This window comes from Paenibacillus sp. J5C2022, from assembly GCF_025567625.1.
GTDB lineage: Bacteria > Bacillota > Bacilli > Paenibacillales > Paenibacillaceae > Pristimantibacillus.
Genome location: NZ_JAOQJC010000008.1, coordinates 57,672 through 115,342, shown reverse-complemented (window position 1 = coordinate 115,342; position 57,671 = coordinate 57,672). Strand labels below are relative to the sequence as shown.

Sequence of the window (57,671 nt, the reverse complement as noted above, 5' to 3'; positions counted from 1 at the left end):
GACGCCGGAGGGCGAACCGGTAGTATCCTCTCAGCAAATGCCGGACTGGCTGGAGGATGAGGAACTGCTGAGGGAGATACAAGAGGAGCCGTCGGGATTTTTTCATTTTGAGTATGCAGGGATGCAAATGCTGGCCGGCTTCTATACGTCCTCTGAAACGGGCTGGAAAATTATCGGCTCCGTTCCTTTTGAGGAGCTGGCTTATGGTTTGTATCGCATTAGAACCTTTATCGTGCTGCTTGCAGTAGGCGCTTTAATTGCGATTGTTTTTTTGGCAACTGCCCTTAGCCGTATGATTACAAAGCCTCTTAAGGTTATGGAACGTCGTATGGTAGAAGTAGGAAAAGGGAATTTTGAGAAGAGACTGCCTGTTATGGCAAGAGATGAGATTGGCAGGCTGAGCATTAGCTTTAACCGGATGATAGCGATGCTGCATCGTATGAATAATGAAGTGTTTCAATCGCAGCTGAGGGAATATCAGCAGCAAATTCATTTGAAAAATACCGAGATGAGGGCACTACAGGCGCAAATCAATCCGCACTTTCTCTACAACACGCTCAATACGATTGCCTGTATCGCGGAGGTATATGATCGAGATGAGATAGCTGAGATAAGCCAATCCTTATCCCGAATGCTGCAATACAGCATTACTGGGGGACTGACAGCAACGGTTGAGGAAGAGCTGAGTCACTTGCAGTCTTATATGAGTATTGTAAATGTTCGTTTTCCAATGAAGTTCGATTTGAAGCTGCGGGTCGATCCTGGAATTCGGCGGATGCGATTTTTGAAGCTTGTGTTTCAACCGATTGTAGAAAATGCGGTAAATCATGGATGTGCAGGAGTTGACAAAGGTCATATTGTTGTGGAAGCGAGGTTTGACGGAGAGACAGCGATCTTTGCATTTATGGATGACGGTATAGGGATGACCCAGGAGAAGCTGTTGTCCGTTCAGGAGCGGCTTCGTACAAAGGAAATGGACAGCGATACGAGTACAACGGTCAATCATATCGGCCTGCGCAATGTTTATCATCGTCTATACAGGCTCTACGGGGAGCAGTTTAGCATGACGATCTGGAGCAAGCCTCAGCAAGGCACAAAAATTGAAATTCGGATTGAAGGAGGAGTGGCAGATGCTAAGGGCGTTGATCGTGGATGATGAGTTTTGGATGCTGGAAGGATTGAAGAAAGTCATTAAACGGGATTGTCCTCAGTTTGTAGTTACTGCTGCTGCCAGAGACGGATTGCAGGCGCTGGAGCTGCTTGAGCGGGAAGCCTTTGATTTGGTCATAACGGATATTCGCATGCCTAGAATGGACGGGTTGCAACTGCTGCAGGAAATGAGATCGCGCGGAAAAACGATGCCCGTGCTTATTTTCTCAGCACACAGCGATTTTGATTATGCGAAGCAAGCTATTCATTATGGAGCATTTGACTATATTTTGAAGCCGATTAATCGTACGAAAATAAGTTCAGCGCTAAAGCGGATCGAGGAGCTTCTTCATGCGCAGGGGAAAAGGCGCGAAGCGCTGATCGATACTGTGCCTGAGCAGCCGCTACAGGGCAAACAGGCGGTAGAAGAGATGAAGAAGCTGATTCATAACGAGTATATGAACGACTTGTCAATGGTTGATATTGCCGAGAAGCTGGGCTTTAACTCAACTTATTTGAGCCGGTTGTTCAAGCAGGAGAGTAATATGGGCTTCGTTCAGTACTTAACGGAGTATAGGCTTTGCATCGCTGTGCAATTGATGAAAAAAAGAAGGTTCAGCATGACGGAAATCGCCAGGCAGGTAGGCTACACCGATTATAAGCATTTTCGCAAAGTATTCAAGCAGTATAAAGGGATGTCGCCTAGTGATTTTGTTAAAATATAATATTCTCGTATGCAGGGGTGGTGATGGCAAGTGTGGAGAAAGCCGGAAATAACGCCGCCCGCAGAGAGGCCGTGTTTATTTCTGCGTGCAGAAAATATCGAACCTTTGCGCAAGCGGTTGCATCATTCGGATATGTTGAGCATGTGGGAGCGCATGAAAGCTCTTGCCCCTCGGTCGGAAGAGGCGTGGCTCGAACTGTCTATGGGCGGTACGCTCGATATTGTATATGCGATAGAATCCTATGCGCTGCAATATTTAGTGACGGAAGACAAGCGGCTTGGGCTGCATGCGAAGAAGCTGGCGCTGCTTGCGTCCAAGCGCCGTTTCAATCCGAATTTGCAGGATATTTCGCGTGAAATCGGACGGTTAATGGTAGCATTGGCGCTAGTCTACGACTGGTGCAATGCGCTGCTTGATAAGGAAGAGAAAAAGCAGCTGGTCATCCAGCTCAAGCGGCTTGCAGGACTGCTGGAATGCGGATATCCACCTATACATGAGGGAGCTTTCGTCGGACATACAAGCGAATGGATGCTGATGCGCGATATGTTGGCGGCTGGCATTGCTATTTATGAGGACGATCCGGAAATGTATGATTATGCCGCAGGCCGTTTTTTCGAAGAATTCGTGCCCGCACGCAATTTCTTCTATCCTTCCGGCTGGCATCATCAGGGCGATAATTACGGCAGCTATCGTTATCAAGCCGAGCTGTTTGCCACTTGGCTATTTGGAAGAATGGGATATGAAGAGGTGTTTGATTCCACGCAGGAATTAATAGGCTATCAATGGATTTACACACGTAGGCCGGATGGTAAGCTGCTGCGGGATGGAGATGCTGACAATCCGCTGTATGTAGAGAATGAATATATTACACTTTTCCCGCTCGTTTACTTAATGGCAGGGAACTATTACAGTAATGGTTACTTTTTGCAGCAGCAAGCCATTGAGCATCCGGAAATTCCGGATTTATATTTGCTTTTCGCCTTGCTGTTTCACAATCCAGAGTCAGAGCTTAGACCTTTGCAAGAGCTTCCGCTTACTCGCTACTTTGCAGAGCCAGCTGGCATCATGATTGCGCGTACGGGCTGGAATGAAGGAACAGCTATTAATAAGCAGTCTTCTGCAGTAGTGGTTGAAATGAAACTAGGCATGTATCAATACAACAATCATCAGCATCTCGATGCCGGCGCATTTCAAATTTACTATAAAGGCTACCTCGCTATCGATTCGGGTATTTATAAAGGCTCATCGGGCAAGTATCAGTCGCCGCATAATAAATACTATTTCAAGCGCACAATCGCTCATAATGCCATGCTGGTCTATGATCCGGATGAGATTATGGAGCAGCCTTATATTGTGGATGGCAAGCTGACCTGGCCTAATGTGACAGACGGCGGGCAGCGCTGGCCTGGCGCAGGCAAGCCGCCGCAAAATTTAGCTGAGCTGCTAGGCGGAGAATATGAGCGGGCCAAGGCGGTTGCTCATTCCTATGGGCCGTGCAAGCAGGAGCCGGACTATTCTTATTTGAAGGGCGATCTGACGAAGGCTTATTCGAAGAAGGTCAGTCATTATACACGTTCCTTTGTATTTATCAATTTAAAGCAAGAAAAAATTCCTGCCGTCATGATCGTGTTTGATGCAGTTGAGTCAGCTAGCAAAGCATTTGAGAAAACGTGGCTGCTGCACAGCATTGAGCAGCCAAAAGTAACTGGCAAGCGCTCAATTATCGCACGGACGGAGGAGGGCTACGGGGGGGAGCTGGTCGTCGATACTCTGTTGCCGAAAGAGGCGCTTATCACAGGCGTTGGCGGAGAGGGCCGTCAATTTGAGTCGCGCGGCGTTAACTATGGAAACGATTATTCAGCCACAATTGAGCAGGGCTCCTGGCGCATTGAAGTAAAACCGGAGGCTGCAGCGGAGCGGGATATTTTCCTTCATGCTATGCAAATTAAAGATCATGATGGCACAGAGGCTGCATCAGCGGTTCTTGTTGAGGATGAGAGGGTGGCAGGTGTTCTAGTGGAGGGCTGGCTGGTGCTGTTTAGCCGAAGCGGCTCGTTAATTAAGGAAGAGCTCTTTATCGCTGCTGATCATACGTCCACCCGCACAAATGTGCTTATTACGGATATAGCCTGCGGAACATGGCTACTCTATCGCAAGTTTCCTAACGGCATACAAAGCTGTCAGCAGATCGAAGTATCAGAAGGTGTGCTGAGTGCCGAAGCAGGCGCTGAGGAAGTCATAATGGAGAGGGTGTGGACTGATGGAGACCAATAAGCAGAGAAAACCGCATGTCGTAGTCATTATGGCAGATCAGCTGCGTTATGACATGATTGACGAACGCTATATGCCGAATGTAAGCGGATTGATGAAGGAAAGTGCCGTGTTTGAAAGGGCCTATTGCGCTTCGCCATTATGCGTACCGGCTAGAGGAGCGTTTTTCAGCGGCTTATACCCGAATGTGAACGGCTCGCTCATCAATCCTTGGGAGCCGCAGGATGCCGAGTACGGTTATGTCCATCCAGGCACAGCGAATATGTATAGTATGATGGAGGAGCAATGGGATTGTTGGCATACGGGAAAGCAGCATTTTAACATGAAGGATATTCAACTGCACTGCTCTAACATTCACTGGCATACGTTGGAGGATCTTTACGCTGATTACTTGCATGAGCATGGGAGACGCTCTCCGGGCGGTCCTCGGTTCAAAGGCATCGTTCCAGAAATGGCGGGAGGAAGGACAACGCGCATCAAGCGTTATTCCATTCCGACAACAGGTTGCTACGAGGAAGGACTGGAGTATTTCTACGACGGCTATATTACAAAAAACTCATTGGATGCGATTCGCGGAAGAGACCGAAGCAAGCCATTGCTGCTAAGCGCTATGTTTGTGGCGCCGCATCCGCCGCTTGATGTGCCTGAGCCTTGGTACTCCATGTATAAGGATGAGCCGCTGCCCGACAATGTTGCACAATGGTCTTATGGGCAATCACCCTTGCAGCTGTACAATCTGACTGGAGCGATTGGCAATAGCTATACGAAAGAACAGTGGCAATCCATATGGCAAGTCTATCTAGGACTAGTATCGTTGCTGGACTATTGCGTTGGACAATTAATAGATGAGCTGAAGGAACAAGGCATTTACGAAGATACGCTGCTTGTATTTACGAGCGACCACGGTGAAATGTTGGGCTCGCACAGGTTGTATCAAAAAATGTGCATGTACGAGGAGTCGGTTCGCACCCCTCTTGTCATGAAGTTTCCTGAAGCAAGCGGCGTAAGCCCGCAGATCATTACGGAGCCAGTCAGCGCGGTTGATGTTATGCCGACGCTTGCCGATTATTTGCAGCTTGAGGGCGGTGGTGCTTTTTCCGGCCGGTCTTTGCTGGCGGCAATAGAGGGTGAAAAGTGCTCCGAAAGGGATATTTTCGTGCAGTATGACGGCAATGGAGCGCGCGGCAACTTCCAGCGCTGTATGATCCGCGGAACGAGCAAGCTGATCGTTGATATGTTCAAGGACGAGTTGTTTTTGGAACTGTACGATATAGAGGCAGATACGCAGGAGCAGCGGAATCTCGCTATTGAGCCGCCGTATGCCGAGACTGTGCAGTCCCTGCTGGCCAGCCTGGATAAGCATATGAAGGAGACAGGGGACATGCTTGCGCTTCCGGCCGATGCCTATGAGCGGTTTATCGAAAGCTATGGAGCTTTTATTAAACGCCTCTAGAAGAAGGAAGGGGAAAGCGATGCAATCAAATCAAAGAGGTGCTATGCTGCGCCAAGACATGCACGAGCTTATTCAATTTTGCTGCGACAGGATGATTGAAGCTCTAGTGACGGCTAAGGGGCATCCAGATGAAGGCGGTATTTGGTGCAAGGCCTGCGGTACCGTTCATGGACGCAGCGGCGATGCTGTATTCCCGTTCTATTATATGTATCTGGTTAGTGGAAAAGCGAAATATCGGGAAGCGGCCAAAAGGTTATTGCTCTATATAAGCAGAACGCAGGAAGAAGATGGCGGCTGGCGCAATGAGCCGGAGTCTAATTGGAAGGGAACGACGGTGTTTCAATTGCTCGCGCTATGCCATGCCTACGATCAGTTGACACAATCATCGACAGTCAATTCTGATTATTCGGACGAAATGAAAGACAGCCTGAGGGCAGACCGTGCGGAGCTGCTGCCGCTTATTGCAAGCTCGGCGCAATGGGTATCGAATACGTTTGGTGATGGCGGCGATACGAATATTAATTATTATTTGTCATCCGCGCTAGCGCTGCAATTGGCTGATCGCATCGTGGAAAAGCCGCATTATAGCAAGCAGGCCAAACGGCTTATACACCATTTCATTGATACTCGGCTTAGCTACGACGGATGGCTGTATGGCGAAAAGACGAGAATGAGGCCCTTTACGCAACTGACCAGCACGATTGATATCGGATACAACCTCGATATGTCGATCGGAGCAATGTCGGAGTATGCTCGTCTTACCAATGACAGCAAAGTATTAGCGGCAGCCGTACTCGCTCTTACTGCACATATGAACATGATGTATCCTGACGGCTCAATCGACAATTCCTTCGGCAGCCGCAATTATAAATGGACGCTGTTCGGCAGCAAAACCGCTCATGGCTCGCAGATGGCTTTCATGCTACTGGTTAATGAACATCCGGCGTTCTTAAGAGCTGCTGAGCTGAATACAAGCTATTTGAAACGAAGCTTGAGATACTGTGATGGACTATTCGGATACGGGCCGATGCACGAGCGATTGTTCGAGCATGGCTGCATTCATTCTACGATTAACCGGTCGGATGCATTGTCTGTAGCCGCAGCTTACGCGACAGGGCTATATATGCCTACAAAAACAGAGCGGCTGCCAACAGAAGAGAGCTTCGGTGCCCGGAGCTTCAAGGAGCTTGCGGTTATTCAGCTGCGTCAGCAGAAGTGGATGGCAACCGTCAGCTGCACTTCTGTACGCAATGCGCCGACAGGCGGAGCGATCAGTTATTTATGGCATGAAGAGGCAGGTCCTATCCAGCTTGGCGCGATGACGTCCTATCGCCAATATGAAGCGTACAATATGCCGCAGGCATTGCCGCATATGGACCAGCCGATAACGTCAAGAATTGAGCTTGTGCATGAGGGCAGAGTCTACAGCAATCTGTATGAGCATGATGCTCATGGAGCTGTGGACGCCAATAGGAATAGAGCTGAAGCAGTGGTGAACGGCAGGCTAAAAGCAGTTGATGATCGGAGTTGTTATGATTGCGCCGCATTCTATAGCATCCGTTACAGCTTGGAAGACGATGTCGTGATTAAGCACTACGAGCTCGATATAAAGCTTGCCTGCGATAGTCTATCGATTATTGAGCCGATACTGACTGCCGGCGAGCCTGTCTGTAAAGCCATCCGCGGCCAAAGAAAACTGATCGCTGATTTATTGGAGGAGAAGCAATTGGAACTCACCTATGAGGGGGAGTCATTCGCGCTGGATGAGCATAGCCTGACTGCCCGTGCGGTGTCCATTTTTCCTTCCGCTATTACGGCACCGCTGCGCTGGAATATCGACAGGGTAACCCCGGGCGTCTATTCGTTTCAAGTTCGAATGCTTATTAAATCATAGATTCAATTGGAAGGAGCGCGATCTGACGATGGAGAAGCAGCAGTGGGCAGAGGGAGCGTGGCAGCGCACCTGCAGTAAGATTAAATGGATGAGCGAAGTGATCGGGGCAGGATTTCCTCACGCCAGCAAGAATGGCAAGTATGATCGGACAGCAGCAAGTGCCTGGACATCCGGGTTCTGGCCGGGGCTGCTCTGGCTTGCTTATAGGGAAGAGCGGGACGAGAGCTTAAGACAGCTTGCTGAGGCGTGTGAAGTCATACAAGATGAGGCGCTTGATGAATTTACAAACTTGCATCATGATGTCGGGTTTATGTGGTGTCTCAGCTCGGTAGCCAGCTATAAAATAACAAAAAATGAACAATCGAAGCAGCGTGCTTTGATGGCGGCTTCCATACTCGCTGGTCGATTTAATCCCCAAGGCGGCTTCATACGCGCTTGGAACAGATATGTATGGCGCAATGAGAAGCATAATGAAGGCTGGGCAATTATCGATTGCATGATGAATATAAGCTTGCTCTATTGGGCTTCAGAGGAAACTGGCGATGCCAGATATCGTCATATTGCAATGCGGCACGCAGATACAGTGCTCAAGGAATTTATTCGGGCTGACGGCTCCGTGCATCATATTGTCTGCTTTAATGCAGAGACAGGGGAACGTGAGTCGGCGCTGGGCGGCCAAGGCAACTCACCTGATTCTGCGTGGGCAAGGGGAGTAGCCTGGGCGATATACGGTATGGCAATATGCTATTCCTATACGAAGGAAGAAAGATATTTGCACGCAAGCCAGAAGACGGCTCATTATTTTACGGCTAATTTGCCGGAAGATCATATTCCATATTGGGATTTCAGGCTGCCTGCTTATGAGGATGCGCCGGGCGATGCCTCCGCAGCGGCAATTGCAGCAAGCGGCATGCTGCTGCTGAGCGAGCTGCTGCCAGTAGATCAAGGCAGCATGTACAAGCGCTGCGCGCTTCGTCTGCTCAAGGCGATTGATCGTCAGTGCGCCTGCTATGACAGCGAGAATGAGGCTATCGTATTGCATGCCACGGGGTCATTCCCAACTGGCAAAAATATCGATGTACCGCTTATTTATGGTGATTACTTCTATGCAGAAGCATTAACTAGACTGTTAGGCAATAGCAGCAGCCGTCAAATGTTCTGGTAGAAATAGAACAAGGATAGTTGCAAAAAGAATGAAGTGGAGGAATCTGGGTGAGAATTATTTATTTGGATATAGATTCATTGCGTCCAGATCATATGGGCTGTTACGGATATAACAGAAATACAACACCGAATTTGGATAAGATTGCAGCTGAGGGCGTGCGCTTTAATCAAGTTTATACAGCCGCTTCCCCTTGTGCGCCATCACGAGCCAGCTTTATGTCGGGACGCTTTGGCATCAACCACGGCGTATTGACTCATTGGGGCGCGGGCTGTCATTATGAGTACCCCGAAGGAGACGGTCACAGCAAGGAATATCCATTTTTGCCGCGTTTACTGAGGGAAGCGGATTACCGCACGATTACTTTTTCCTCCTTTGGAGATCGTCATCATGCCTGGTGGTACTTTGCCGGCTGGAATGAAATCCATACGCATACGCTGAAGGGAGGCAATGAGGACGCTCATGAAGTGAATGCAGCGGTATTGCCTTGGATTAAAGCGCATGGCGCAGAGGATAATTATTTCCTGCACATTCAGTACTGGGATGCGCACTCGAGATACACCTATCCAGCTTCCTATGCCGAGCAATTTGCGGGTGAGCCGGCGCCGGAATATCCGGCGGCTGAAGATATTGCGCGTCACCGCCAGAATACGCACCCGCGCTCGGCAGCCTTCCTGCATTGGAGCGACGACTTCAGCAAAATACCGCAGGATACGATGCCATTGGAAATTGCAGACCGCAGCGATTATGAAAAGTTGATTAATGGCTACGATGGCGGTATTTCTTATTTGGACAAGCACATCGGCAATTTGATGGAAGCATTCCGCGAGCAGGGGGTGCTTGACGAGGTTTGTTTTATAATTAGCGCCGATCATGCGGAATCGTTTGGCGAACAGGGCGTTTATTTGGAGCACGGCATGGCGACGGAGGCTGTACATCATATTCCGCTTATTATGAAATTCCCTGGACTTAGCAAGAAAGGCCATGTTAATGATCAACTTCATTATAATGTTGACGTTGTAGCGACTATCGCCGATCTTGCTGGTCTGCCGAAGCCAAGCGGATGGGATGGGCGCTCATTGCTCCCGGCTCTATCTGGCGAGCAGGTTGAGGAACGTTCATTCCTTGTGCTGGAGCATGGGTTATACGCATGTCAACGAGCTGTTAGAACGAATAAGTGGCATTATATCCGCACTTACCATGCAGGGTTCTACCAATTGGAGCCGCATCTATTATATGACCTGGATAATGACCCCTATCAGCGTGTCAATGTAGCGGGGGAGCGACCGGAGGTGATCGAGAAGCTTGGAGCTGAGCTTGAAGGATGGGTTGCGGAACAAATGAAGCATAACTTGTTGGAGCAAGACCCGATGATGGAAATTATTGATGACGGGGGGCCTTTCCGTTATTTGAAGCCAACGGATTGGGCAGGCCGTCTGGAACGCGCCGGATGCAAGGAAGAAGCGGCAGCTGTGCAGGAGCGCTGCGGCACGGTATAGCCCTATTTGAATGAGTGCTAGGGATGAATGGCTTTATAGTAAAAAAGACGGAGGAGATAGAATATGCAAACTTATTGGGGAGATATACACAATCATTGTGGAATCAGCTATGGCTTCGGCGGCTTGGAAAATGCGCTGAAAGCGGCAAAGGGGCAATTGGATTTTTGCGCGATTATCGGACATGCCTCCTGGTATGATATGCCTGAGCGCCAGGCGCCGCTAGAATTTCTGGTAGATTTCCATACAAAAGGCTTTGCCAAGCTGGCAGGTCATTGGGATCAGGTGAGAGAGACGGTTAAACAGTACAATAAAGATCATGAATTCGTTACTTTCCAAGGCTATGAAGCTCATTCCAGCGAATTTGGCGACCATCACTTCATTTCGCCCGATGATGATTTTCCAATAGAAAAAGGCAAGTCGCCAGCGGACATTATTGAAAAGCTGAAGCCACGCCGCGTAATCGCCGTTCCTCATCATGTCGGCTATACGCCGGGCTATCGCGGCGGTAACTGGGATTCCTTCAATACCGGGATCAGCCCTATTGTAGAGGTTGTCTCCAAGCATGGCTGCGGCATGTCGACAGACAGTCCTTTCCCTTACTATCATGATATGGGGCCGCGCGATTCGAAAAGTATGGTGTACGCAGCGTTGGCGCGCAAGCATCGCATGGGCTTTGTCGGATCAACTGATCATCATGCCGGCTATCCCGGCTCGTATGGAGACGGAAGAATGGCGGTTATTGCTGCAGAGAAAACAAGAGAAGGTATTTGGGAAGCTATTTTGGCAAGACGCACCTATGCAGTAAGCGGAGATAAAATCGATTGCCGGTTTACACTCAATGGAGCTCCAATGGGCAGCGAGTTGAAAGCGGAGATCCGCAACATTCAACTAGATGTTACAGCATGCGACCGAATTGAGAAAATTGTTATCTTCAAAAACTTGCGTCCATGGCGAGCGGTAAGCAGTTGGGATTTGCAGAAAAAACCGACTGTCAGCGGCTCTACGTATAAAGTAAAGGTTGAAATGGGCTGGGGCGACAATAAAGAAGGCTACCTGTGGAATGCGGAAGTGAAAGTAAAGGGCGGAATCCTTCGTTCTGCCGAAACCTGCTTTAGAGGCAGAAGCGTGCTTGCTCCGACCCCAGAGCTCAGAGATGATCCGGAATTGAATGCGCTTGGCAATGCGGTTCACAGCCAGTCTGATGCGCATGTAAGCTGGTCCTGTCTAACGGTCAAAAACCCGACAACTCTGCATCCGCATACTGGCGGTGTAATTCTAGAGATTGACGGCGACCCCAATACACAACTTGAACTTGAAGCGAACGGCATTGTTATGACTACTACGATTTCTGATCTGCTTGACGGCAATCTTACACGCCATAAGCATAGCTTTAATTCGGAAGCGGTTGTTATTCATGCTGCGGTTCCGATCGAGCAATACGCATACAAGGGCAGCTTTACAGATATGGAGAAAGAAGAGGAGTGCGACGTATATCATGTTGAGATTCAGCAGGTAAACGGACAATGCGCATGGCTGTCGCCAATATATGTCGTCTAACGCGACATAATCCACATAGCATTACATCATGTACAAGAGCAGGTTATCGATGAGATAGCCTGCTCTTACACATGTAATCGTATTACTCCTCTTCGAATGAGACGAGCACGCTATGCTGGCAGGCCACTTGCAGATCGCGCCAAGTCTGATTGAGCGGTTCATTCTCCATGACGGCCGATATTCCCATCTTCGGAATGAGCCTCTCTCCGCATGCCAGCGCCGCTCTGGCGGTTCGCTTGCAGCACTGGCCTACTTCGGCTATCTCTTCATCTGTGAACGGCTGCCCTTGCACATGATCGCTCCATGAGCGTTCGATCGTGTCATAGAAGGCGGCCGCCTCGCTATTCAAGCGATCTTCCGCCTGTCCGATCAGACGCATCACATACTCGTATCTCCCTGCTTTCGACTCCTGCCATGCTTCTTGCTTCTTATGTGCCAGTGATCTTGCTTCATCCAGCAGGTGGCTGGCGATGCCGATGCCGATGGCGCAGAATGTCGCTTGCGCGAATGGCAAGAACGGGTAGCTGAAGAGGGGCTCGTCGTGATAGGCCTGCTGCTCCAGGAAGCTGAACGTTCTTGTCTCCGGGACGAATTGATTGCGCACGACGATGGTATGGCTGCCCGTTGTCTTCAGCCCGAACGCTCTCCAATCCCGGACAATCTCCACCTGATGGGGGAAGAAGGCGAACGCGCGAATGTCCGGATTGGCGGAATCGCTGTTGTCCCCATTGTCGATGATGCAGTTAGCCGTAAACGTCGTGGCATATTCAGAGCCGCTGCAGAAGCTCCACTTGCCGTTGACGATATAGCCGCCTTCGGTGTGAACGGCCGTGCCGGTCGGAGCGCCGCTGCCCGCGATGACCGCCTCTTGAGAAGCGAATACCTGCTCCGCCGTCTCTTGCTGCATGAAGGCGGCGAAGTATCCGCCCCCTGCGCCGATCGTGGTCAGCCATCCGAAGCTGCCGTCCACCCACGACGCATACTGATAGAGACGAAGCGCATCCGGCAAGGGCGACATGGCTCCGCCGAACGCCTTCGGCACGAACAGCTTGAACCAGCCGCGTTCCATGATGCATTGCAGGGCTTCCGAAGACAGCTTTCCTTCATGCTCCGATTGCAAGGATAAGCTGCGAATGTGATCGATCGTGCGTTGCTCTAGTGCCATCTGTGTCTCTCTCCTTATGATTTTCTCTATTCTTTAGATTAACATATCTCAAGTTCAGCGAACATGAGAACACAATAAGGTTGGAGGTGAAGAAGTAGGAATATTGCAAGATAAGTAAGTTGCATAGATGTACAAGTTTATCCCGAAGTGGTTAAATAGGATGACTACGGAATTAGGGGGGATGGCATGTCTATCAGGCTGCTTATGGGGACGTCCAGGAAAGAGATTACACCGGATGTTCCATTGCCATTGGCGGGTTTTTCGTTTCGCGACGGTCATTCCACGGGAATTGCGCAGCCGTTGTATATTCGCGTGTATGTACTCCGCACGGAAGATTGTTCCGGGCGAAGCGAGACGGCACTCCTCGTATCGGCGGATATCATATGGTGGTGTTCGGATCGGATACATGATCTGCTCGCCTGCATCGCGGAGCGTTGGCGAATTGCCCCATCGGCCGTCCTGCTGAATGCGACACATACGCACTCCGGACCGCAGACCAGCCGCAGGTTCGTCTCATGCTTAGGTGAATTCGACATAACTTACGTAACCTATTTGGAACAGCAATTATTTGCCAGTATCGAAGAAGCGTTCCAATGCATGGAGGAAGTGCGTATTGATCGTGGAATAGGAGAATGCCACATCGCGATGAATCGACGCATTCAAGTGGACGGTTGTACCATTATGGGACCCAATGAATCTGAGCCAGTGGATCAAGAAGTACATGTGATCCGCTTCCTAACGAGCAACGAGCGGGTGAAAGCGCTAATTGTTCACTATGCCTGTCATCCGACGACCTCTGACGAATCCAGAATATCTTCAGAATTTCCCGGTATCGCTATGGAGCGTTTGGAGAAAGAGTTCTGTCCCGGCTCCGTTGCTATGTTCCTGCAGGGGTGTTGCGGTGACGTCAGACCGGGATTGGTGAAGGATGGTGAATTCTTCAGAGGAGATAATCAGGATGTCATTCGAATAGGCGGTATGCTATGCGAGGAGGTCGCGAAGGTGCTGGAGCAGGGCAAGTTTGAACCTTTGGAGCTGTGTGCCGTTTCCAGCAGGGCAAGTGTTATATGCCTTCCTCTTACCGAACTTCCTGACAGAGCTCGTCTACTTGCTTCATTACAGGAGGACGGATTGATAGGAGAATGGAGCCGTATGCTTATTGACGATGATTCGCGCATGGCGCCATCTGTGCCTTTCGCCATGAATGTGATTCGTATTGCCGAGGGCTTGTCCTTCCTGGCGATGAACGGAGAAGTCGTCACTGCATATGGCTTGTATGTCAAAGGCATGTATGCCGGACAGGTGCTTCCCGTAGCTTACAGCAACGGCATGATCGGTTATATACCGACAGCACGGCAGCTTGAAGAAGGCGGATATGAAAGCATGGACTCTTATATGTACTTCGGATTGCCTGCGACATATTCGCAGGAGATCGAACGAATGATTCAAGATGGAATTCGAAATCTGCTTCAATGGCAAGATGAATAAAAGGGTAAAGGGGCGACGGTTATGACGAAAACGCTTTCTGAACAATATTTGGATGCGGTAACAGATCATCTGCGGCTCATTCACAGTGAGGAATATCCCTCGGTTCTACAAGCGGCGCACATGCTGACGGACAAGATCAAGAAAGACGAGATCGTATATGTATACGGACCTGGAGGACATTCCAACCTTGCTGCCCAGGAGATTTTCTTTCGGGCGGGCGGGTTAATGCATGTTAGCGCTATTCTTGATGAGGGCACCTTGCTCAGCTGCGGCGCGTTACGCTCCATGGCTATGGAGCGTACACCCGGATACGCGAATATCGTGATGGAGAACTACGGCTTGCGGGAAGGAGATCTGCTTATCATCGTTAACGCATACGGGATTAACGCTGCTACGATCGATACGGCGCTTGAAGCCAAGAGGCGAGGGGTGACAACGATCGGAGTGACTTCGGTGAGGCATGCGGAGCAGACACCGGCCAACCACGTTGCGCGCCATCCCTCCCAACAAAATCTGCACAATCTCGTCGATGTCGTGCTGGACTGCAAGGTTCCTGTAGGCGACGCCATATTGAAACTCGATGGAATGGAGCAGCGAATCGGTGCGATCTCAACCTTCGCCAATGCGTTTTTATTGAATGTATTAGTAGCCGAAACCGTACAATTGTTGACTCGGGAGGGTGTCCATCCACCCATCTGGATGAGCGGAAATGCGGCTGGAGGCGACGAATTGAACAACAGGTTCGTCAGTCGCTTCAAAGATAGAATCAAGTTGCTGTAAAAGAAATCGTTCCTTTCGCAGATGGTTGATCGCACAGCCATTTTGCGAGGGAACGTTTTTTTTGGTCTTGCAAAATGACTAAAGGACTGTCCCTCGGTCAGTAATGACTTCGGGACAGCCCGTTTCACAGGACCAGCATGGATGGCTTGCAGGGGATGGCTAAAGCAGCTTCTGCAGTATCTCGCCTACTTTCGTCTCATAAATAGACTGCCATTCCGGTGAGAGCATGCATTCCATCACTTCATACCCGCCCTTGGCATAGTGGTCGACAGGAGCAGCATAGTGATAGTAGCCATTCGTAAATGCTGAAATGATCGTGTGGTCGTAAGGAGATACGCTCTTGAGACGAAGACCGACGTCTACCAATAACTCTGCAGGTGCAGTCAGTATAGCGCACTCTCCGATTTTGACACCCATAATTTCCGTATCGATATCCTCATAGCCGGCTTCGCGGTTCATGGCCACATGTTTCGTAAGTGTGGAAATGTCTTCCTGTATTCGTATCAGCTTCTCCATGTTGTGAATATTCGTTAAGTATCGATCCAGATTGTGCCGGTTATGATCGTCCATCAAGGTCAACTCCCTTGACCCGATACGCTCCTCCTGCCAATAACGATACAGATGATCCCCTGGATAGTGAGCATTCAGACTGTATTTCAGATAGAGGGGAAGAAAGGATTTGAAGTCCAGACATGTAGTGGTCATGGATTCCAGCACTTCTGCTTGCTGTAACAATCGGCTCTCGATGACTTGAGGGATATCCTTACGCCGAGGCAGCTGTACACGCTCCGATACGACGCGCAGCTCCGCAGGCGAGGTCTTAATTGTTCGGATAGCGCGCAGAGCGCTCAGGCCGAGCATCGTACCTGTATGCTCGCAGTTTCGAGGACGGTTCACATCCTTGAAGTACACCTCGAGAATATCTCCTCCCGCCCCTTGGAGGAAGAGAGCCATGGCACCGTTCCCAAGATTTTCTTCTATAACTTTGCAGGCAAATCCGGAGTAGTTGGCGGTGATGCCCTGATCCGGAACACCGATCAGCTGATGACAGGCGTAGTTGAAAACAACAGCAAGAGGCTGGCCGTCCATTCGATCGATGCGAATTAACCCGATCTCCGGATCGATGGAGCCAATATCGGCCACTTCATTGTCTTGAGGACCTGGATGAGCATAGCGGATGGACCAATGGGAGCCGTTCTTCATCGTTAAATTACGGTTGACAACGATTCGATCCTCGTGCCCGATACCGGAACCTGCCTTTACCATGATCATATTCTGCATGGCTGTGCGAACTGCATCGAACGTTCGCTCAATCTGCTCCTCGTCGTCGCATAACAGCCTGCCTTGCGGATGCGTATGGGAAGCGTTCACAAGGACGCAACAGCCGGGAATGTGCAATTCAGTCTCAATGCGATGCCGGAGCCTCGGGAGGAATTCGTCTGAGACATCTCCCAGCCCTCCTATGGCAATCACGTCCATGGAGATGATGACCAGTTTCGTTTTCCCGTCATCCAGAATTAGCGCTTTGGCGAATAGAGGGTCGGATACCCGAGTTCCTCCAGCGTCTGTTGTAATTTCGCGTTTGCTTACACCTGCTCTTAATGGCATATGATAACTTCCTTTCGTATCCCCGATATCAAGTATTTGTATGTTCGATTACTCGCTTCGCTCGGTTACGATCATCTCGTCGACCCACAGTTCATGACCGGGTATAGGCTGACCGGAACCGTCCAACGTATCGTCAATCTGGATGCGGAACTGAAGGCTTGACCCACCGGTTGCGGGTGCTGTAAAGTTGAGAGCATACTCTCTCCAGTCAGTGCCGCTTATTGCTTCACTCGCCAAGTAAGAGGTGGAATCGGCAACGATGACTCTTCCCGTGTTGATTTCTCCATTGCTGTCTACATTCGTTTTAGCTTTAAACTTTATATAATACGTCGAGCCGGGGTTGAATCCGCTCCAATCATAGTATAGAAACTTGAAGGCGGCGCTTGTGCTTGTGATCAGATGCACAGATCGGCTCCCGGACGTACTGGCCGTAGTATCTGCCATAATGGTTCCACTCTCCGCTATTCCGCCGTTCCGCTGCCAGTGAAGAGGCAAGGTGCTGTCGACCGGGTCCTGGATCTCGAAGCTTCCGTTCGGAACAACTGTCGGAATCTCGGAGATGACCAGTTCGTCAATCCAGAGCTCGTGACCCTCCACGGTGGAGGAGTCAAGCTCCAGTAAGATCTCCACTTGATGTGTATGGTCGGCAGGAGCGGTAAAGCGGAAGCTGTGGCCGGTCCAATTGGTTCCGCTCATTGCCACATTAGCAAGCTCTGTCCAGGCTGTTGTATCTACGACGCGCATTCTGCCCGTCGTGTTGGCTGCATTGGTCTTTCCCTTCAGCTTGGCCTCATAGATCGCTCCCGGAGTGAAATCGTTCCAAGTATAGTAGAGAAGCTTATTACCAGGATTGGAGCTGGACTTCAAGTGCAGCGATTGAAGTCCGGATGTGCTTGCGGTGTCGTCAACGCCGACTTCGCTGCTCGTATTGCCGCCGTTGCGTTGCCAATAACGGGGCAAGGTACTGTCGGTCGGGTCCGGTAATTCGAAGCTTCCGTTCGGGACGGTCGGCTTCAGGGTTATGTTCAGATCGTCGACCCACAGCCTATGATCCGGGACTTGGGAATCGTCGAGCTTAATATAGATCTCGACCTTTCTGTTATCGACTGATGGCGCCGTGAAGGAGAAGTTGTATTCGTTCCAACTGGTGCCGCTCAGTTCTACGTTGGCAAGCTCTGCCCAGGTGGTGACGTCTACAATTTGCAATCTCCCTTTCGTTGCCGCTGAGTCGGTCTTTGCCTTCAACGAGACATTATAGGATGCGTTTGTCTGGTAGTCATTCCATTTGTAATAGAGCATTTTGATGGCGGGACTCGTGCTGGATGTCAGTTGGATCGAGTTGGTTCCGGAAGTGCTAGCTGTCGAATCGATACCGACTTCGGCGCTCGTATTAGTAGCATTGCGCAGCCAGTAACGGGGCAGCGTCTGGTCAACCGGGTCCGCCGTTTCGAAGCTGCCGTTCGGGATACTGATCGGCTTCAGGGAGATGACAAGATCGTCCGCCCATAACTCCGACGTTGGTTGTCCGTCCAGCTCGAAGGACACGATCAGCCTATCCTTGTAGTTGGTCGGCGCTGTAAAGCTGAAGGCGTAGTCGGTCCAATCGGTGCCGCTCATCTCAACGGTGGCAACCTCGGTCTCTATATTTGCAACGCTCAGGCTCGAAATTCGAATTTTTCCATTGTCCGTCGACGTATTCGTCTTTCCTTTCAATCTGACATCGTAGACTGCCCCCGGCCTGAACCCGAACCACTCGTAGAAGAGCTTGCTCACAGAGCTTGTCCCGGACACCAGATGAAGCGACTGCTTACCTGCAGCGCCAGACGTAGCATCGATGCCGGACTGGCCGCTGCTATTCCCGGCGTTCCTCTGCCAATAGCGCGGCAAAGTATCGTCGTACATATCGTTCGTCTCGAAGCTGCCGTTCGGGATAGCGGTATTGAAGCTGGCGGGAAGCACCTTCACTTCATCATAGTAGACGACTCTGTTCATCGGACTTGCGTTGGATTGATATAAGCGAATTCTGATGTCGTGTCCATCCTCGGCCGGCGTTCGGAAGGCAATTGAGCGATCCCTCCAAGAGGTATGCGAGAAAGTATCGGATGCTAGTGTAATGCCTGCGGTTCGGTCGACGATTTCGACTTTGCCCTGTACGGCGCCGTCCGTTTTGCCGCTGTAGAATACCACATAGTCCGTATTTGGCTCATAATGAATGATCGGTTGCTCCAGTCCCTGAGAGGTCTTCCCATTGGTTTTAACAGCCAGGGAACGATTGCCGATATAGGCATCGCCGTCCGATACCAAGTATACATTGGAGGCAGTTGCATTCCAGCGCAGCCATCCTTTGGGAAGCGTCGAATCGTGTTGCCCAACCAGCTCGAATCCGGGATTAATCGTCTTGTTGCGGTTCCACTTGAACAGATTGGAAGGAGCGTAGAAGCAATCATCCTGCTGACAGATGGCATTGGCGATCTTCCATACTTGCTGATCGAATTCGATCAAGTCCGTCCAGTGGTGGAGATACGATCTGCGCGCAATTTGAGCGTTGACATAAGGATGATCGCCGCCGTTATGGTTGATATTGTAACCTAGAATGGGGAATGCGAGATTCTGGTTCCATAGAACATCCGTGAATGTTGCCGTGAATTTCGCCATATCTGCGTCGTCGAACACATTCCCGTTACGATACGCGCTTAATACCGCAGGAAGGTTAGCAGCGCCGTGGGACAGATTGTCAAGCCCCCAAGGGTAATCGGGGCTTTCGTTGTCGTTCCATTGATTGACATACAGCCCATCGTCCCAAGGGCCGAGGTTGTCCCAATAATTCCATTCATAAGCAGAGCCAAGGATGTCGTTCGGCCTGAGCTTGCTCTTGAATATACGCAGCATGTCGTTGGCGCGGCTCCTGTAGAATGGTCTGTCAGCGGCATAGGCGGAGATGCCCTCCGTTGCTTCGTATAGCTTGTACAGCATCTGGGCGTAAATATTGTAATGGTTGTGATTCTCGCTGCGAGACGGATACCATTCGGTCGCGTTGCCAGACGGAAGCTTATAGACGCCCGTACCGTTATTGCTTCCGTCCGTTCCCGAGAGCTGGACCCATAGCGAGTCCCACTTGCGGAACAGGTTCGAAGCGACGAAGGCGAGATATTGATCCGCCTTGGCTTTATAGCTTTCATGAAGACGAGGATCATCGTAGACACGCTGTACGAAGCCAAGGAGCATAGCGCCGATCAGGCCATCCTCATGCAAGATGTCCAGCTTTGGCGAGATGCCCTCGATATCCTTGAAGATGGTAAGCCATTGCCCCTCGGTACCGTCGCTTATGTAGATTTCCGCTTGCAGCACATGGTTGGCATCATTCGGAGCAGTGAAGACTAATCGTTGCGGATGATGATCCATTGTCAGCGTCCTGCTGGCCAGCACTTGATCTGCCGTCTCATCGTATATCCGCATATTGCCAGTCGTTCCGGGAGACAGTCTGGCGCGAATGGAGAAGCCATGAAGCTGATTCGTCTCATAATTGTAGATACGCTGAGAGATTTTCGGATTATGCGAGCCGTTATGAGTGAGATGATATCCCCATGTCGTCAAGTCGGCGATATCCGGATCATTCGTACGATAGGCTTGCTCGGAAGTGGTATCGACACTGCGAACCCAGCCTGCCGCATCGGTTTGAGAGATGGCTTTGATCGATACGTTGTCGAAATATACGCTTCGCCGATCGGCATCCAGCTGTTCGTGAGACAGTTGCGCCTTGAGGTCCTGACCGGTAATGGAAGGGGCGGTGAAGGCGAATCGGTGCAATGCCCACTTCGTATTGTTGAAGGTGAAAGCAGCTATTGAGGTTCCTCCGCTCATGATGCGTACAATGCCAGGGTTATGCGGGTCGTCTACACGACCATAGAAGTTTACAACGTATTTTCCGCTTGGCGTGTAGCTCTCCGTTTCTTTATACCAGAACGATTGAGCAGCGCCGTTGAAACTCGCAGCTCCCGAATCGATCCGCAATCCGCGCTCACCGATGCGGGATTGATTGTAACCCGCGGCAATTCGGACTGCCGCCGTATTCGAGCCTTCTATCCGCGTCCAGTATTGGGGCAAGGTAGAGTCGTGTCCATCTTGCTCTTCGAAGCTCAAATTCAGAATATGATCGTAGGGCGGCAAGTCCGCTTCTCGAACGCTTATGTTATCGAAGTGGACGTTCAATCCATTCGTGCCGTACTCTGCAAGTCCAAGTCTGATCTGAATTTGGTTGGAGCTGGGCGCAGTAAACTGAAGAACGAACATCTCATAATTGACGTGATGAATGAGCATTTCGGAAATAACGGTGTGATTGTTGGCATTGTAGATTTCCACCCGTCCATTGGACTTCTCGTTCTGTACTCCCGCATAGAAGGTGACCGTATACGCTTTGCCGCCTTCCAGTCCCTGCAACGTTTGAACCAGTCTGTTTTGTTGAGCGCCATCCGTTTCGACTACAGCCCCGGCAAGCCCTTCCAGCTTATCGCCGTTATTGACGGAGCGACCCGATTTACTTGTATTGCCTTGCTGCGTCCATCCATCGGGTATGCCATCATTGTCCGCATCCGTCTCGAATCCCCCATTGATCACGAGCTCTTCGGCGCCGATTTTGGATCCGGCAACGGCAAAGTCGTTGTTCTTCAACAGCCAGTGTGTGGCGCTCGGGTCTGGCCAGCCTTTGTAACCATCGCCATCAAGATCTTGAGCGCTGGCGATAACCCGATCGGCATGCTCCTCCATCTTGTCCAACCATTGATTGTCAGCCGTCGCATCATATGCATTGGCGAAGCCGTTGAACAAATACGCTTCCCCCCAGCCGATACTGCCGCCGTTCTCAGATTCGGAGCTGCCACGTCCATAATTGTAGGCTTGTTCCTCCACCAGCAATAAATCAAGGCTTGAATCGCTTGCGAATGAAGGGAACGGGATCATTGGCATAAGCAGACAAAAGCATAACAACAATAGGAATACTGTCCGGACAAGCTGTTGCTTCATTAATCTTTTCACTCCTCTTCGCGTTTGTGGATTGATGTACAATATAAGTAAAGCGCTTACAATGTCGAATTGACAAGAAACAAAACTTACTTCTTTAGTACGGAAATGACATGGTCCGCAGAAAAATGATGGGCGGAAGGACAAGTAAGATTGTTGTCAGAAATGTAAGATGCCTTGATGTACGCAACTTGTCAAGGAAAGGTACGATATAAGAGCACCAACATCTATCCAATTCACAAGGGGGAAGGTCTATGTCTGTGTTTTTGAAAAGGATTACATCCATACTGCTCGTCAGTGCATTCGTACTTCTGCTGTCCGCATGCGCCACTAACAATGCCGGCAACACGGAACCATCAAAGCAGGCGAATGGAAAAGACAGTAACGGAACGGATACGCCATCCAAGGATCAAGAGCGGGTCACGTTACACTTCTACACCGTCTCGGATTACGACAAGATGGAGTACGATGCGATTATTCCGGAATGGAATAAACTGCATCCCGACATTGAAGTCAAAATCGTGGTTCTGACCGGCGCCGACGGTTGGGACAAGATCAGAACGGCGCTGGCCGGCGGCGAGAAGATTGACATCGCTATGATGGAACGGGACATGTTCTACGATAAGGCTGACAAGATGTATTTGCGGCTGAATGACAGCTTGGAGCAAGCTGGCATGAATTATCTCTACGAATTCGGAGAATACGGAAGGGCAACGATGGTCGGAGATGATATATACGGCATTGCCAAAATCCTGTCTCCAAGCGGTGTCATCTACAATAAAAAAGTATTCGACCAGGCGGGTGTCCAATTGCCGGACGATAACACATGGACCTATGCGGATTACTTTGATGTCATCAAGCAGTTGACACAGAAAGACGGGAAGAGAGTATCCGTGTATGGAGGGATGCATTGGCAATACAATTATGCAGGCATTCTCGATCTGGCGACATATGGCGGATGGGACGTTGTCACTGAGGACGGCAAGCCGAACATCGACTCGCCGATTCTGAAAAGCGCGGCTGAAATGTATCATAAAGCGCTCTTCATCGACCAATCCATGCCGACCGATGCCGATATTCAGGCTACCTCGCTTAGTGCGGTATATGGCGTATTCGGCGGTCAGATCGGCACAACATTGGCAGCTTCGAACAACTTGCTGGCGATGGATGAATTCAGGGTAGGCGGTCAACTTCCCGAAGAAGCTGACGAGAACGATTGGATAGGATTGCTTAAGATGCCGCGTTGGGATCAGAATAGTCCAGCCAATCAAATTACGACGATCGTCACCTCTTATTCTATTGCCAGAGCTTCGGAGCATCCTGAAGAGGCATTCGAATTCCTTAAGTGGTATACGACCAAAGGACTGGAGCTGTCCGCCAAAGTCGCACATCGTATACCGGCCTGGAAGCATGCCAATCGGGAGCAATTGGTCAAGGATTGGCGTTATTACCCGGGGAAGGACGGGCAACTGGTTGAAGGTAAGGCAAGGGATGAACTGTATGCCAAAGCGCTGGACCCATCTCTTGTCGCCATCTTCCCGAAATACAGGTCCCTCTATCCTTATTCAGCCTTGATGCTGCAGGAGCTTAGAAAAGAATTGACATTGGTATTGGCGGGTGAGAAGGAAATCGAAAAGGCGCTGAACGATGCACAAAAGGCAGCCGAAGCTATCTATGAGAGAGAGAAGCAATAGCACTTAGGCGAAGGGGACACAATGCGTTCAGTTGGCAGCGTGTCCTATCCCTTCCCAGGCTGGAGGAATCCTAACAGATGATGAAAAAAAGGCAACTGAAAGAAACGTTAACCGGTTATTTGTTTGTTCTTCCCAATTTAATCGGATTTGGAGTTTTTACCTGTTTTGGCGTCCTGTTCTCTTTGACGGTCAGTTTTACCGATTGGGATATGTTGTCGCCTTTGTCAGAGATTCGATTCGTCGGACTGACCAATTTTCTAAGTGCATTTCAAGATCCCTGGTTCCTTTCGTCCATTTCGAACAATCTCTTTTTCATTCTTTTTATTCCACTGCAAATGCTGCTGGCTCTAGGCAGCGCGGTACTCCTGAATGGCAAGTTTCCGGGCAATCTGCTGGTCAGGAACACGATTTATTTGCCCTATATTACAAGCTTTGTCGGCATCTCTTTAATTTGGTTCCAATTGTTTCATCCGACAATGGGGGTGTTGAATGAGTTTCTTATGTTTCTGGGTATCGATAATCCACCCAAGTGGCTTGGCAGCAGTACCTGGGTTAAGCCGGCAATCATTCTGATGTTAACTTGGCAGGGGCTAGGCTACAACATGCTCCTGTATCTGGCGGGCTTGCAAAGCGTTCCGAAGGAGATGTATGAAGCAGCATCCGTTGATGGCGCTTCAGGATTCAGGCAATTTGTATATATTACAATCCCGATGACCTCATCAGTATCGTTTTTTATTCTCATTATTTCGGTAATTAATTCATTTATGATGTGGTCCAATATTCAGATCATGACCGGCGGCGGTCCAGGTACAGCCAGTACAGTAATCGGATTCTATATTTATAAGACGGCCTTCGTGCATACCCAGATGGGTTATGCATCGGCAATGGCCTGGATGCTGTTCTTAATCATTCTGATCATTACGCTGGTCCAATGGTATGGGCAGAAAAAGTGGGTGAATTATTAATGGTAAAATGGATTCGCGCCATTATCAGTTATATAATTGCGATAAGTATGCTGTTTCCTTTCCTGTGGATGGTCTCCACTTCATTTAAGGAGCCGGGGAAAGTGTTCTCATTTCCCATTCAATTGATTCCCGATCCTGTGAAATTCGACGGCTACATCTACGTTTGGAAAGCTTCGCTAATCGGCGTATCGTTCGGAACGCTTTATCTGAACTCAATAAAGATTGCGGCGATTGTGCTGGTTGGCACTTACTTCTCCTGTTCGATTGCGGCTTATGCTTATGCCAAAATCAACTTTTGGGGCAGGAATGTATTGTTTTTATTAAAAATATCCAGTATGATGATCCCATTCCAGGTCATTATGCTGCCTACTTTTATGGTCTATCGTCACATGGGCTTTATTGATACGCATATTTCATTATGGATTCATGCCTTTCTCGGAACGGCATTCGGCACTTTTCTGCTCAAGCAGTTTTTCTCCGCCATTCCTGACGAGTTATGCGAGGCGGCACGGATTGACGGAGCCGGGCATGCGAGAATTTACTGGAGCATTGCTATGCCAATGATTCGACCTGCAATAGCCACTCTCTTGACGATGACGATCATTTCGACATGGAATGACTACGAATCCCCGCTATTATTTATTCGTTCGCCGGAGCTGTATACGATCCCGATCGGCTTGAAGGTCATGGCCGATGATGTTTTCCGAATCAATTACCCGGGCATAATGGCCGGTGTGGTCAGCTCCGTTATTCCGATTTTATTGCTGCTTGTATTTTTCAATAAGTATATTATGAAAGGCTTCACGTTTACAGGCGTGAAAGGGTAGGCGATATGAGAAACTGAACGATTTCCTTTAATCAACAAGGATTTTGGGGAGGCTGCGGTGCGAAAGAAAATCAGAGTGAAGTTGACGCTATACGCCGTAATGATTTTCCTATGTTGTTTCTCTCTCACCAGCCTGCTGGCTTACATTTTTGTTTCTATTCAAATCAAGGAGCATGCGTCTATGCTCAACCGTTCCCAGTTAAATGCGATCAGCGGCAACCTGGAGCTGTTGTTTGATCGGATAAGCAGCGAGGCCGACGGGATAGCATCTAATCCCAGACTGAGGGAACTGCTTCAAGCCAGTCGAACGCCCTCCCAAGTGGGGTCCGATCTAAGCTTCATTGCCGATGTCAATGCGATATTGAGCGATTATGTGCTCAAGTTCAATAAGCAAATTTATTATGTGGAAATTGTGGAGCATTTCGACTCTCCCGCTTACCGGATCTCGACAGGCGAGGATGTGTACTCCAGCCGATTGCGATCACAGGAGATAACCCGGCTGCTGGATGGAAGGAATGACGGCTGGCGGGTACAGAGCGATCTGGAGCCGAACTTCACGAGACAGCAGAACGATAAAGGGCTGCTCTATTTCGTTCATGTGCAAGATCCGGGGCGTTCGAAGCCGCTTGGTACGCTCGTCGTCCATTTGCGCCAATCGATCTGGGAAGATGTATTCGCTGATATCAAGCTCGGGATTCAACTCGTGTCCAGCAACGGCAGCTTCATCTATCAGCATGGCGAAACGCCGGAAGGGGTGGGCTGGATAGACCGGTCTCCGCCAATCGATAAGCTTCTAGAAGGGGACTTTGTACTGAATGAGAACGAAGAGCGCTACTACGTCAGCATGCTTTCCACTGTTGCGGACTGGCATTTAGCCGGATTTATCGAGGCGAATGAGCTCTCGCTTGAGTGGAAGTCGTTATTCCGTCAAACTCTCATTATTGGGGTACTTTGCTTGCTAGTTGTCATGCTCTTCTCCTCTTTCGTATCCAATAGGCTTACATTGCCGCTGCTTAAAATCGAATGGTCAGTCTCCAAGATTATAAAGGGAAAGGATCAATTTCAACAGCGCGTTCGTGTCGATCCATCAAGGTGGAAGCGCTTACTTACTCGGCGGATCTGGATTGTCCTTCTATATGGGGGGCTGATTTCAATTCCGGTTGCCGTTCTATTGCTTTCATTAACTGCCGAAGCGGAGAGGATCATCGAGAAGCAGACGGCAAACTTCTATTCCAACAAACTGGAGTGGATCAGCTACAAGATCCAGTTCGAGATGGATAATCACCGACAATTGCTAACTTATTTCTTCGGCAATACGGAGTTGAATCGTCTGATGGCTAATCTCGACAAAGAATCGATCTCTGGCGTCTCCTGGAGGAATGAGGTGGCGAAATTGACCGGCAACGTAACGGAGTTGAGCAGCGGCATAACGGGTATCACACTTCTGGACAGGTATAAGCGGCCGGTCTATTCGGAAGGCTGTATCGGACTTGAGAATGCGCAACGGCTTGCGACGGAAGATATTCCCGATCAACTCTATACCGGGTGGGCAGTCATTTCGACGGGCTGCGGATCGTCATATGTCAATATGGGGGCTCGACTGGTCGCATTGGATAATTATTCGAAAGCGTCTTATTACGAACCTATTGGCTATTTGTTTCTTCATTTTAATGAATTTCTGCTGCAGCAAGCTTACGCATCCGCTGAAGATCCTCAATTGCTGCTATTTATTGTCGATCGTAACGGGGAAGTTGTTTCTCATCAGAATAAATTGCTTCTTGGTCAGAGCCTGGATCTGGTGCGCTCGCGGACTGACGATCGCATATTTGTTTCCCGTGCGATCTCGTTCAACGACTGGAAAGCCGTGATGGGCGTTCCTATGTCGCTGGCCATCGAACCGATTGAGAGAATGAGAGTATTGTCCTCCAGTCTTCTGATTCTGCAATTTCTCATTATTGGGCTTCTGTTCTACCATTATTTAAGCTTGATCATAGTCAGAATAAAACGGTTGATTGCGGTTATGAATCAGGCTGCGACCGGCGACAACGATGTACGCCTTACGTTAAAGACCGGTGATGAAATGGAACGGTTGGCCGATGGATTCAATGTGATGATGGAGCGTCTCTCCGAGCTGATGGAGGATAACTATCAACAGGGATTGAAGCGGAGAGAAGCGGAATTTGTCGCATTGCAGGCTCAGATTAATCCGCATTTCCTGTATAACACATTAGAATCGATCAATTGGGAAGCGTTAAGGATGACGCGCGGGCAGAACAAGATTAGCGATATGGTGACGGCGTTGTCCGATCTGCTGCGATTCAGCATCAATAAAGGCAACGAGATTGTTACTTTCGAAGACGAATTCAATCATCTTAGAAATTACTTGTTCATACAGCAGGAGAGATATAACGATAAATTCGATGTCGCATGGGATATTGCTCCCGAAGTGTTATCCTGCCGCACAGTAAAGCTCATCTTGCAGCCGTTGGTTGAGAACGCCATCTATCATGGGCTTGAAGAAATCGATGATAATGGATTAATTTCCATAAGGGGGCGGGTCAGGGAAGAGGGCATATTAATCGAAATTATGGATAATGGCGCCGGTATTCCGGATGAGAGGCTTCAGCAGATTCGTTATTCAATCCGCGATTGGGCAGAGAGCCCCTCTACTGGAATTGGGGTGCGCAACGTTCACGAACGCATTCAATTATACTTTGGCAGGTCATACGGTATTGCTATTCATAGCATTGTTGATATCGGTACAACTATCCAGATCAGGCTTCCGGTTATCACTAGCGATAATTCGGATCAATCGGCTAAATAATAGAGGTGACCGCTATGTATTCACTGTTTATTGTTGACGATGAAGAGAAGATTCGAACAGGATTGAAGGAAATTCTTGACTGGAGCGAGCTTGGCTATACAGTGGCAGGTGAAGCCTCCAACGGTGCGCAAGCGTTGAAGGTGATGGAAATCCAGGGCTATCCTGATGTGCTCCTGACCGACATTCGAATGCCGGTTATGGATGGCTTGATGCTGCTTGAAGAAATACAATGCAGAAATAAAGAGACGCAAGTCGTCATCCTGAGCGGTTACGATCAGTTCAATTATGTGAAGAGGGCGCTAGAAATGAAAGCGTTCGACTATCTTCTGAAGCCGACCAAATTTACGGAGTTGCTAACGAAGATGAACGGCTTGAAAGAAGAATTGGACCGCAAGCGAATCGAGAAGAAACTGATTGGATTCGGCAAAGCCAGAGAACAGGAGCAGTGGCTGAAGCAATTGCTGACAACCTCGCAGAATCCGACGGAACGTATGCCAGAAGGTCTTGCGGCAGAAGAAATCTGCATATGTATGACGATCAAAATTATGCGAGAGAAGCAGTCTCAAGTTAATTTGGAAGTCATTCGAGAAAAAATCGATCATTTGATTTCCAGACACTTGCTAGCCCCGTCACTAATCGATGAGAAGAATCGGATTATTATTGCAATACGGATGAAGGGCATCGAAGACAAAACGGTTCGCAATACAATGGAGGCAATCTCCTGTCAAATGATTGATATTGTGAAGCTGGAAGGAGCATCCGCTCATATCGGAATCGGACAATCCGTCGATGAAATAACCGCATTGAGAAATTCATTCAGCCAATCTCTTCATGCATTGAAAGTCAGTTTTTTCGATAGCAGACCGATCATTTTCTTTCATCCATCTGCACGAGAAGGAAGTGGAAGTGACGAGTCGGTCCTTTCCTTAATGGAGGAAATAGAGAAGTCATGGTTCAAAGCTGTCGAGAGCGGGGACGCTGAAAGGGCGACTGAGTTTGTAGAAACTTTGTTCAAGCTACTGAGTGAGCGCACGGACATTGCGCCTTCCCGCGTTATCGAACGCTGCATCGGGATGGTGCTATACGCTTCCAGACAGTTGAAACTGGAGAAGAATGCCTACGGGATTCCTGAAGGATGGGATCATCTGAACAGACTGCGTCACTGGGTGATCGCTTCGACTCAGACTATGTCTGAAGTCATTCGAGAGCGCCAGAAGCCGGGCAAGGGAAGGATCGTCGATAGAATTGAAGCAATTGTTGCCAATCGTTATCGGGAGCCTCTGCAGCTGCAGGAAATTGCAGAGTCGCTGATGATGAACCCCGATTACTTGAGTCGGTTGTTCCGTGACAAGACGGGGGAGAGCTTCGTGCAGTATTTGATGCAATATCGAATTGAGCGGGCCAAGCAGTTGCTGGAGGATATATCCTGCAAGTGCTATGAGGTAGGTTATTTGGTCGGCTTTCAAAACCCGTCGTATTTCTCTAAAACGTTCAAGAAATGTACCGGACTTTCCGTTTCCGAATATCGGGAACGATTCGCCGGAAAAAGGTAATCGATAGAGATCAAAATAACTGAGGAAGACGGTGTTGTGGCATGAAGATATTTCTGATGACGGATATGGAAGGTGTGGCCGGTATTGTCGGCTTTGACGAGTGGGCCACGCGGGAAGGGAATTATTACGAACTGGGCAAGTCGTTGCTGACGGCGGAGGCGAATGCCGCAATCGAAGGATTTTACGCAGCGGGAGCTACGGAGATCGTAGTTGTGGATGGACATGGAGCGGGCGGCATTCATCCGCTTCAACTGGATGATAGAGTTTCATATTTGCGAGGTCCTGTTCCCGGTCCTTATCCCTTCTTGCTAGACGCGTCTTTCGATGCCATGGCCTGGGTGGGACAGCATGCGAAAGCGGGTACGGAAGAAGCGCACATGGCACATACCGGCTGGTTTGACGTAAAGGATATGTTCATCAATGGAAGATCCGTCGGCGAATTCGGCTTGATGGCGATGATAGGCACATTAATGAATGTCCAGCCCATTTTCGGCTCGGGAGACGAAGCGTTTACTCGCGAAGCATCGGATCTGGTTCCCGGTATCGAGACCGTCAGCGTGAAGCGAGGAGTGATGCAAGGCACGGGCGAAGCCTGTACAACGGATCAATATCGCATTCGGAACGATGGCGCTATTCACCTGCATCCGCACCAAGCGCGTATCCGGATTCGCGACGGGGCAGAGCGTGCTTTGAACCGATTTATCCGCGATAGAGCGTCCTTCGACAAGCCTGAAATTATCAGTCCGTATCATTATGCCATTCACTATCGCCAAGACGGCGATGTTCAGCCGAGAATTGTCGAGTATGAAGGCGAGAACGATTTGATTGCCTTATTGAACAGAGCATTGGAGGAGAAAAAATGAAACCATTGAGACTTGGCATCATCGGATGCGGCAATATGTCCGACAGTCATGGGAAGAGCTACGCGGAGTTGGAAGGCGAGATCGTCGTGACCGCGACTTGCGATATTGTACTCGAGAGAGCGCAAGTTATGGCGGATGCCGTTGGAGCAACGCTTGCGGTTAGCGATTATCGCGACCTCGTGAATGAGGTAGATGCAGTGCTTATCGTATTGCCCCATGATTTGCATCATGAGGCGGGGAAATACTTTTTGGAGGCGGGCAAGCATGTTCTTATGGAGAAGCCATTGTGCAATACGGAGGAAGAATGTATAGACCTTATCCATACTGCGGAGAGAATGAACAAAGTGCTGATGACGGCCTATCCGATCCGGTTTATTCCTCTCGTATCCAAGCTGAAGGAAGTATTGGATTCAAGGGCATATGGCGATGTCTTCCAGATATCGATCTGGACGGAGCAATATACGTATTACGAGCAGGGTCATTGGGCCAGCCAGGCCAAGCGGCTTGGGGGCGGACAATTTTTCAGCCATGGCTGTCATTATGTTGATCTTCTTCTCTGGTTTCTGGGAAAACCGGCTAAGGGTATCCACTTCGGGACAAATTATGGTACGCCATGGATGGAGAAGGAAGGGACGAGCAATGCCATCATCGAATTTGAAAGCGGAGCGCTCGGTTATCACTTCGGAACGTGGGGGGCGAGAGGAACGCGGTTAGGCTACAGTATTCATGCACATTGTACGGAAGGCATGCTGGAATTTAATCTGGCGGAAGGTAAGCTCTATGTGCATCGGAATCTGGTTGCTCACAAGTCACTTGGCGATGAAGGAGAGAAGGAGGCACAGGAGAAAGAAGTATTGATGGAAATGAAGGAGGTGGGCAAGCTGACGCATTACGAGCTGAAGCACTTTGCTCACTGTATTCGAACAGGGTCGAAGCCGCTTACGGACGCCCCGGGGAGCCTTCAGGGTCTTCGGGTCATCTGGAGAATGTATGAGGCGGAACGGCAAGGAGGAATCGCGGATTTGCGTGGTCTCGGGCTCGAGGATAATTGGAATGAGATACGTGACTGCATAATTTGATAGTGAGTCGATTAGAGTTATGAATCGGGAAAGATTAGTAGAGTACGGGAGGGGGCGCGAATCGTGCCCCCTATTATTTTTGTGCCACGTATGTTGATACGGGGCATCTCTCCTCACATTGTACCGCGAATGCCCTCGTTCCAGCCAGCCGTACCGGCACCGTCTGCCGTGCCGGCCCATTTCTTATAATCGGTCGGGTAGAATCCGGTCAGCTTATGGAAGACGTTCGAGAAATACTGGACGTTGCTGAATCCGACCTTCACGGCGATATCGCCCGCCTTCATCTGCGTATCGGTCAGCAGCCGCTTGGCATTCTCGATCCGCACACGGTTCAAGTAGGCGGAGAACATCTCGCCCGTCGTCTTCTTGAACAATTGCCCCAGATAGGCGGCGTTGAAGTGAAACTGATGGGACAGCGTCTTCAGAGACATCTCTTCCTCATAATGCTCGTCGATATACTTGATGATTCTGGCCATCATAGGATGGGCGTTGTCATCCGCTCCGGCCTGCGGCAGCACGCGTTCCTGCGTCCGGCATGCCTCGCGATAGCTCAGGTGTACGGATTGATAGTCGTGCACAGTAGTGCCTAGAGAGATGGCAATATCAAGCTTGAGATACGTCTTGACGTTCCTTATGCATGCTTCGAGCAGCCCCGTCAGCCGCTCCTGCTCCAGAGCGTCATGGCCGTTCCAGGAGAATAGCAGGATGGGATCGCCGTTCAAGCTGCTGAACAGCATGCAGTTGCCGAATCCCCCGATCGTCTCCGCACATACGTTCAGAACCCCGAACGAGAGCGGACCTCGCTTGGATCTTACGTCCGCAGCCTCGGGCGGCGCCGGAGAAGCGGCTTGCCGCGAAGCGATATGAACATGCCCCGCCATATAGCAGTCGCAGCTGAGGTCGATATGGAGGAATTCGGCGCGGCTCTGCAGCTCGTCGTTCCCGATATGCCCGTTCACCCAGCGGTATAGAATGTTCTCCTTCACGATGCTGTAGTTCTGCCTGTTCTGAATGGACAGATGCAGTTCATGCTCCAGCTTATCAATCGTATTCAGCAGCGTGCTCGACAGCTCATCCTCCTCAAGCGGCTTGAGCAGATAGTTCTCGACGCCGTGTACGACCGCCTTCTTGACCAGCTCGAATTCGTCATAGCCGCTCAGCACGATGAACTTGAGATTCATGCCCCGGCTCTTGGCCCGTTCGATCAATTGCAAGCCGTCCATTACCGGCATCTTAATATCGGTGATGACGATATGAACCGTCTGCTGTTCCAAGAGGGTCAGAGCTTCCTCGCCGTTGCCGGCTCTTGCTACGATTTCGGCGCCGTGCTCTTCCCAATCGATGACATATTGCAGGCCTTCCAGTATAAGAGGCTCATCATCCACGATCAGTATTTTGTACATAGTCCTTGAGCTCCTCCTTCGATAAAGCCTTGATGGTTACCGTAACCTCGGTCCCGATTCCTCTCCGGCTCGCGATGGCGAGCCCGCAGTCCTCCCCGAACAGCAGCTTGATGCGCGATGCGACGTTGATCAGGCCGATGCTCCCGGCGGAGCCGTAGGCATGAGGCTGCTTCAGTTGCTCCGTTACGGCAGCCAGCCGCTCCTCGTCCATGCCTTGCCCGTTGTCCGAGACGGTGATGACGATATATTCGTTCGCCCTGCGGCCTCTGACGGTAATGACATTGCTGTCCTTGCTCAGGTCGTTGCCGTGCGCGATCGAATTCTCGATAATCGGCTGCAGTATATGCCGGAATACGGCGTAATCCAGTATGGCTTCCTCCACATCGAAGACGATGTCGAGCCGCCCTTGGAACCGGATATAATACAGCTCCAGCAGCGATTGGCAATAATTCATTTCCTCGCGGATCGTAATCATCATTTCTTCCTTGATGCTGCTTCGGAACAGCTTGGCCAGTATTTTGATCATTTGACCCGTCTCGGTATCCCGCGAGCTAAGTGCTTTCATTCGGATTGCTTCCAATGTGTTGTAGAGAAAGTGGGGATTGATCTGCGACTGCAAGGCGTACAGCTCGGCCGTCTTCTGCTTCAGCTCCGAATCCTTGCGGCGCAGCTCCAGCACGAACTCGCGCTTGATATATTCATCCAGCCGCTTGCTCATCAGATTCAAATTCCGTGCGATGAGCGCAACTTCATCGTTTTGTCCCGTTACCGGCTGAACGGCAAGATTGCCGCTCTGAATCTCCTTAATGCGCTGCTGCACATCCTTCAGCCGCTTCGAGAAGCGGTTCGTGCTCAGCACCGTCAGCAGAATGGTAATCAGGAGGCATACGGATGCGGCGGCGAGCACCATTCGGGTAATGCGGTTAATGCCCTTGTGCAGTTCGTCCAGCGGAATGATGCCGACGGTAATGAAGCCGAATTCGTCATCCTTGCTGACATTGACAATGGATTGCTTGCGGTCGATCAACGCACGGTCCGACGATTGCTGCACTTGCTCCCAATAAGGGAACGGTCGTGCGTAATAGGCTCCGGACGAATCATAGATGACATCTCCGTCAGGCGTCAAGACGAGCAAGGTGCCGACCAAGTATTTCCGGTAGGTCTCGTATGCGCGCCGGAACGATTCCGTGTCGTACGTCAAGATCATGTAGCCCGCATATTCAGCCGGGTTGTCCGCATGCCGGATATAATCGTATATGCCGTATAAATTCATGGAGCTGCCGTTGTTCGCTGCCGAGAATGCCGGCAGAAAGTACGTCTTTCTCTCGTTAATGTTCGCAGGAACGCTAGTCTTCAGAAGATGGCGAATTTGTTCAAAATAATTGTCCAGCCTGACACCCGATGCATACCGGGTGGTGTTCAGCTCGTAGTCGAACGCACGGCTCGACATGACCATCTCCAGAATGTCGAGGTCGTACGGAAGGGCGGTATTCATCATATAGCGGTTAATATACGCCGCTCGCTCTCGCTGCTCGCTCATGCTTCCGAAGGAGGAAGACGATGATCCATCCGAGCTCAGCGCATGGAATGCCTCGTACAGCGTCTCCGTTTTCACAAAGCCGTTTTTGATATACAGGTCGGTCATCATTTTCTTCAAGTATTTGTTCTGGTCGTGGAAGTGATCGCTTACAAGCTGCAGCACCTGATTGTTGTACGTAATCGCCTGCTCCCGGAGCAAGCCGGTGATGCTGTTCACAATAATGGCAATAAGGATGCCGACCGTCACGATGATGATGACGGAGTACATAAGAAGCAGCTTGTTGAAGAAGCGGTTTCGAATGTATTTGTTGAACAAGGAGCGCACCGTTTCGCCACCATCCGTTCTTGATCGTATTTTGGAACCGCTATGGTGTAGAAGTTTGACAACAAAGCTCGCATTCCTGCTCCATTTCGGAGCGTCCTATAGTTTTTATAAAGGAACTGCAATCTTTACAATTGTAAGCGTTATCCGTACACTCCTATAATTTGATACATAGAAAGGAGCACCGCTGATGAACATGAAAAATCGAGTCAACATGCTTTTGCTGGTCCTGCCGTTTATCGTTCTGGTATTCGTCTTCAACTACTTGCCGTTGTTCGGATGGTCGTACGCCTTCGTCGATTATGCGCCTGGCGTGCCTCTGCTGGAGCAGGAATTCGTCGGCCTCAAGTATTTCAAGCTTCTTATGGAAGGGGGCAACGACTTCGGCATCGTTATGCGGAATACGCTCGTCATGAGCTTCCTTAGCATACTGACCTCTCCGCTGCCGATTATATTCGCGATTATGCTGGCGGAGATGCGGAGCCGCATCATGTCCAAGTGGGTGCAGACGGTTACCGCCATCCCTCACTTTATATCATGGGTGCTCGTGTATGCCATCTTCTTCACGTTCTTCTCGCTGGAGGACGGGGTTGTCAACAAGCTGCTGCTCGGGATGGGGGTCATCGAGACGGGCACGAACATTCTCGGGAGCGACGGATACGCCTGGTTCTTCCAGCTGATGGTGTCCACTTGGAAAGGGACGGGCTGGGGAGCGATCATCTACCTGGCGGCCATCGCAAGCATCGACCCCGAATTATATCATGCGGCTGATATCGACGGCGCCGGACGGTTCCAGAAGATCTGGTACATTACCGTTCCCAGCCTGATGCCGACCTACTTCGTCCTGCTCCTCCTGTCCATCTCGGGCATGCTGAGCAACGGGTTCGAGCAGTATTACGTGTTCCAGAATCCGCTTAACATCGACAAGCTGGAAGTGCTTGACACGTACATTTACAGTCTGGGCATCGCGCGTGCCGAATACGCCTTCTCGACCGCGATCGGCATATTCAAGTCCGTCGTCAGCATTATTCTGCTGCTGTCCGCCAACTGGCTGTCGAAGGCGGTACGGAAGGAAACCATCATTTGAGCGGAAGGAGATCGACAAGCGACATGGTCAACAAGTGGAAGGAGCATCTGTATCAATTCGTCAATTCGGGAACGCTGCTCGTATGCGCATTCCTGTGCGCGTATCCGTTCTATTATATTATCGTTAATTCGTTCAGCGACCCGGTCGAAAGCGCCAAAGGCGTCTACTTCTGGCCGCGAGGACTTACGTTCTCCTCCTATGAGCAACTGCTGCAGATTCCGAGCATCTTCCAGAGCGTCTTCATCTCTGTGGCGCGAACGGTCGTCGGAACGATTATTACCGTGTTCTGCAGCGCGTTCGTCGGGTACATGGTGACGAAGAAGGAGCTGTTGTTCCGCAGCGGCATTTACCGCTTCATTATTATTACGATGTTTTTCAACTCGGGCCTGATCCCGTGGTACATGCTGATGAAGACGCTGCATCTGAAGAACAACTTCCTGTTGTACGTACTGCCCGGGGCGGTATCCGCCTTCTTCATTATATTGGTGAAGACGTATATCGAATCGCTGCCGGCTTCTCTTGAGGAATCGGCACAGATCGACGGGGCCGGCGTCTGGACGATTTTCGTGAAAATTATTTTCCCGCTGTCGCTTCCAATTATCGCCTGCATCGCCGTATTCACCGCCGTAGGGCAGTGGAATTCGTGGGCCGACAACTTCTATCTGGTCACCGACAGCAATCTGAATACGCTGCAGTACTTGCTGTATACGAACTTGAAGTCAAATATGGCCGATATTATGCGGACGAGCGCTTCCGGCACGACGCAGGGCGCGGCGCTGGCCAGCAGCGGCAGAGTGACGCCGATGTCGATCCGCTACGCGATGACGGTCATCACGGTCATTCCGATTATGCTGGTGTATCCGTTCATGCAGAAGTATTTTGTCAAGGGCATTATGCTGGGAGCCGTTAAAGGCTGATGAGAGGAAATGCCGGGTTGAGCTCATGCTTTGAACGCGGCCATACTTCGTTGAGTTGCCTCTGACAGAGGTTTTCTCATATAACTGATTGACAACTAGCGACAAGAAAGAGGGGTATTGGGCATGAAGAAGAAGATGATAGCAGGATTGGCGGTCACGCTGGCGTTGACGGCGGTAGTAGGGTGCTCTAATGGAAACGAGGGCAATACGACTCCGTCTGTCGGCACGAACGAGAGCGGAGGAGAGAAGAAGGAGACTGTTACGCTCAAGATCGCGGCAAGTATTGCGGCAGCGGAACCGAACGGGGTGATGCAGAACCCGGTCGCGAAGCAGATCGAGGAGGAACTGGGCATCAAGATGGACATGACCGCCGTCGGGGCGGACTTCGGCGAGAAGCTGAACGCGATGATCGCAAGCAACGATCTGCCGGATCTGTTCTGGGTACCGGACCCCAGCAAGCAGATTCCGATGATGGTGAAGGCGGGACAGATTCTGGAGTTGGACGACCTGCTTGCCGAATACGGCGACAACTTCACATCCGATCCAAGCGGACAGGCCATGATCGAGCTGCAGAAGAAAACGGTCAGCCCGGACGGTAAGCTGTATACGATCGGCATGCTGAGAGGGGCGACGACGGGAGGCACCCAGCCGCTGGGAGCCAACTTCATCCGCTGGGATCTGTACAAGCAGCTGGGTTATCCGAAGCTGGAGAATTTCGATACCGACCTGTTGAACGTATTGGCCGAGATGCAGAAGCTGGAGCCGACGAACAAAGATGGACAGAAGGCGTATGCAATTGGAGGCTGGTTCGCGGACGGCCAAGGCTGGGGAGACTGGCCGATAACCTATACGTTGACGTTCACAGAGGGCAAAGGTTATCTGACGAGCGACCGGACGGTATACTACGATATCGCGACGAACGAGATCTCGCCGAACAATGATTTGAAGGACAAGAATGGCATGTTCTGGCGCACCGTGAAGTTCTACAATAAAGCGAACCAGATGGGCATTCTCGATCCGGAGTCGTTCACGCAGAAGTCGGACAAGTATGAAGAGAAGGTGAAGTCTGGCCGCTACCTGTATAATGTACCGGGCTGGCTTGTGACGGACATCAACAACAACTTCGAGAAGGCGGACATGCCGGATAAGGGAATGGTGGCGCTGCCTCCGATGAATACGGACGGATTCATGCTCATTAATAACCTGGCCCCTGGCGGCCGGACATTCGCCATCTCCAAGAACGCCAAGCATCCGGAGAAGGCGATGGAGCTGCTGAACTGGCTGTCCTCCTACGAGAATGCGCGGACGGTCTGGAACGGACTGGAGGGCGAGAACTGGACGATGGAGCAAGGCAAGCCGGTGCCGACGGACGAATACCTGCAGCAGAGCGCAAGCGATCTGGCGTTCAACAAGCGGACGGGCGCGCTGATGTATCATCACTTCGTCGGATTCGGCGCAGGCGTCGTCGATCCCGAGACGGGCGTGCCGGTCAATCTGTACGAATGGTCGGATAAGGCGGTCAGCCGCCAATTGAAGCCGGTTCATAAGGACATGCTTGAGCACTACAATGCGGACAGCTTGTTCGATCTGTACTCCTCCAAGGTGAAAGTGTACCAGGAGAACGCCCTGTACCGGCTGGGAGAGCTTCCGGACGATTTGAAGACGCAAGGCACGAACTTGCAGGGCTACACGTTCAAGAATATCTTCAAGCTGGTGCTTGCGAAGGACGATGCCGAGTTCGCCAAGATGCAGGACGAGTTCATTGCAGGGCTGGACGACTATAAGATCGACGAGATCTTCGCTTATTGGCAGGCGAAGGCCAAGGAGCAGCAGCAAGAACTTGCGCCGATCTTCGACTTGCTTCAGCAGAAATAAATCGGATATTCTAATCGAAAGGGGAAAAGGAAAATGAGAAAAACGCTAGCCTGCTTGTGCTGCACGCTCGTTGTGTCCGGTTCGACGCTTATGGCAGTTTCCCCGCAAGACAAAGTTTACGCCGACGGAGGACCCGCGCTGTCGTTCGATCTGTCGGCGCAAGGGCAGGCCATCGAGAACAAGTTCTCCGATATCAACGCCTGGGACTATGAGATCGACTGGACGACGAAGGCTGCCGGCCAGCCTTCCGATTACTTCGAGACGCACTATCCGTTCGTGAAGAACGTGCAGTTCATGACGGCGACCGGCGGCTGCTACATCGGCTTCCCGGGCTGCTATACGAACCGTGATCTGTTCGTTGATCCATCCGATGTATCGAATAAGACGGACTACGATTTCTCGCGGCTGATCGGAGCGCTTCAACATGTCGTGGATCAAGGGTTGAAGCCTCATATCAAGACGGGCAACATTCCGATTAAATATTCGGACGATCCGCATATCGGCGTCATGGAGGCCAATCTGAGGCCGCCCAGCGATTACGATGCGTATTACAATTATATTAAGGCTCTCGCTGACGCACTTATCGCGGAATTCGGCCTGAATGAAGTGAAGACGTGGACATGGGGCGTCTTCACCGAATACGAGAATCCGGAATGGTTCGACGATGGCATAAGCGCCAATTCGACGGCGATCGCTTTCTTCAAGGTTTACGACTACACGGTAGCGGCGCTGGAGGAGGCAATCGGAGCGGCCAATCTGACCGTAGGCGCGCACAGCATGACTGTAACGGAAGGATTGTGGGACGAGCTCTCCTTCATCGACCACGTCGCCGGGGTGGGGCCGTACGGGACGAATTACAAAACCGGCGGCAGCGGCACGCAGATCGATTTCCTGACCGCATCCTTCTATGATCTGAAGCCTGGCATCACGATGCCCGGCGGGAAGAGCCTGATCGATACGATCGCCACGCTGCGCAATCGGGCTGTGGCGAACGGCTTGACGAATTTGAAATACGGCATTGACGAAGGACGCATTAATTCCGGGACGGATTCCAAAGCGCTGTATTCGCGGATCGTGGGCCACACTTTCCAAGCCTCCTCGGATGCCAAGCAATTCCGGACGATGCTCGACTGGAATATCGATTGGTTCTCCTCTTGGGGACTGAGTACGGAAGGGCTGTGGGGCGGCGTTCCCGCCGTAAGCACGCATATCGCCGATCTTGGCTACCGAATGGTTGGCGACAAGCGGCTGGATCGCACGCTCTCGGGGGCAGCGAGCGACCCGTCCAACGAAGTGGATGGCATTGCGGGCTACGATGAAGCGACCGGCACCGTTCATGTCATGGCCTATAACCATAACAACGATATGAACAGCGTGACGGGGGAGACGCCCGCCATAACGATCCGCAATATTGAGCCTGTAAGCGGCACTGCCGTCACCGTCAAGAAGTGGGTAGTGGATGATGCACACGGCAACTTCTGGCCGACTTGGTGGAGCGACAAGGCGAATCGCGGGCTGACGGACGCTTCCTATTCCTGGTCGAAATATACGATGGAGGTGCCGCGGAGCTTGAAGCAGCAAGCGGATCGGGACTACTGGTATTCCCGTGAAGGAGCTTATCAGTCGCTGGCCGAGCTGACGCCGGTGACGACGACGGCTACCGTAACGGGCAACATGCTGACGCTGACCCCGACGCTGGAGCATCATGGCGTGGTTTTCTACGAGATCACGAACGCCCGGAGCGTCGGGACGACGATGACGGATGAATTGAACGATTGGAGCATGACGAGCTCGCACGGCTCCGGTCTGGCGATCGACAAGTCGAACGCTGCCGCGCTCGGCGATGCGAGCCGTGCAATGAGGACGAGCACCAGCATGGCGGCCCAATCGATCGTCTACTGGCTCAATGGCGCGACACGCGCGAAGGTGACGGGATTGTTCGCCACCGATACGGAGCCGGTCATCGACAATTTCCACTTCTATACGTCGACGGACGGCACGACCTGGTCGCCGCATGACGGCTGGCATTATGCGGATTCTCCGATCAACGGCGGTTACTGGACCAAGCGCGAGTACACACTGACGCAGCTTCCGGCCGGCACGAACTATGTGAGGATCAAGTTCCCGACCGGGGGCGCGGTATCGTACAGCCCGCAGCTCGGCAAGGTGCAGCTATCCGATGTGCCATGGAATTCGGCCACGGTCATCGATGAGCTGGACGATTGGTCGAAGGTGAGCGCGCATAGCCCGGGCCTGTACTTCGATACGGCGCACGGCGCTGCGCTCGGCGATTCCAGCCGTGCGACCAGGGACAATACGAATGCAGAGCGGGAATACGTTATCTATCGCAGTGAAGCGACCGATATCCAGTTGACAGCTCTGTATGCGACGGATAATGAGCCTGGCATCGCCAACTTCTCGATCTATACGGCGCCGGACGGCGTCACCTGGGAGCTGCAGCAGGGCTGGCATTATACGGACTCGCCGATCAACGAAGGCGCATGGACGAAGCGTACGTACACGCTAAGCAAGCTGCCGGTCGGCACACAGTTCGTCAAGGTGGAGTTCCCCGCTGGAGGAACGCTGACGTATAGTCCGCAGCTCAGTCAGGTGAAGCTTAATACGGCATCCATCGTCAATATGGCGAGGGAGGCGACGGCTTCCGCTTCGAACACGGATACGGCCAACGGTTACTCCGCCGATAAGGTGAACGACGGCGCCGCGACGACGGATTGGAGCGGCTGGGCGACCGACGGCACTGCGCTGCCGGAATGGATACAGCTGGACTTCGGCTCGGAGCAGACGTTCAGCAGAGTGGAGCTGTACACGACGACAGGTTATGCGATTAGGGACTACGTCATACAATATTGGAACGGCTCGGCCTGGGTCGATTGCCTGCCTGCGATCGCCGGCAATGCGTTCGATCATCGCACCCATACGTTCCCGGCCGTCATCGGCTCGAAGCTGAGAATCCTCGGTACAAGCGGTCCAACTATCCAGCCGGATTATATCCGGGTGAATGAGATTGAGGTGTATAGCGAGTAATTTGCGAGTAACGGCGAGTAACGGCGAGGGATAGCGAGTAACTAGCGAGTAACGGCGAGGGATAGCGAGTAACTAGCGAGTAACGGCGAGGGATAGCGAGTAACTAGCGAGTAACGGCGAGGGATAGCGAGTAACTAGCGAGTAACGGCGAGTATCGGCGAGGGATAGCGAGTAACTAGCGAGTAACTAGCGAGTAACTAGCGAGTAACGGCGAGTAACGGCGAGGGATAGCGAGTAACTAGCGAGTAACGGCGAGTGACTGCGAGCAACTAGCGAGTAGCTAGCGAGAGCAACAGCGAATAACTAGAGAGAGTAATTAGCGACTGGCGAGTATTAACGCGAGAAGCCTCCCCGAGCCGACAGGCTGCGGGGGAGGCTTGTCAGCTGTTCTGTCGGTAAACATGCATCGATAATCGTTACTACTTAGGTCCAGTCGGCACAAGGTACATTTGGCAGGGCTATGTGAGCAAAATGAGCGATAGCGCACACTTTTTTCTATTTTTCCGATTCTATGTGACCATATTGAGCGATAGCTCCTACTTTTCGGCGGTACAAGGCACGTTTGGCGGGCCTATGTGAGCAAAATGAGCGATAGCGCACACTTTTTTCTATTTTTCCGATTCTATGTGACCATATTGAGCGATAGCTCCTACTTTTCGGCGGTACAAGGCACGTTTGGCGGGACTATGTGAGTAAAATGAGCGATAGCGCACACTTTTTTCTATTTTTCCGATTCTATGTGACCATATTGAGCGATTAGCCCCTAACTTGCTTAGTAGCTAAGTAGTAACCGATAATCATGCTATGAGAGAGGATGCTGAGTGAATAATGCACCCGTATAAAGTGAAAGAGCTTGCTCCCGACTATGTGAAAGTATACGAGTCTCCCGATCCGGCGGCCGTCTACGCCTACAGCCCGGGGATTGCGGTGCTTCCGGGCGGTCGGCTGATCGCAACGCTGGATATAAGCGGTCCGGGCATGCATGCGATGCCTGGACCGAAGCGCGTCATTGAAGGGGGAGCGTTATGGTACGGCAAAGTATTCACGTCCGACGACGACGGGCGGACATGGATGCACCGTGCCGACTTCCCCTTCATGCATGCCCGTCCGTTCGCCGCCGGCAACCGCGTCTACGTCATCGGACATTGCAACGATCTCACAATTATGTACTCCGACGACAACGGCGACAACTGGAGCGATCCGACCGCGTTGACGGAAGGAGAGATGTGGCATCAAGCTCCGGCCAATGTGCATTACGCGAAAGGGAACGTATACTTGGTTATGGAGCGTATTACGAAGCCTGGCGTGCAAGGCTGGCCGGTCAGTGTCATAGCGCCGGTGCTGCTGCGCGGCAAGGCCGACAGCGACCTGTCCCGCAGGGAGAACTGGACGTTCGCTTCGGAGCTGGTATTCCAGCAGGCGATACCGGAGGAGGAGCTGGACTACTTCGGCGTCCCGTTCTATCCGGTTGAAGCGGGTAGTGCGAACGAAGTGACTCCTGGGAGGGTCTGCCACCGCATGGGTTGGCTCGAGACGAATGTCGTGCAGTTCGTCGACGAGAATCATTACTTGCATGACCCGTCGGGCGCGACCTTCCATCTGTGGATGCGGGCCCATACGGGCGGATCGGGATTCGCCGCCGTCGCCAAGGCGGTAGAGCAGTCGGACGGCAGCATTCTGACGATGCTGGAGAAGGCGCCATCGGGCAGGAGGCTAGCCTATGTGCCTTGTCCGGGCGGTCAGATGAAATTTCATATCTTGTACGATGAGGCGACTCGCCTGTACTGGCTGCTCAGCACGCAGGCCACCGACAGCATGACGCGTGCGGAGCGTCTGCCTTCCGGCCGATTCAATCTGCCGAACAATGAGCGGAACCGACTGCAGCTGCACTTCTCGCGCAACGGCTTCGATTGGTGCTTCGCGGGGCTCGTCGCCAAGACGGATTCCGACACGGAAGCCCGCCATTACGCCAGCATGGTCATAGCGGGAGACGACCTGCTAATATTGAGCCGGTCCGGCGATGGGAACGCGCCATGCGCGCATAACGGCAACATCATATCCTTGCATCGGGTAAGCCGCTTCCGCGAGCTTGTCTATTAAGCTTCGATCATCGCGATTAACTGCTACTGCCTTCTATCAATTTAATTGTATGAAAGGAAGTTGAAGAAGCGATGATGCAGAGTGAACTGATTGGAGGAGCGACGGAGTACGGCGTAGGATGGACAGATTGGAGATGCGATGATGCAGAATGAACAGATTGGAGATGCGACAGCGCAGAATGAAAAGCTTGTCTTGCCGAAAATATTCGCCGACCATATGGTACTTCAGCGGCACAAGCCCATACCGGTCTGGGGGAAAGCGGGTGATAGCGAAGAGGTCTCGGTCGAATTCATGGGGCGGCGGAAGACGGTGAAAGCTGTGTCCGGCAGATGGAGAATGGAACTGGACCCCGCTCCGGCTGGAGGTCCGCATGGGATGACGATCTCATGTGAAGATAGCGAGATCGCCATAAGGGACATCATGATCGGCGAAGTGTGGATTGCCGGCGGCCAATCCAATATGGGGTATTCGTTCCGGGAAATCTATGGAGAAGAGACGGCGTGGATGGTGGATGCGTTCAACGATGACGATTTCGAAGGCGCTCTCTCGGGCATTCGTTTGTTCAAGGTGGAGGAATATGCTGCCGATGAACCCGCGGACGATGTGCGGGACGGACAATGGCGCGAAGTATCGCGGGAGCGCATGCTGCCATTGGCGGCAGTGCCGGTCTTTTTCGCTTGTGCGCTGAAGCGGCGTTTGAACGTACCGGTTGGAATTGTTCAGGTATCGCGCTCCGGTACGAAGGCTTCGTGTTGGATTCCGCGAAGCGCGGCTTGCAGCGCCCCCGCTATATCGATGTATCGGGAAGAATTCGTGGAGGAAGAAGAGCGTCTGGGACGAGATGATCTCCGCCGTCCGTTCGGCTTATATAACGGAATGGTGTCACCTATACAGCCGTATGCGATGTGCGGCGTAATCTGGTACCAGGGGGAGAGCGACGCGCTGGAACAGAAGGGGCGGCGCTACGGCACTTTGTTCCCGGCATTGCTCCAGGCTTGGCGCAGCGGCTGGGGAGGCGAAGCATTCCCATTTCTCTACGTTGAGCTGCCGGATTACGTTGATGGGCTGGACGAATGGGAGCTCGTACGCACCGCGCAGAACCGCACGTTGGAGCTTGTTTCGAATACCGGGATGATTGCGACGAGGGACTTGGGCGAGGCGGACAATCTTCATCCACGGAACAAGCGTCCGGTAGGGGAGCGGCTGGCAGCTCTGGCGATGAAGCAGGTATATGGAGTAGAAGCGGCTGGAAAAGAGTGAGCATATTCACTCTTTTTCAGCTGAATCATCATCAGGTTGGCACCCGAAGGGGGCCAACCTGATACACCTGAATTCACGGCCTGGAGTCGGCGCCTATCGCTCAATATGCTCACATAGCCCCCGGAAGCGAGCCGAAAAGTGTGCTCCATCGCTCAAAATGTTCACATAGCTCCGCCAAAAGTGCCTTGTCCGCCTCAAAAGTAACCTCTATCGCTCATAATGCTCACATAGCCCCCGAAAGTGAGTCGAAAGTGTGCGCTATCGCTCAAAATGGTCACATAGCACCGCCAAGAGTGTCTCGTCCGCCCCAAAAGTAACCTCCATCGCTCATTATGCTCACATAGCCCCCGAAAGTGAGTCGAAAGTGTGCGCTATCGCTCAAAATGGTCACATAGCACCGCCAAGAGAGTCTCGTCCGCCTCAAAAGTAACCTCTATCGCTCAATATGCTCACATAGCCCAGGAAACGGGCCGAAAAGTGTGCGCTATCGCTCAAAATGTTCACATAGCGCCGCCAAAAGTGCCTCGTCCGCCTCAAAAGTAACCTCTATCGCTCATAATGCTCACATAGCCCAGGAAACGGGCCGAAAAGTGTGCTCCAGCGCTCAAAATGGTCACATAGCCCCGCCAAGAGTGCCTCGTCCGCCCCAAAAGTAACCTCTATCGCTCAATATGCTCACATAGCCCCCGAAAGTGAGCCGAAAGTGTGCTCCATCGCTCAAAATGGTCACATAGCCCGGCCAAGAGAGTCTCGTCCGCCTCAAAAGTAACCTCTATCGCTCAATATGCTCACATAGCCCCCGAAAGTGAGTCGAAAGTGTGCGCTATCGCTCAAAATGGTCACATAGCACCGCCAAAAGTGCCTTGTCCGCCTCAAAAGTAACCTCTATCGCTCATAATGCTCACATAGCCCCTGGAAGCGAGCCGAAAAGTGTGCTCCATCGCTCATAATGCTCACATAGCCCCTGGAAGCGAGCTGAAAAGTGTGCTCCATCGCTCAAAATGATCACATAGCCCCGCCAAGAGAGTCTCGTCCGCCCCAAAAGTAACCTCTATCGCTCATTATGCTCACATAGCCCCGCCAAAAGTACCTCGTCCGCCCCAGTAACCTCTATCGCTCAATATGCTCACATAGCCCAGGAAACGGGCCGAAAAGTGTGCGCTATCGCTCAATATGCTCACATAGCCCAGGAAACGGGCCGAAAAGTGTGCGCTATCGCTCAAAATGTTCACATGCCCCGCCAAAAGTGCCTTGTCCGCCTCAAAAGTAACCTCTATCGCTCATAATGCTCACATAGCCCCTGGAAGCGAGCTGAAAAGTGTGCTCCATCGCTCAATATGCTCACATAGCCCCCGAAAGTGAGCCGAAAGTTTGCTCCATCGCTCAAAATGGTCACATAGCCCGGCCAAAAGTCGCTCATCCACCAGAAAACAAAGCAGTTACTAACTTCTTTACTCGCGCTTTGTCAGCTCTTCCTGAGCCAATCGAATGAGCTCGCGTACCATCGGTCCGCCAATTTTGCCGCCGACATGGCCGACCGACTCCGTAGACAACTCGCCATTGCTGCCCTCCTGCAAAGGAACGCCTATCTCTTTCGCCACTTCGTATTTTACATCATCCGGACGGCTCGGATTTACGGCATACCCTTCGTTTTTCATGACATTCGCTTTGAATATCTGCATTCCTTGCTCAACTCCGGGCACCGCATATTTTCTGCTCCTTCTTCTAGCCATGCCAATCACTCCATTCATGTGCTTTTCTATAAAATGCCCCGAACACGAATATTCATCCCGATTTCATGGATACGACCGGGATGCGCCTGTATTTCTGGGGAGGCAGGGGCTTTCCGTGAAGGAGGAATGAAGTGTATAATGTGACCTAACACATCAAGAGGAGGTACGTATGGATTTACTGAACGAATGGATCGCAGACTTTGGCATGGGCGAACAGATGTCCCTGTATGTGGCCAATGCGATTATGATTGTCATCATTATCGGTCTAAGCGTGGCTGCCAACTTCATCGCCAAGAGCATCGTGCTGAGAATAGTTTCCTACTACATTAGAAATAGCAAGGTCAAGTGGGACGACTATCTGCTGGAGCGCAAGGTGTTCCATAAAATCTCTCATGTGGTGCCTGCTATCATTATTTACTTTTCATCTTCCCTGTTCCCGAAGTTCCAGCATCTGATCGAGCAGGGTACTGCCATCTATATTATTGTTGTCGCACTTATGGTCATTAATGCATTCCTCAATGCCGTCAACGATATTTATGTGACGTATGAGATCTCGAAGGCGAGACCGATTCGAGGCTACATCCAGGTTGTAAAAATCTTCGTCTTCACAATCGGCGGCATACTGATCGTCTCCAATCTGATCGGACAGAGCCCGCTTATCTTGCTGAGCGGCATTGGCGCGCTGTCGGCGGTGACGATGCTCGTGTTCAAGGATTCCATACTGGGCCTTGTAGCGGGCGTGCAGCTAACCTCCAACGATATGGTGCGGGTCGGCGATTGGATCGAGATGCCGAAGTATGGCGCGGACGGCGACGTCGTCGATATCTCGCTGCATACGGTCAAGGTTCAGAATTGGGACAAGACATACACGACCATTCCGTCTTATGCGCTAATCTCCGATTCGTTCAAGAACTGGCGGGGCATGCAGACCTCGGGCGGACGGCGCATTATGAGGTCGCTCTCCATCGATACGACCAGCATCACCATCTGCAGTCCCGAAATGATCGAAAAGCTAAAGAAGATCCATGTGCTCAAAGCGTACATCGCGCAAAAGGAACTGGATATCGAGCGTTATCATGTGGAGCATAAAATCGACCGGTCCAGCAATGTGAACGGCAGGGCGCTGACGAATATCGGCATGTTCAGAGCTTATATCCAGAGCTATCTAAGGAATCATCCCGGCATTCATAAAGAGATGACATGCATGGTTCGGCAGCTCCAGCCGGATGGAACGGGGCTGCCGCTGCAAATCTATGCGTTCGTGAACGATGTAAGATGGGAAATATTCGAAGGCGTGCAGTCCGATATATTCGATCATCTGCTGGCCGTTGCGCCGGAATTCGGCATTCGCGTATTCCAGAATCCGTCGGGGCACGATCTGAAGAGCGCGCTCCAGGGAGAGCTGCCCGAGAGAGCGCGCGACAGAGTCATGGTATCGGAGGCGGACTAAGCCAGAGCGTTCAAGTAAGTGAGTACGGCTAGCAGAAGCGAGGTGATCGACATGGCGACAACCGGTCTCAGCGCTTTGGAGCGGAGCTGCTTCATGCTGACGTTCAGGCCGAGGCCAACCATCGCCATGGACAGCAGGAACGAAGTAGCCGTGGCAAGCCCGTTCATGACAGATGCGGGAACGTCAATATAGGTGCCGAAGACATAACTTCCAATGACACTGGCTGCGATGAATCCCAGCAGGAACCACGGAAACTCCAGCTTCGCATCCGGCTGCGCAGCCCCGCCGTTCCGCTTCTTCCAGAGAAGCAGCAGCAGGCAGAACGGAACCAGCAGCAGCACACGGCTCAGCTTGGCGAGCAGTCCCGCCGCAAGCGCATCTTGTCCAGCTGGGGCGGCAGCCAACGCGACATGAGCTATCTCATGCAGGCTGATGCCCGACCAGGCGCCGTAGTCGATTCCGGTAAGCGGGAGCAAGGGACGCAGCAGCGTATAGCCGACCGCGAACACAGTGCCGACCAGGGCGATCATGCCGGCTCCTATCGCCGTATCCTCATCCTTCGTACGCAGAATTGGAGCGACAGCTGCGATTGCGGCAGCGCCGCAGATGCCGGTGCCGATCGCGAGCAGAAGTGTGATCGCGGGGTCCGCTTTCAGTCGCTTGCCGAGCGATACGGTGAGCAGGACGGCGAAGGCGATGACAATCGCTGCCTGCAGCAGCAAGCCGGGTCCATCATGCAGGACAAGCTGTATATCCAGCCTTAGTCCGAACAGGACGATGGCCAGCCGCAGCAGCGTGCGGCTGCAGAATTGAATGCCCTTGCGCAGCGGCTCGGGATAGCCTTTATAGTGCCGGTAAGCTACAGCCAGCGCGATGGAGCATCCGAGCGGCCCCAGTCGGTCCAGCACCGGAAGGGCGCTGGCGGCCCAGCCGAGCAAGGCGATACATAAGGTAAATCCGATACCAAGCAGCCATGTGCGGAAGCTTTCGTGCCCGCGTGTGGCTGTCTTTCTTTTGCCCGAATGGCTGCTGTCTCTGAGGCATTCTTGCGGTTCCAGGACAACATCAGCGCTAACATCGTCTGTTGGTTTAGTACGAACAGTCATCGAGTACACCCCCATGAAGTATGCATCTCCAGCATACGTCTCCTATTGATATAAGTAAAATAGATCATTATTATAGATATAATAATCATATACTTATGATATGTGAGAGGTGATAGGCGTGACCTTGCGGCACTTGCAAATATTCATAGCCGTATGCGACAAGATGAATATGACCGCTGCGGCGAATACGTTGTATGTATCTCAATCGGCAGTAAGCCAGGCGATAGCGGAGCTTGAGGCGCATTACGGGATTCGGCTGTTCGAGCGATTGTCGAGGAAGCTGTATCTGACAAGGGCCGGCGAGAAGCTTCTGGGCTACGCGCGGCATATCCTTCGGATGTACAGCGATGCAGAGAGCGAGATGCGCGCTATGCACGAGACTGGATTAATACGTGTCGGCGCGAGCGTTACAATCGGCGCCACCGTATTGCCCAAGCTGGCAGCGGCATTTCAATTGCAGACTCCCGGTGCAAGGATGGAAGTGGTCGAAGACAATACGACGAAAATTGAAGGGATGCTGCTGGTCGATCATTTGGATTTGGGGCTTGTGGAGGGGGATGTAACTCAGACCGATTTGGTGTGCAAGCCGTTCGCAGAGGATACGCTCGTCTGCATATGCGGCCAGGGACACCCTTTTTGGGAACGGGAATCGGTTGGGGCGAAAGAGCTGGAGGGGGAGAATTTCATCCTGCGGGAAGCGGGAAGCGGCACCAGGAACACTTTCGAAGAGGTAATGTCCGGGCATGGATTATCGTGGACGGCGACATGGACATGCAACAATGCCGACACCATCAAGATGGCCGTAGCGGAGGGGCTGGGCATATCTGTCATCTCGCAGCGGGCCGTCCATATGGAAGTGGATACAGGCCTGCTGCGTACGGTGAAGGTGGAAGGACTCTCGTTCAGGCGCCAGTTCAAGCTGGCCTATCACAAGCATAAATTTTTGACGGATGCGATGGAGAGTTTCATTCGTTATTGCTTTGCGCATAGCGGGCAGGAGGGACAGTAGACTTATTTAACCTGACTTTCTTAGATGTTCACTAATTGTTAAGCACTGGATTATAAAGTAGTGCTGAATGCCGAACATATCATTGGAAGGGGAAAGTCAGGAATGAGAGCGAAGCGGTTCCTAACAATTGCGCTAGTATGCATGCTTCTATTGGGAAGCGGATGGGGAGGAGAATACGTCGGCGCCGCGCCATCGCCGGTCATTGCAGAGACAAGCATGACGCCTGCCAACAATGCAGTGGAAGTGACTGTGGATTCCCAACTGGTCCTGCAATTCGATGAAGCTGTTACGGCTGGAGAGAACAAGCGGATCATCCTTAAGCAAGCGTGGGACGATAGCACAGTAGAATCGTTGTTGTCCTCGGATACCGATAAAGTGACCATTGCAAACGGGACTGAGGTAAGGATTCTCCCTGGTTCACAGCTGTTGTACGGGAGTGACTATTACGTCGAGATCGAAGCGGGAGCGTTCGAGAATGGCGAAGGGCATGCTTATCAGGGAATGGCAGGGAATTCGGCATGGCGGTTTACAACGGAGGTGCGAAGCGAAGTAACAGCCAGTGACTCCGGGGAACTGTCGGCTTACCTGGTCAATCCCCACGTCAGTACCATTCATTTGATGCCGCAGCAAAGATATGAGTACGCCGGCGGTAAAATATCGCGTTCGGTCGCCATTAACGGCAACGGCTCTACCATCGAGGCGGGAAGCGGCATGCTGGATACAGTCGTGCGAAGCGACGATGTAACCGTGCAAAGCGCCTCGCTTCCCAACTATGCGAATGTGCAGACATTTCTGATTGTGGAAGGACCGGGAAGCGCCTTGTCGCTGAACAATGTGACGCTGGAGAACGGGCAAGATGAACTATTCGCCGTCATTAATGTAAAGACAGGCGGCAGACTTAGCATGGATGGCGTCACGGTGAAGGGCTTTCACAACAACACAGTGCCGGGCGAGAAGCTCAGCTTTGGCATTCATGCAGAGCCGGGCGCGCTGTCCACTTCGATTGCGAACAGCGTATTCGACAGCAGCAATGCTTTCCGCAATGCGGTCGCCATTCGCAACGGCGAATTGGCCATAAGCGGCAATACGTTCCAGGGGACGGATTACCCGGAGCGATTAAGACAATCCGACGGCTATGAATATGCCATGTACATTTACGGGGGCAGCGGCTCTATAACGGGCAATACAATTACAGGCTATGACAGCACGAATCAGCAGGGCTTTACAAGTGCGGGCATCGCTGTAATCGGCTTCTATGCGACGAACGTGACGATTGCCGACAATGCGCTCGATTATAACGAGAGCGGAATTGATGTGACGGTAACGTGGTCGCCGTGGTCGAGCAATACTTCGATGACAGTTAACGGCATTGCGTTAACGAACAGTGACGACGCCTATGTCATGGGGGAGGCGCTTAAAGCTGCGAACAGGCAGGATTATGTGGGCGTGTCTCTGGATCAGACGGACGAAGTGGAATTGACGAGCGGCGAGGATCAATCGCTGTATTATCCTGTGCTCGGAGGTTACCGTTCGCCGTTCCTGACGAGGGGGGAGATATCGGAGGAGACAGCTGTCATCCGATTCCGGACGGATTCACTCAGCAAGGATATGCTGCAAGCGGCGGAATCTGTGGAGCTGGAGCGCAGGACGCATGGTGAAGACAGCTGGAGCAAGCTTGAAGCGGACTTGTCAGGTTTGCCGGCCCAGTTGACGCTTCCATTGCCAGAGGATGGCGCGTACGATATTAGGGTGAGGCTGACGCACAGCAGTCATCCTGACGGCAGCGATCCCGATGAGCGAACATTGATTACGTATTCCAATCCGGTAACGGTAGCCAATCCGCCGAGCATTGCTGCTTACTCCCCGGTTAACCAAGCGACGAATGTGCAGCCTGATACCAATCTGTTGCTGACCTTCGACAAGGCTGTACAGGCATCTGCGGGCAAGCAGATCGAGATCAGACGGGCGGAGGACGATGTCGTAGTAGAAACGATCGAAGCGACGGATGCAGCGAAAGTATCGGCAGTTGGGACGAGTGTGGCGATCACTCCCTCATCTCTATTGGATTATGCTACGGAATATTACGTCACTATTGCGCCGGGCGCATTCCGGGATCAATATGATATTGCATTCCTGGGGCTATCGGGATCAATATGGAGCTTCAAGACCATGTCCCGGCCATCGATTCCGTCGTATCCATCGACGGGAGGTGCGACGAATGGCGTGGAGGTGCTGGTGAACGGGAAGGCGGAGAACACAGGCACAGCCAGCGTGAAGGTCGTGAACGGCCGGAAAGAGACGACGATTCTGGTGAACGAGGCGGAAATGCTGAAACGACTGGACGCGGAGGAGCAAGGTGCTACGATTACGATTCCGGTCAAAGTGAAGACGGATATTCTGATCGGTCAACTAAGTGGCCGCCTCATGAAGAGCTTGACTGGCAAGCAAGCTGCAATCGTCCTGCAAGCCGAAGGAGCTTCTTATCATCTGCCTGCGGGCTTAGTCGATCTGGATGAAATCGCCGGGCAGCTCGGCGCGCAGCTTGAGCCAGACAAGCTGCATCTCTCGTTGATTATTGAGAAGCCGGCTGCGGAAGAGGCCTCCCGGATCGAAGAGGCTGTAATGGAAGCGGGAGTTAGACTTGCAGCGCCTCCCGTCATCTTCCGCGTCATGGCATCCTATGACGGGAATAGCATCGAGATCGAACGTTACGACCGCTATGTGAAGCGCATGATTGCACTTCCTGACGGAATGGATGAAGAAGAGAACCGAATAACGACGGGGGTTGCCGTAGAGCCGGACGGAACTGTCCGACATGTGCCGACCATGGTTGTGAAGCAGGAAGGCAGAGATTACGCGCTTATTAACAGTCTGACCAATAGTTCTTATGCCGTCGTATGGCATCCCGTGGTTTTCCCGGATGCAGCCGGGCACTGGTCGGAAGCTTCTGTGAACGATGTGGGCTCGCGCATGATCGTGGAGGGTGACGATAGAGGGCTGTTCCATCCTGACCGGCATGTGACCCGTGCAGAATTCGCCGCTATGGTCGTCAGAGGACTGGGATTGCAGCTGGAGAGGGCGAATCGTACGTTCAGCGATGTGGCGGAAAATGCCTGGTATAATCGCGCGATCGAGACAGCTGCAGCATATGAACTGATCACAGGGTTCCCGGACGGCACATTCCGGCCGAATGACCGCATTACCCGCGAACAGGCGATGACGGTGCTGGCCAAAGCGATGGTATGGACTGGTCTGAAGGAGCAACTGGCGGCTCAATCGCAAGAGGAAACGCTTCGCTTATTCAAAGATGCGGATCAAGCCGCGCCATGGGCAATCAATGGGGTCGTGGATAGCGTGCAGGCTGGCATCGTATCCGGAAGAGGGAAGCAATTGCTGGCTCCGAGAGCGCTCATTACCCGCGCTGAAGTGGCGGCGATGATTGAGCGACTGCTTGTGAGGTCGAAGCTCATATAGCTGGCGTCCGCTTGTAAGATCGGAGCCCATATAGCCGGCGTATGCTTTTAAGATCGGAGCTCATATAGCCTGCGTCCGCTTGTAAAATCGGAGCCCAGTGGCAGCCTCCGTTGCCGTATTTTCCGAAAAATAATGGGGAATGAGCAGGGAATGGATACACGATCAGCCGCTCAGGATATATAATAGAAGGCAAATGAGCGGAATCGGAGGCGACGGCATGAGTGTGAGGAGATCAGAGCTTGCTTTGGCAGAGGGAGCTATATCCGTCTACAGGTGGGAGCAAGTTGAAGATGGGGCTGAAGTGGCGGTAAGAGGTGTCTTGCAGTTGGTTCATGGATCATGCGAGCATGCGCTGCGTTACGACCGATTCGCGCGTTATATGGCAGAGCAGGGGTGGATCGTATACGCCAGCGATCTGAGAGGACACGGTCATTCGACTCCGCAAGAGGATCTGGGCTACTTCGGCGATACGGGCGGCTGGGAGAGCATGGTCGATGAGCTGCATGAGGTAAGAGCGTTCATTGGCAAGCAGCACCCGGAGCTGAAGATTGTCCTGTTCGGGCATAGCATGGGCTCATTCCTGGCTCGGCATTATGCCATTGTCCACGGCTCCGGGCTGTCCGGTCTTATCCTGTCCGGCACGGCACACTATGTCAGAAGCTCTCTGAGGCTAGGGAAGCTGCTTGCCGAGCGTGAGATCCGGTCGAAAGGGATCAGGCACCGCAGCGCTGTCTTGTATAACTTGACGTATCGCTCGTTCAACAAGCGGTTCAAGCCGAACCGGACGGCTCAGGACTGGCTGTCCCGCGACGAGGCCGAGGTGGACCGATTCCTGCAAGATGAGCGCTGCGGCTTCGTATTCACGTCAGGCGGATTCCGCGACATGTTCGAAGGCTTGCTGTTCATTACGGACAAGAAGCATATTGCGCTGACTCCGAAGGAGCTGCCAGTGCTGTTCATATCCGGCAAGGACGATCCTGTCGGCAGCTTCGGCAAAACCGTTCGCCAGGCGTACGGCCTTTATCGGGCTGTGGGCATGACTAATGTAAGGCTGAAGCTGTACGAGGGAATGCGGCATGAACTATTGAACGAGGTGGGCAAGGAAGAAGTATACCTTGATATTGCGGAGTGGCTGATTAGCTCCGTGAAGTAAATGGCAGGTACGGCGGGGGGGAGGTGGAGGGTGACACAGTCGCTCTATTCTACCTCGAAGCCGCCTTTTATCGCTCAAAATGATCACATAGCCCCATCAACCGTGCCCCGTCCGCCTCAAAGTCGCCGTCTATCGCTCAAAATGCTTACATAGCACCAAAAATGAGTGGAAAAGTGTGCGCTATCGCTCAAAATGATCACATAGCCCCGCCAACTGTGCACTGTTGGCTCGTAAGCCGCCTTCTATCGCTCAAAATGATCACATAGCCACCAAAATGAGTGGAAAAGTTTGAGCTATCGCTCAAAATGATCACATAGCCCCGCCAACTATGCACTGTTCGCCCGTAAGCCGCCTTCAATCGCTCAAAATGTTAACATAGCCACCAAAATGAGTGGAAAAGTGTGAGCTATCGCTCAAAATGATCACATAGCCCCATCAACTGTGCCCCATCCGCCTCAAAGTCGCCGTCTATCGCTCATATTGCTCACTCGCTACCCAAACTCTACCCCGCGAACCTTCGAGAAGACCATCGTGTCCCGAAGCGTACCGTCCACCGCCCGTTCCTGTTGACGGAGAATTCCCTCCAGAGTATAGCCTGCCCGTTCGGCCACCCGCTTGCTGGCCGTGTTGCGGGAATCGCAGCGGATCTCAATGCGATTGGCTCCCAGTTCTGCGACCGTCCATTCCGTGATCGCCTGAACAGCCTCGTGCATATATCCTTGACCCGTGCAGGAGGTGCGCAGCCAGTAACCGATCTCGAATGCTCCGGCTGACCAGTTCATGCGGTGCAGGCCACTGCTGCCCACAAGCTTGCCCGATGCCTTGTCGATCAGCAGCAGGCGAAGATCGGTCCGCTCCAAATACCGGATAATCGCTCCTCTCAGCTCCGCCTCGGACTCTTCCGGTGTGGGCACCGACTCAGCCCATGGCATCCATGGACGCAATTCCTCTATACTTTCTCTGACCGCCTCGTTCACCATTGCTCCATCTCCCCGTCGCGGCGCGCGGATGAGCATCCTTTCGCTTTCGAAGCTTTCCGGCACATCGATCATTAACCTGTCGGCAGACATGTTCATTCCCCACTCTCTGAAAGTTTTCCAAACAATATATCATGCAGTATACTTGGGGGGCAAGTTGATTTTTGGAATAGTCAGACATTATGTGATGTGGAATTCATGAGGGAGAAGTGAAGTGGGGATTAATTAAGCTATGTAGAAGCTATGCCAATAAAGTGGGGGATGATGCGAGCCATGCAAGCTTTCGTAGATGAACTAATGCGCTCCGGGCTTGAGGTGAACACACTGCTCATGCGGCAGGACGGGAAGGAGACGGTCAGATATAGCCGGGAGCCGTATGTTGTTGACGGCCCTCATCTATTGTTTTCACTTAGCAAAAGTGTCACCTCAATCGCCATCGGCATAGCCCGGGATGCCGGGCTATTGAGCTTGGATGACTCTGTCATTTCCTTCTTCCCTGACCGGTTGCCGGCCTACGTATCGCCCAATCTGACGGCTATGACGATTCATCATCTGCTATGTATGAATACAGGCCATGCCGATAATGTTTATTCGGTGGTGGCGAGCGAAAAGGATTGGATTGCGGCCTTTCTAGCCCAGCCAGTACCACTTCGGCCAGGAAGCCGCTTCCTGTACAATACGCATGCGACCTATATGCTGGCTGCTATCCTGGAGAGAGTCACGGGAGAAGGGCTGGTCAGCTATCTCAGGCCGCGGTTGTTCGAGCCTCTCGGGATAGAGGGAGTCAGTTGGGAGAGTTGTCCCATGGGCGTAACGGCAGGGGGAATGGGGCTCAGCTTGACGACGGAGGAGATGGCCGCTTTCGGCCAGATGCTGCTTGACCGGGGCATGTATAGGGGACGGCGTATCGTATCGGAAGCTTATCTGAACGTGGCGATCAGCGAGCAAAGCGACAATCGGGAAGGGGCTCGCAGACCGGACTGGATGCAGGGCTACGGTTATCAGTTCCATCTGTGCCGCCACGGCTGCTACAGGGGCGATGGAGCGTTCGGCCAGTTGATCCTGGTTGCCCCAAAAGAGAGAATTGTCGTCGCGGCAACATCGAGCTTTGGCAGTATGGGTGATCTGCAGGTGCTGCTGGAGCTTATTTACAAGCATGTCATGAATGGAGGAGGGGGAGATGGAGACGGCGATTCGCATGCGCATTCTTCCGTTACAAGAGCAACTTCAGAGTGGCGGCAGTTAAGAGATAATCGCGATTCGCGCATCGAAGCGCCTAATGTACATTACACCAGTCTATATCCATTCAAGCTGATGGATGCTCGACAACAGGTCTGCTACAAGCTGGCTGCCAATCCGCAAGGCATTCAGCAATTGCTTTTCTCCATCGAGCAAGGACGGCCGACGCTTCGCTTTCAATTCGACGATCATGGAGACCACGCCGTGTCACTGGACAGCGAGGGACTGGTGGTTTCAACCGCCAAATTCCACAAAGATCTGTCCTTTGTGGAGCAGGAGGTGGTGTCTTATGCCACTTGGTCATCGCATCGCAGGCTGGAGCTAGAGCTGGTATACAGGGAAACGCCATACAGAGCAATCTATATTGTTGAGTTTCAGGCGGAAGAAATTAAAGTAAGCTATCAAATTAAT

The 57,671-nt window shown here is 51.8% G+C and carries 36 protein-coding genes (2 of these 36 cut by a window edge); 28 read left to right on the top strand and 8 right to left on the bottom strand.

All coding sequences use genetic code 11. The annotated features are described in order from the left end of the window. From M6D81_RS08795 to M6D81_RS08760, 8 genes are all read left to right on the top strand, one after another. Window positions 1–1,156, top strand: partial view of a sensor histidine kinase gene (locus M6D81_RS08795; RefSeq protein WP_262676494.1) — the 3' portion only. The gene continues 677 nt to the left of window position 1, outside the view; only the last 1,156 of its 1,833 coding nucleotides appear in the window; the start codon falls outside the window, past its left edge; its stop codon occupies window positions 1,154–1,156. Continuing rightward, window positions 1,131–1,874, top strand: coding sequence for a response regulator transcription factor (locus M6D81_RS08790; protein ID WP_262676493.1), 744 nt, complete (start codon window positions 1,131–1,133; stop codon window positions 1,872–1,874). Before M6D81_RS08795 ends, M6D81_RS08790 begins: the two co-directional genes overlap by 26 nt. Before the next feature lie 30 nt (window positions 1,875–1,904). Then, window positions 1,905–4,148 carry a heparin/heparin-sulfate lyase HepB gene (gene hepB, locus M6D81_RS08785; RefSeq protein WP_262676492.1) on the top strand — a complete coding sequence of 748 codons (2,244 nt, stop codon included), beginning with the start codon at window positions 1,905–1,907 and terminating at the stop codon, window positions 4,146–4,148. After that, window positions 4,135–5,598 (top strand): sulfatase family protein, encoded by a 1,464-nt coding sequence (locus M6D81_RS08780; RefSeq protein WP_262676491.1) that lies wholly within the window; start codon window positions 4,135–4,137, stop codon window positions 5,596–5,598. Before hepB ends, M6D81_RS08780 begins: the two co-directional genes overlap by 14 nt. Before the next feature lie 19 nt (window positions 5,599–5,617). Further along, entirely contained in the window at window positions 5,618–7,492 is a 1,875-nt protein-coding gene (locus M6D81_RS08775; protein WP_262676490.1) for an ulvan lysase-like protein, read from the top strand. 28 nt (window positions 7,493–7,520) lie between these two features. Next, entirely contained in the window at window positions 7,521–8,657 is a 1,137-nt protein-coding gene (locus M6D81_RS08770; protein ID WP_262676489.1) for a glycoside hydrolase family 88 protein, read from the top strand. A gap of 47 nt (window positions 8,658–8,704) precedes the next feature. Further along, on the top strand, window positions 8,705–10,153 hold the full coding sequence (locus M6D81_RS08765) for a sulfatase family protein (RefSeq protein WP_262676488.1): 1,449 nt from the start codon (window positions 8,705–8,707) through the stop codon (window positions 10,151–10,153). A 63-nt stretch (window positions 10,154–10,216) separates the two neighbouring features. After that, the gene (locus tag M6D81_RS08760; RefSeq protein WP_262676487.1) at window positions 10,217–11,710 is read left to right on the top strand and encodes a DUF3604 domain-containing protein; all 1,494 of its coding nucleotides are present in this window, start codon (window positions 10,217–10,219) and stop codon (window positions 11,708–11,710) included. Window positions 11,711–11,792: 82 nt separating this feature from the next. Here M6D81_RS08760 and M6D81_RS08755 read toward each other — a convergent pair whose 3' ends face one another. After that, entirely contained in the window at window positions 11,793–12,875 is a 1,083-nt protein-coding gene (locus M6D81_RS08755) for an acyl-CoA dehydrogenase family protein (protein ID WP_262676486.1), read from the bottom strand. A gap of 186 nt (window positions 12,876–13,061) precedes the next feature. Here M6D81_RS08755 and M6D81_RS08750 point away from each other — a divergent pair, with 186 nt between their 5' ends. Together M6D81_RS08750 and M6D81_RS08745 are read left to right on the top strand one after the other, a co-directional pair. Next, entirely contained in the window at window positions 13,062–14,363 is a 1,302-nt protein-coding gene (locus M6D81_RS08750; RefSeq protein ID WP_262676485.1) for a neutral/alkaline non-lysosomal ceramidase N-terminal domain-containing protein, read from the top strand. A 21-nt stretch (window positions 14,364–14,384) separates the two neighbouring features. Continuing rightward, window positions 14,385–15,143, top strand: a complete 759-nt coding sequence (locus tag M6D81_RS08745) for an SIS domain-containing protein (protein WP_262676484.1) — start codon at window positions 14,385–14,387, stop codon at window positions 15,141–15,143. Between the two features lie 159 nt (window positions 15,144–15,302). Here M6D81_RS08745 and M6D81_RS08740 read toward each other — a convergent pair whose 3' ends face one another. Together M6D81_RS08740 and M6D81_RS08735 are read right to left on the bottom strand one after the other, a co-directional pair. After that, the gene (locus M6D81_RS08740) at window positions 15,303–16,751 is read right to left on the bottom strand and encodes a hypothetical protein (RefSeq protein ID WP_262676483.1); all 1,449 of its coding nucleotides are present in this window, start codon (window positions 16,749–16,751) and stop codon (window positions 15,303–15,305) included. 48 nt (window positions 16,752–16,799) lie between these two features. Next, complete coding sequence (locus M6D81_RS08735) at window positions 16,800–21,770, bottom strand: carbohydrate binding domain-containing protein (RefSeq protein ID WP_262676482.1); 4,971 nt, start codon at window positions 21,768–21,770, stop codon at window positions 16,800–16,802. Between the two features lie 251 nt (window positions 21,771–22,021). Here M6D81_RS08735 and M6D81_RS08730 point away from each other — a divergent pair, with 251 nt between their 5' ends. The 7 genes from M6D81_RS08730 (at window position 22,022) to M6D81_RS08700 (ending at window position 31,571) form a co-directional block, all read left to right on the top strand. Then, window positions 22,022–23,461 carry an ABC transporter substrate-binding protein gene (locus M6D81_RS08730; RefSeq protein ID WP_262676481.1) on the top strand — a complete coding sequence of 480 codons (1,440 nt, stop codon included), beginning with the start codon at window positions 22,022–22,024 and terminating at the stop codon, window positions 23,459–23,461. A 77-nt stretch (window positions 23,462–23,538) separates the two neighbouring features. After that, window positions 23,539–24,426 carry a carbohydrate ABC transporter permease gene (locus M6D81_RS08725; protein WP_262676480.1) on the top strand — a complete coding sequence of 296 codons (888 nt, stop codon included), beginning with the start codon at window positions 23,539–23,541 and terminating at the stop codon, window positions 24,424–24,426. Beyond that, entirely contained in the window at window positions 24,426–25,253 is an 828-nt protein-coding gene (locus M6D81_RS08720) for a carbohydrate ABC transporter permease (RefSeq protein ID WP_262676479.1), read from the top strand. Before M6D81_RS08725 ends, M6D81_RS08720 begins: the two co-directional genes overlap by 1 nt. A 57-nt stretch (window positions 25,254–25,310) precedes the next feature. Next, complete coding sequence (locus tag M6D81_RS08715; protein ID WP_262676478.1) at window positions 25,311–28,076, top strand: sensor histidine kinase; 2,766 nt, start codon at window positions 25,311–25,313, stop codon at window positions 28,074–28,076. A 14-nt stretch (window positions 28,077–28,090) separates the two neighbouring features. Further along, window positions 28,091–29,629 carry a response regulator gene (locus tag M6D81_RS08710; RefSeq protein WP_262676477.1) on the top strand — a complete coding sequence of 513 codons (1,539 nt, stop codon included), beginning with the start codon at window positions 28,091–28,093 and terminating at the stop codon, window positions 29,627–29,629. A 41-nt stretch (window positions 29,630–29,670) separates the two neighbouring features. Next, window positions 29,671–30,492: a M55 family metallopeptidase gene (locus M6D81_RS08705; RefSeq protein ID WP_262676476.1), complete on the top strand. Its 822-nt coding sequence runs from the start codon at window positions 29,671–29,673 to the stop codon at window positions 30,490–30,492. Continuing rightward, entirely contained in the window at window positions 30,489–31,571 is a 1,083-nt protein-coding gene (locus tag M6D81_RS08700; protein ID WP_262676475.1) for a Gfo/Idh/MocA family protein, read from the top strand. The genes M6D81_RS08705 and M6D81_RS08700 overlap by 4 nt, the downstream gene beginning before the upstream one ends. A gap of 113 nt (window positions 31,572–31,684) precedes the next feature. Here the strand turns inward: M6D81_RS08700 and M6D81_RS08695 are convergent, their stop codons facing one another. After that, complete coding sequence (locus M6D81_RS08695) at window positions 31,685–32,974, bottom strand: response regulator transcription factor (RefSeq protein WP_262676473.1); 1,290 nt, start codon at window positions 32,972–32,974, stop codon at window positions 31,685–31,687. Beyond that, window positions 32,949–34,838: a sensor histidine kinase gene (locus M6D81_RS08690; RefSeq protein WP_262676472.1), complete on the bottom strand. Its 1,890-nt coding sequence runs from the start codon at window positions 34,836–34,838 to the stop codon at window positions 32,949–32,951. Before M6D81_RS08690 ends, M6D81_RS08695 begins: the two co-directional genes overlap by 26 nt. A 187-nt stretch (window positions 34,839–35,025) precedes the next feature. On the opposite strand from M6D81_RS08690, the gene M6D81_RS08685 reads away from it, so the two are divergent. From M6D81_RS08685 to M6D81_RS08660, 6 genes are all read left to right on the top strand, one after another. Then, entirely contained in the window at window positions 35,026–35,922 is an 897-nt protein-coding gene (locus tag M6D81_RS08685) for an ABC transporter permease (protein ID WP_262676471.1), read from the top strand. Further along, window positions 35,919–36,839, top strand: coding sequence for a carbohydrate ABC transporter permease (locus M6D81_RS08680; RefSeq protein ID WP_262676470.1), 921 nt, complete (start codon window positions 35,919–35,921; stop codon window positions 36,837–36,839). Before M6D81_RS08685 ends, M6D81_RS08680 begins: the two co-directional genes overlap by 4 nt. 123 nt (window positions 36,840–36,962) lie before the next feature. After that, complete coding sequence (locus tag M6D81_RS08675) at window positions 36,963–38,714, top strand: extracellular solute-binding protein (RefSeq protein ID WP_262676469.1); 1,752 nt, start codon at window positions 36,963–36,965, stop codon at window positions 38,712–38,714. 33 nt (window positions 38,715–38,747) lie between these two features. Beyond that, window positions 38,748–41,759 carry a discoidin domain-containing protein gene (locus M6D81_RS08670; protein ID WP_262676468.1) on the top strand — a complete coding sequence of 1,004 codons (3,012 nt, stop codon included), beginning with the start codon at window positions 38,748–38,750 and terminating at the stop codon, window positions 41,757–41,759. An 828-nt stretch (window positions 41,760–42,587) separates the two neighbouring features. Then, complete coding sequence (locus M6D81_RS08665) at window positions 42,588–43,859, top strand: sialidase family protein (protein WP_262676467.1); 1,272 nt, start codon at window positions 42,588–42,590, stop codon at window positions 43,857–43,859. A 138-nt stretch (window positions 43,860–43,997) separates the two neighbouring features. Then, entirely contained in the window at window positions 43,998–45,119 is a 1,122-nt protein-coding gene (locus M6D81_RS08660; protein WP_262676466.1) for a sialate O-acetylesterase, read from the top strand. 1,451 nt (window positions 45,120–46,570) lie between these two features. Here M6D81_RS08660 and M6D81_RS08655 read toward each other — a convergent pair. Then, complete coding sequence (locus M6D81_RS08655) at window positions 46,571–46,852, bottom strand: alpha/beta-type small acid-soluble spore protein (protein ID WP_262676465.1); 282 nt, start codon at window positions 46,850–46,852, stop codon at window positions 46,571–46,573. Between the two features lie 169 nt (window positions 46,853–47,021). Between M6D81_RS08655 and M6D81_RS08650 the strand changes: the two genes are divergently transcribed. Continuing rightward, window positions 47,022–48,302, top strand: coding sequence for a mechanosensitive ion channel family protein (locus M6D81_RS08650; protein WP_262676464.1), 1,281 nt, complete (start codon window positions 47,022–47,024; stop codon window positions 48,300–48,302). Here M6D81_RS08650 and M6D81_RS08645 read toward each other — a convergent pair. Continuing rightward, window positions 48,299–49,408 (bottom strand): YeiH family protein, encoded by a 1,110-nt coding sequence (locus M6D81_RS08645; RefSeq protein ID WP_262676463.1) that lies wholly within the window; start codon window positions 49,406–49,408, stop codon window positions 48,299–48,301. The two genes, M6D81_RS08650 and M6D81_RS08645, sit on opposite strands and share 4 nt — an antisense overlap. Before the next feature lie 118 nt (window positions 49,409–49,526). Here M6D81_RS08645 and M6D81_RS08640 point away from each other — a divergent pair, with 118 nt between their 5' ends. From M6D81_RS08640 to M6D81_RS08630, 3 genes are all read left to right on the top strand, one after another. Beyond that, window positions 49,527–50,417, top strand: a complete 891-nt coding sequence (locus tag M6D81_RS08640; RefSeq protein WP_262676462.1) for a LysR family transcriptional regulator — start codon at window positions 49,527–49,529, stop codon at window positions 50,415–50,417. Window positions 50,418–50,519: 102 nt separating this feature from the next. Beyond that, entirely contained in the window at window positions 50,520–53,891 is a 3,372-nt protein-coding gene (locus M6D81_RS08635) for an S-layer homology domain-containing protein (protein WP_262676461.1), read from the top strand. A 217-nt stretch (window positions 53,892–54,108) separates the two neighbouring features. Further along, the gene (locus tag M6D81_RS08630) at window positions 54,109–55,044 is read left to right on the top strand and encodes an alpha/beta hydrolase (protein WP_262676460.1); all 936 of its coding nucleotides are present in this window, start codon (window positions 54,109–54,111) and stop codon (window positions 55,042–55,044) included. Window positions 55,045–55,535: 491 nt separating this feature from the next. On the opposite strand, the gene M6D81_RS08625 is transcribed toward M6D81_RS08630, so the two are convergent. Further along, on the bottom strand, window positions 55,536–56,114 hold the full coding sequence (locus tag M6D81_RS08625) for a GNAT family N-acetyltransferase (protein WP_262676459.1): 579 nt from the start codon (window positions 56,112–56,114) through the stop codon (window positions 55,536–55,538). A gap of 180 nt (window positions 56,115–56,294) precedes the next feature. Between M6D81_RS08625 and M6D81_RS08620 the strand changes: the two genes are divergently transcribed. Beyond that, on the top strand, window positions 56,295–57,671 hold the 5' portion of the coding sequence (locus tag M6D81_RS08620; RefSeq protein ID WP_262676458.1) for a serine hydrolase domain-containing protein. 51 nt of this gene lie beyond the right edge of the window; the window shows 1,377 of its 1,428 coding nt (coding positions 1–1,377); the start codon lies at window positions 56,295–56,297; its stop codon lies beyond the right edge, outside the window.

What these genes read in the sequence shown, in the direction of transcription:
- M6D81_RS08790 (WP_262676493.1), top strand. Translation starts at nt 1,131, where the DNA reads ATGCTAAGGGCGTTGATCGTGGATGATGAGTTTTGGATGCTGGAAGGA.
- M6D81_RS08780 (WP_262676491.1), top strand. Translation starts at nt 4,135, where the DNA reads ATGGAGACCAATAAGCAGAGAAAACCGCATGTCGTAGTCATTATGGCA.
- M6D81_RS08775 (WP_262676490.1), top strand. Translation starts at nt 5,618, where the DNA reads ATGCAATCAAATCAAAGAGGTGCTATGCTGCGCCAAGACATGCACGAG.
- M6D81_RS08770 (WP_262676489.1), top strand. Translation starts at nt 7,521, where the DNA reads ATGGAGAAGCAGCAGTGGGCAGAGGGAGCGTGGCAGCGCACCTGCAGT.
- M6D81_RS08760 (WP_262676487.1), top strand. Translation starts at nt 10,217, where the DNA reads ATGCAAACTTATTGGGGAGATATACACAATCATTGTGGAATCAGCTAT.
- M6D81_RS08755 (WP_262676486.1), bottom strand. Translation starts at nt 12,875, where the DNA reads ATGGCACTAGAGCAACGCACGATCGATCACATTCGCAGCTTATCCTTG.
- M6D81_RS08750 (WP_262676485.1), top strand. Translation starts at nt 13,062, where the DNA reads ATGTCTATCAGGCTGCTTATGGGGACGTCCAGGAAAGAGATTACACCG.
- M6D81_RS08745 (WP_262676484.1), top strand. Translation starts at nt 14,385, where the DNA reads ATGACGAAAACGCTTTCTGAACAATATTTGGATGCGGTAACAGATCAT.
- M6D81_RS08740 (WP_262676483.1), bottom strand. Translation starts at nt 16,751, where the DNA reads ATGCCATTAAGAGCAGGTGTAAGCAAACGCGAAATTACAACAGACGCT.
- M6D81_RS08735 (WP_262676482.1), bottom strand. Translation starts at nt 21,770, where the DNA reads ATGAAGCAACAGCTTGTCCGGACAGTATTCCTATTGTTGTTATGCTTT.
- M6D81_RS08730 (WP_262676481.1), top strand. Translation starts at nt 22,022, where the DNA reads ATGTCTGTGTTTTTGAAAAGGATTACATCCATACTGCTCGTCAGTGCA.
- M6D81_RS08725 (WP_262676480.1), top strand. Translation starts at nt 23,539, where the DNA reads ATGATGAAAAAAAGGCAACTGAAAGAAACGTTAACCGGTTATTTGTTT.
- M6D81_RS08720 (WP_262676479.1), top strand. Translation starts at nt 24,426, where the DNA reads ATGGTAAAATGGATTCGCGCCATTATCAGTTATATAATTGCGATAAGT.
- M6D81_RS08710 (WP_262676477.1), top strand. Translation starts at nt 28,091, where the DNA reads ATGTATTCACTGTTTATTGTTGACGATGAAGAGAAGATTCGAACAGGA.
- M6D81_RS08705 (WP_262676476.1), top strand. Translation starts at nt 29,671, where the DNA reads ATGAAGATATTTCTGATGACGGATATGGAAGGTGTGGCCGGTATTGTC.
- M6D81_RS08700 (WP_262676475.1), top strand. Translation starts at nt 30,489, where the DNA reads ATGAAACCATTGAGACTTGGCATCATCGGATGCGGCAATATGTCCGAC.
- M6D81_RS08695 (WP_262676473.1), bottom strand. Translation starts at nt 32,974, where the DNA reads ATGTACAAAATACTGATCGTGGATGATGAGCCTCTTATACTGGAAGGC.
- M6D81_RS08685 (WP_262676471.1), top strand. Translation starts at nt 35,026, where the DNA reads ATGAACATGAAAAATCGAGTCAACATGCTTTTGCTGGTCCTGCCGTTT.
- M6D81_RS08675 (WP_262676469.1), top strand. Translation starts at nt 36,963, where the DNA reads ATGAAGAAGAAGATGATAGCAGGATTGGCGGTCACGCTGGCGTTGACG.
- M6D81_RS08670 (WP_262676468.1), top strand. Translation starts at nt 38,748, where the DNA reads ATGAGAAAAACGCTAGCCTGCTTGTGCTGCACGCTCGTTGTGTCCGGT.
- M6D81_RS08665 (WP_262676467.1), top strand. Translation starts at nt 42,588, where the DNA reads ATGCACCCGTATAAAGTGAAAGAGCTTGCTCCCGACTATGTGAAAGTA.
- M6D81_RS08660 (WP_262676466.1), top strand. Translation starts at nt 43,998, where the DNA reads ATGATGCAGAATGAACAGATTGGAGATGCGACAGCGCAGAATGAAAAG.
- M6D81_RS08655 (WP_262676465.1), bottom strand. Translation starts at nt 46,852, where the DNA reads ATGGCTAGAAGAAGGAGCAGAAAATATGCGGTGCCCGGAGTTGAGCAA.
- M6D81_RS08650 (WP_262676464.1), top strand. Translation starts at nt 47,022, where the DNA reads ATGGATTTACTGAACGAATGGATCGCAGACTTTGGCATGGGCGAACAG.
- M6D81_RS08645 (WP_262676463.1), bottom strand. Translation starts at nt 49,408, where the DNA reads ATGACTGTTCGTACTAAACCAACAGACGATGTTAGCGCTGATGTTGTC.
- M6D81_RS08635 (WP_262676461.1), top strand. Translation starts at nt 50,520, where the DNA reads ATGAGAGCGAAGCGGTTCCTAACAATTGCGCTAGTATGCATGCTTCTA.
- M6D81_RS08630 (WP_262676460.1), top strand. Translation starts at nt 54,109, where the DNA reads ATGAGTGTGAGGAGATCAGAGCTTGCTTTGGCAGAGGGAGCTATATCC.
- M6D81_RS08625 (WP_262676459.1), bottom strand. Translation starts at nt 56,114, where the DNA reads ATGTCTGCCGACAGGTTAATGATCGATGTGCCGGAAAGCTTCGAAAGC.